Raw genomic sequence first — 51,020 nt, 5'->3', positions numbered from 1 at the left:
CCTGGTCATCGAAACCGGCCAGATCCGCGAACGCGGAACCCACGACGAACTCCTGGCCGCCGGCGGACTCTACGCCGACCTCTACCACACCCAATTCGCTGAAGAGGTCACGGCGGACAGGGGCGGGTTCCACTGAGAGACCGGTGAAGACGGCCGCTGACGGCGGGCATCCGCACCCGCCCCCGAACGGGCCGTGGGAGTTCCACGAACCGGCGCCGCGGGTGGGTTCACACCGATCGCCGGCGCGGCGGCCTGGTGGCGACCGGGTCGCTCCGCGTCTCCGCGTCTCCGTGTCTAACCTTGACTCTGTCGGGGATCTTACAGTCGTCGGGGTCAGGGGCTGAGGGCACGCCAGGACTTCAGCCGAGGGATCCCACGCTGGTCCAGGAAGTTCTGGAAGGCGGTCGCTGGCCGGTGCGGGGGTGTTTCACCGGTCGGAGGCAGAGCGCTGAGGCGCTCGATGTTCACGGCGATGGCCGTGAACACGTGCTGTAGGTGGGCCTTCGGATGCCCCCGGTAGCGGCAGCGGCGCATGCCGTGTCCGTGAGCGAACTCGTTGACGGTGCCCTCGACTCCGGAGCGGACCGCATACCGGGCGTGCCAATCGGACGTCTGCTGTTCGGCGCGGACGCGGACTTGCAGGTCACGGAGTTCTCGCGGGGGAAAGCCCGCGTTCCGTGCGCTTTCGCGGGAGGTGGTGCACTGGGCGCGGACCGGGCACGGTTGGCACTGGCACTTGGTGAACCGCGCCACGATCAGCGGGGCCGCAGTGGGCGAGGAGGTCAGGTAGGGGCCGTGCCATCCCTTGCTGACCTGGCCTTGGGGCAGGTGACCTGTCGGCGGTCGAAGTCGATGTGGAAGTCGTCCCGGCCGAAGCCTTCGTTCTTGCGGTGCTGGCCGGTGGGGTTGCCCGGCAGTGGTCCGGTGACCGTGACCTGGTGTTCTCGGGCGGCCTGTTCCAGGTGGACCAGGGAGGTGTACCGGAACGGGGACGGACAGACAACGGACACCTCGACAACTGCATCGGCCTTCGAAACAGCATCAGGCATGCCCACTGATCACGCTGCCGCACCGGGAAACACCAAGATCCCCGACAGAGTCAAGCTAAGGGATGAGGTCGATCTCCACCTCGGCGGCGAGGGCCTGCAACGGAAACGGGTTCGATGTGATCACAGGGAGTCCGCGTCGTTGGGCGGTGTGCACGACACTGGCCGCGGTGAGCTGCTCGGCCGCGTATGGCCCGGCGGTGCGGAGGATCGCGGCCACGTCCGGCGCGCTGTCAGGTGTCAGATCGTCGATGACGCTGATCTCCATTCCGAGCAGTGCCTGCAGTACGGGAACGGCCTGGTCGGGGAGTTGCGCGAGTGCGGCGGTGAGCGAAGGCGCGGTGATGACGAGGGGAACGATGTATCCGCTGTGCTGGGCTCGTGACCACACCACGGCGTCGACGAACGGCGATGTGCGGCGGCTCCAGACCAGCAGGGCGCTCGTGTCGAGAACGCGGCCGATCACGCGGCGTGGCTACGGCGGACGGCGAACTCCCGATCGCGTTGCCGGTCGAGCTTAAGCATCTCCGGATCGGGCTCCCCGCCCATGATCTCCCGCAGCAGGTCGAGGTCACGTCGGCGATGCTCGTCGGGGTAGGTGATCTGCTCCTGGTCGATGCTCATGACCCGAGGGTACCCGCCGATTGCTCCCGGTCACCAGTGAACAGGGAGATGTCGCAGCCGCCGATCCGTAACCTCGTGGTCCCAGGTGTAGTGGGGGACCGGGTTGGGGGTCAGGCCGTCGCGGTGGCGTCCGCGTGCGGGGGCCAGGCAGCGGCGGATCATGAGATCACCTGCCCGGCGGCCCGCTGCCGCGCCTGCCTCGCGATGGTCTCCTGCCGTTCGGTCTCGGCGCGCAGGGCCGCAAGGTTGTCGGCGTCGACCGTCCGTTCGGCTCCGGCGTGGAACGCGACCGCGCAGAAGGGCTTCTCCCGGCTGGCCCACAGCCGTCCGGTGTCGCTGAGAATCAGCCGCCAGCCGGGGATGGTGGATTCAACGTCGGTCATTGGCTGGACCTCCCCTCAGATGTTCGCTCGGGCCTTTGGAATCGATGAGGCCGATCTCTTCGGCGAGCCGGATACTCACCCGCGCGACCTGCTGTCCCTCTCCGACGAAGCGATCGAGCTTGCCGCCTGGATCGAGAGGTGCGGGAAGCTGGAAGGCTGCTCGCGCGGACGTCACCGATCACCGTGACCATCGGATGCGTGCTCTACCACCCAGAGGCCATCGTGCTGAAAGTGCGGCCGGCCGAGCGCCTCTTGCCGATGCTCGAAGCGGTACGGGTGGCGACCCGCGCGGCTACCGGCCGAGACGGTGTGCTTGCCCACGAGCCGTGGACGCCCCACGTCACGGTGGCGTACAGCACCGCGAACGGGCCGTCGGCTCCAATCATTGCGGCGTTGGGGCGGCGGTTGCCGGAGCGTGAGATCACGATAGGCGGCATCAGCCTTGTCATTCAGGACGGTCCCGAGACCTCGTGGGACTGGCGCCCCGTCGCCGAGGTGCCGTTCGGCGCGGATCGCCATCAGGTCTTGCCCGAATAGCGGAAGACCGTCGCCGTACCTCTCTGGCGCTTGTGAATCTGGAGACCACAGGAAGCAGCCAAAGTGGTCCGGGAGTTTCTGGTGCGTGCCGGGCAACAGGCAGGGCCCCGGCGTTGATTCGTTAAGTCTGCTTTCCGTTAGTTGATCCGATGTTGTAGACGGCGAAGGCGTCATGATGGTCGAGGAGGTCGCGGCGCGCGTGGGCGATGTTGGCGCGACCTGCCAGACGGGCGGTGCTGATCGCCAGGTTTCTGAAGCCGGCCAGGGCTCTGGGCGCGGTCCCCGTCCTGACCTGGGAGTGATCCTCCCGGAATGTCACGTCGCGGATCCAGCGGAGACGGTTTTCCACGCCCCAGTGCGCGCGTTCGTAGTGGTTGAGATGAGCGGGCCCGGCCAGGTCGGCGGGCAGGCTGGTGATGCCGTACACGATTTCCTTGCTGGTCCAGGTGCCGTCCAGGTCACCGACGTCACGGCGGAGCCGGAAGGCCTGCCGGGCGCCGGGAAACAGGGAGTCATCGGCGGGGGCGGTGCGGATGGTGCGGTGTTCGGTACGGCCATGCCCGTGATCGTCGTCGATGGAGGTGGTGTCGGTCCAGTCGGCATCCGGGCCGGTCAGCAGGGCTTGGGCGGTAGCGCGGGCCGGCGGCGTGGAGTAAGCCGCGCGGCGCGGTGCCCTCGGTGGGGGCGTCTCCGCGCGGCTTCTCCCCGAACCGGACATGCGAGTTTCCCCGCATCCGGCTCTCCAGTGGTGCTACTGCGTGATCGACTGCTGGTGGTGGATGGAGGCATGACAGCGGGCGCAGATGATCAGGGTCTTCCGTCGACTGGTCCGCATGGCTTCCACCCATTCCGGTGCGGTCGTGGGGCTGTATCGGTTGAGGTCGGCGATTCGCTTGACGTGGTGGACGGTGATCCCGTCGCGCGAGTCGCATAGCTCGCAGATTCCGGCTGTGAGCCGGGCGATGAGTTGCCTTCCGCGCTGAGTCGGCCAAGCTCCATCGATAAGACGGGCGTGTTTGCGTCGACGCAGCGGGATGCCTCCGAATCTGGCCGTGGACACCTTACCCAAGGGGCTGCGCTGAGCCGCCTCGAAGCATCGACGTTTCCCGTATGGGGTCACGACGGTTGCTTGGTGGCGGTCTCGCATCACCCACGGTGGGCGGCGGTGCTTGGCGGCCAGGGTGGAGAACATCGACCGTTCCATCACCGAGCGGAGCTTGTTGAGCCGGTTGATGTTCCCGGCCAGCTGGTAGTACTGGACAAAGCCTCGATACTCCGTGCCGAACACGGCGATGATGTTGTAGTCGCTGGTGCGGATCAGATCGTTGCGGATCAGGGGTTTACTCTGTCCGCGCAGCTAGGTCCGGCATCTGGTCTCGACGGTTTCCGGTGGCACGCCCAGGGCGATGGTGCCGTTGATGGAACGACCGCCCTTGGTGCGCCAGGTGTCGGCCTGCCGGGTCCAAATGTCGTAGCCGAGGAACCGCGCCTTGTGGGTGCGGGCATGGGTGATCAAGGATCGAGGTAGGCGCCCAGCCGTTCCAGCAGGCTTGCGAGGTGCGGGCGGCCGACTGCCGGATCGCCGCGACGCTGTCGCTGCCGACCACGAGCGTCGCGCATGCGGTCAACGTCAAGATGACCACCAGCGGATGCCGCAAGCCGCAGGCCGAGCGGCGACCGGGCACGGCCGCCAACCGGCGCATCAACGCCGATTCCACCATGACCGGATCAGCCGTCAGCTCGGCTTCCCACAACGCCAGGTCAGCGAGCTGGTCAAGAGCAGGGACGAGAGGAGAGCTGGTCAGGGAAGATGGGGACACGAGCGCGACTCCTGCGACGATCTTCGGATTCGAGACCTGAAAGATCAGCAGAAGTCGCGCTCTTTCGTACTCCACCTGGCTAAACGCTCAACATCGCCATACCGCATCAGAACCCGGGAACGCCGGGGCCCTGGGGCAACAGGCGGTGCCCTTGTAGCGTGGTGTTGAAATCAGGAATCCACTTTCATGTTGACGGTGCCACGCACATCGGCCCGCCGACCGAGGGGCGGGAGGCCGAGCGCATCGAGTGGGTGCCACTCGCCGACATCCGCCGATTGATCGACAAGCACGACATCGTCAGCGGCACCAGCATGGCGGCCCTGTTGTACACCCTTGCCGGTCTGTAGCCGTAAAAACCGGTGCGTGACCATGGGGAAGACGCCTGCGACGGCCCTTGACAGCGGGATTTCCGGGGATCACGCTGTTGCGTATAGCGCTGCTTGTTCTGCTTTACGAAACCGGGGTTTGTTGCGATGATCCCTGTCTGTCCTCTCGCGAACCTTCCGCGAGGTGAGGCCCATCGGCTCGATGTCGACCCGCCCATCGCCGTCTTTCACACCGAGGACGGCGAGATCTACGCCGTGGACGACACCTGCACCCACCAGGACGCCTCGCTCTCCGACGGGTGGCTGGAGGGGTGCGAGATCGAGTGCCCGCTGCACGCGTCGAGCTTCGACCTGCGGACGGGACGGCCGAGCAGTCCCCCTGCCAAGCTGCCGCTGCGCACCCACCGGGTGGTGGTCTCCGACGACACCGTCTACGTGGTGCCCTCCGAGGAGCCCCCGAACCTGCCACCCGGCGTCCGCGCGGGCACGGTATGACGCCGATCACAGTCGTGGGAGCCTCGCCGGAGCGGGCGCGCGGGCGGGAGTCCACCGCCGGTCCGGTGCCGGGCTGCGCCCTCCTCACGAACGGCCGCCCTGACCCGTCGACGTGGCAGACCGAGGAGCGATCGTGACCGCGAGAAGCCTGCCGCCTAGCGTGATCGCCACCCTGCCCGGCGGCCACTACACCGACGAGAACATCTTCGCCCTGGAGCAGACCCGGATCTTCGAGTCGATGTGGTTCTGCGTCGCCCGTGCCTCCGACCTGGGAAAGCCGGGGGCCTTCAGGACCGTTCAGGTGGGCCGGGAGAGCGTCCTGGTCACCCGGGCCAGGGACGACTCGATCCGGGCCTTCCTCAACGTGTGCCGCCACCGCGGCGCCCGGATCCGTACCGAGGAGTCCGGCGAGGTCAAACGGGCCTTCCAGTGCCCGTACCACGCCTGGACCTACGATCTCGAAGGCAAGTTGATCGCCGCGCCGAACCTGACGAAGATGCCCGACCTCGACCGGGTCGAGTACGGGCTGGTCAACGTGGCCGTGCGTGAGTGGATGGGGTACGTGTGGGTCTGCCTGGCCGACGAGCCGCCGTCGTTCGAGGTGGACGTGATCGGTGAGGCGACGGTCCGGCTGGGCGACGAGCGGGCCATCGAGAGCTACGACATCGCCAACCTGGCGGTGGGCCGCCGGATCGTCTACGACGTGCGGGCCAACTGGAAGCTCATCGTGGAGAACTTCATGGAGTGTTACCACTGCGCCACCATCCACCCCGAGCTCACCGAGGTGCTGCCGGAGTTCGCCGACGGCTACGCGGCGCAGTCCTTCGTCGGGCACGGGGCGGAGTTCGGTGAGGAGATCCGGGGGTTCACCGTCGACGGCTCGGCGGGGGTGGACCGCATCCCGGGGGTCGGCGAGGAGCAGGACCGCCGCTACTACGCGATCACCATCAAGCCGCAGGTCTTCGTCAACCTAGTGCCCGACCACGTGATCTGGCACCGGATGTTCCCGCTGGCGGCCGACCGGACGATCGTGGAGTGCGACTGGCTCTTCCTCAAGGACGTGGTGGACGCGGGCACCGATCTCGGCCCGTCCGTCGAGCTCTTTCACCGGGTCAACGAGCAGGACTTCGCGGCCTGCGAGCGGTGCCAGCCCGCGATGAGCTCCCGGGCGTACGCTCAAGGTGGAGTCCTGGTGCCCAGCGAGCACCACATCGGGGCCTTCCATGACTGGGTGATCAACAGGCTGGGGGCCGGATCCGGTTGACGGCGGGAAGACGCCTATAGTGTGCGAAACCCTCCGTTTCGGGACGTAGGGCGAGCGGAAGGGGAGCGCGAGGATGGCCAGAAAGGCTCCGCGCGACGACGTCAACGAGGACGGCATTGAGATCGGGCCTCCCAAGGAGTGGGCGGCCGGCATACCGGGGGTGACCCGGTCGCTGCTGACCGCCAACGCCCAGATGGGCGTCGGTCGCACCCTTCTCACCCTGGCCGGGGTCAACCAGAAGGAAGGCTTCGACTGTCCGGGCTGCGCCTGGCCCGAGGGCGAGCACCGCAGCCCGTTCGAGTTCTGTGAGAACGGCGCGAAGGCGGTGGCCGAGGAGGCCACCGTCCGCAGGGTCACCCGTGACTTCTTCGCCCGGCACACCGTCGACGACCTGGCCGGGCACACCGAATACTGGCTGGGCCAGCAGGGGCGGCTCACCGAGCCGATGCACAAGCCCGAGGGCTCCGACCACTACGTGCCGGTGAGCTGGGATGACGCCTTCTCCCTGATCGCCCGGGAGCTGCGCGCGCTGGACAGCCCGGACGAGGCGCTCTTCTACACCTCGGGGCGCACCTCGAACGAGGCCGCGTTCGCCTACCAGCTCCTGGTGCGCAGGTTCGGCACCAACAACCTGCCCGACTGCTCCAACATGTGTCACGAGTCCAGCGGCTCGGCGCTCAACGAGACCCTGGGCATCGGCAAGGGCACGGTCTCGCTGGAGGATCTGTACCGGGCCGACCTGATCCTCGTGGTCGGTCAGAACCCCGGCACCAACCACCCGCGCATGCTCTCGGCGTTGGAACGGGCCAAGCGCGAAGGCGCCCGGATCGTCGCGGTCAACCCGCTGCCCGAGGCCGGACTGCTCCGCTTCAAGAACCCGCAGCGGCCGTCGGGGCTGGTGGGCAAGGGTACGACGCTGTCCGACCGGTTCCTGCAGATCCGGCTCAACGGTGACCTCGCGCTCTTCAAGGCGATGTCGCTGCTGCTGCTCGAAGCCGAGGAGGCCGCCCCCGGCACCGTGATCGACCGCGACTTCGTCGAGACGCACACCCACGGCTTCGACGACTGGGCCGAGGACCTGCGCTCCCTGGACTGGACGGAGGTCGAGGAGGCGACCGGGCTGGACCGCCCGGCCATCGAGGAGGCCGTACGGGAGGTGCTGGGCGCGAAGTCGGTGATCGTGTGCTGGGCGATGGGGCTCACCCAGCACAAGAACTCCGTCGCCACCATCAGGGAGGTCGTCAACTTCCTGCTGCTCCGCGGCAACGTGGGCCGCGCGGGCGCGGGGGTCTGCCCGGTCAGGGGCCACTCCAACGTCCAGGGCGACCGCACGATGGGCATCTACGAGAAGCCGCCGGCCCGGTTCCTGGACGCGCTGCGCGACGAGTTCGGCTTCGAGCCGCCCCGCGAGCACGGCTTCGACACCGTGGAGGCGATCAGGGCGCTCCGCTCCGAGCAGGCGAAGGTCTTCATCGCGATGGGCGGCAACTTCGTGTCCGCCACCCCCGACACGGCGGCGACCGAGGAGGCGATGCGCCGGGCCAGGCTGACGGTGCAGGTCTCCACCAAGCTGAACCGCTCGCACGCCGTGTGCGGGCGCGAGGCGCTCATCCTCCCCACGCTGGGGCGCACCGAACGCGACGGCGATCGTTTCGTCACGGTCGAGGACTCCATGGGCATGGTGCACGCCTCGCGAGGCAGGCTGCGGCCCGCCTCCGACGACCTGCTCTCCGAGGTGGAGATCGTCTGCCGGCTGGCCGTGGAGCTGTTCGGCGACGACCCGCACGTGCCGTGGCAGGAGTTCGCGGCCGACTACGACGCGATCCGCGACCGGGTCTCCCGGGTGGTGCCCGGATTCGACGACTTCAACGTCCGGGTTCGCGCTCCCGGGGGGTTCGCGCTGCCCAACGCGCCCCGCGACGAGCGTCGCTTCCCGACCGCGACGGGCAAGGCCAACTTCACGGTCAACGACCTACAGGTGCTGCGGGTGCCGCCGGGGCGGCTGCTGCTCCAGACGGTTCGCAGCCACGACCAGTACAACACCACGATCTACGGCATGGACGACCGCTACCGGGGCGTTCGCAACGGCCGCCGGGTGGTCTTCGTGCACGCCGGCGACCTGGTGGAGCAGGGTTTGGCCGACGGCGACCTGGTGGACCTGGTCAGCGAGTGGCCCGACGGTGAGCGCAGGGCGGAGGCGTTCCGGGTGGTCGCCTATCCGACCGCGCGCGGCTGCTGCGCCGCGTACTTCCCGGAGACCAACGTGCTCGTCCCGCTCGACTCGGTCGCGGACACCTCCAACACCCCCACCTCCAAAAGCGTCGTGGTCAGGCTCGTCCGGCGTGCCCCAGACGCTGGTTGATGTTCACCGGCCTCGGCGCTCGTGACCGGTGCGGGTCGGGACGGGGGCCGGAGGCGCTGACCGCGGCGCCGATCTCGCCGTCGTGAACCCGGGTCGTCACCACGTCGAGGTGCCCAGGGAACAGGGTTGGAGACGGGGGTCTCTGCCCAGGTCCGCGAAGAGGGCGTCCCATTGGGCGCCGACGGTGTCGAGGTCGTAGCGGGAGGCGGTGCGCAGCGCGTTGCCGCCGAGGCTCAGCCGCAGTTCCTCGTCCTCGATCAGGCGGCAGACGCCCTCGGCGAGCGCGGCGGCTCTGTTGGAGCGGATCAGCAGGCCGTCGTGCTCGTGGGTGATGATCTCGCGGGGACCGTGCGGGCAGTCGAAGCTGACCACGGGCACGCCCTTGCTCATCGCCTCCAGGATGGTCATGCCGAAGCCCTCGTACCGGGAGCTGACCACGTAGATCGAGGCCTTGGCGAGTTCCTCGCCGATCTGCCGGCTGCTGCCCATCAGGAGGACCTTCTCGGACAGGCCGGCCTCCTCGATCCGCGTACGCAGTCGCTCCTCCCGATCCGGGGTGCCGCCGCCGTAGATGCGCAGGGTCCAGTCCGGGTGCGCCTCCGCGACCTGTTTCCAGGCTCTGACCAGGCGGTCGAATCCCTTGGCGTGAACCACTCTGCCGATGGCGATCACCGTCTTCTCCCTCAGCCCGGAGATGTCTCCGGCCAGTGGCGGGACGGCGTTGGGGATGTGCACCAGCCGCCGGGGGGCGTCGGCTCTCAGCAACGTGGCGTACTGCCTCCGGTCGGCCTCGGTGAGGGTGACGAACGCGTCGAACCTGCCGTACCGCCTTTTGATGAGTCGTCGCATCTCGGGCTGGTGGGTCTGCAGGGTGACGTGCTCCTGGCCGACGGTGATGACGCCGGGCGGTGCGAACAGCGCGGTGGTCAGGGTGTACGCCGGGCGGGTGGCGATCACCACGCCACCGCGGATGGAACGCAGGAAGCGGACCAGCCGCAGGTCGGTCCAGAGTGTGACGGCGTGATGGATGTTCTCCTGCCGGGGAACCAGCCGGCTGGGAAAGCGCGAGAGCAGCCGGGCGGCCAGGCCGCGCGGTCCGATCCTGTCGTCCAGGAACGACACCCGCACGCCCGGCGGGATCGGGAAGAACGGTTCCTCGGCCGCACGGACGACGCTGACGATCTCCACGTCCCGCTCCCGCGCCAGGTACTCCGCGAGGTTCAGCACGGTCCGGATGGTGCCGCCCATCCCGTGGGCGTGGTGCAACAGGATCCGGACCGTGCTCGTGTCGGGCGCGGGCGCCCGCCGTGCCCGTCTCTGGTTGAGTCTTCTCAGTGACCACAGGGCCGCGTTCCTGATCAGCCTGTGAATCTTCCCCGTCATGTGAAAGTCCCCGTTCGAGTGATGAGCTCGTCCCAAGACGCGATCACGGGGCCTCCCCGGCCCCGGGATTGCGAATGCTCCTTGATGGGAGAGCGTGAATCGGTGGTCAAGGAAGAGCGGGGACCGACGGCTTGTCGTCGGTCCAGCCGACCTGGAGCATGGTCCGGGTCCAGGTCTTGTTCAGGAACGGCTTGCCGTTGCGCGTGCTCTTCAGGTTTTCGGCCAGCAGTGACATCGCGTCGGTGTCGATGATCACGTCGGTCTTGGCCACGACTTTGAGGTTCTTCTGGCGAGCCTGCCGGTGGTCGATGGAGAATCCCTCGCCGGTCCTGCCCAGGGCGTCCTTGACCTTCCCCAGGGAACGGACACCGGGCATCGTCGGCAGCGCCCGATACGCCGCCACGCGGACCTCCTTCGGGACCGGAACCTCGTGCAGCAGCATGGTCAGCGTCCCCGTCACCTGGCCGTCAACGGCGTCCTCGGGAATCTCCGCGTCCGGTTCCGCCTTCGGGACCCGTACCGCCTTCTCGATCCAGTTCTTCAAACCGGTGGGGTCCGCGGGCAGCCTCTGGAGCTCCTCATACGACAGTTGCTGCCCGGCCACGGGGAACGAGGCAGGGCCCTTCGTGAGGACGACGCGGCCCTTGTTCGGCGTGGTGGACAGGGACACGGTCGTGCCTTCCGCCGTGCGGCTCCACCGGGTCGGGGAACCGTCACGGCGCCATGCCTTCTCGTCGGCCGCGCTCTTCGGACGTGTCCCCAGCTTCCGGAAACCGAACCAGCTCCTGCCGTCGGGCGAGGTCCAACTCTCAGAGATGTTCTGCTCCTCCACCCAGTAGCGGTTGGAACCGCTCCCGAGCTGCCGGGGATGGGTGATCTTAAACAGCGTTCTGGTATGCCAGTAGGCACCCTGCGCCGGAGCCGTCACCGCCCCGGTCGCGGCTGCGAGCCGCAGGTCCGGCGTGCTCGGCGGTCCCGACAGGGCGATGACGCCCACCGCGGCCAGGCCGACTCCGATCGCGGTCAGCGGCCGGATCGGGGTGGTCGCGAACTTCATCTGCTTTCTCCAGGCGTCCGATTCCATGCCCCCTAATACGCCCGGACCACCTGGGGGGTTGCCCGCGTACGGTGTTTGATTTGAGCAGCATTAGGTTTTCGTCATCTTTGTTATGAATTCATAGATTTGACCGAATTTAGGGAAGTTCGCGAATGTGGGCAACGCCCAGCCCGGGCCGGGCGTATTAGGGGGCATGAAATTGGACGAACAGCTATGAGCGGTGCCGAGGACGACGGATTCGCCGCGTTCGTGGCCGCCCGTGGCACGAGCCTGCTGCGGGTCGCCTACCTCGCGTGCGGCGACGAGAGGGAGGCGGAAGACCTGCTGCAGACTGCGCTGGAGCGCACCTACCGGAACTGGGACCGGGTGCGCTACGACAACCCCGAGCCCTATCTCCGCCGCGTCATCGTCAACACCTCCATCAGCCGGGCCCGGCGCCGGGCGATCCTGCGGATCATCCCGATGCACACCCCGCCCGAACCGTCGGGGAGGGAGACCGACGTCGACCTGCGTCACGTGCTCATGGACATCCTGCGCGCACTGCCTCCCCGGCAGCGTGCGGTGATCGTCCTGCGGTACTGGGAGGACCTCAGCGAGACGCAGACCGCGGAGATCCTCGGCTGCTCGACCGGCACCGTGAAAAGCCAGGCGTCAAAGGCACTCGCGAAGCTCCGCTCGGCGATCGGCCCGGAATCGATGGAAGGAGTGATTGGGAATGTCCACGCTTGAGGACGACCTTCGCCGGCTCATGGGAGACGAGACCGCCAGGTTGCGCGCCGCCCCCGACCTGGTGGACCGGGTTCTCCGATCCTCACGGAGGAGGAAGGCGAATCGGGTCAGGCTCTCCGCCCTGGCCGCCGCGGTGGCCGTCGCGGGGGCGGTCGTACCCGTCTACCGGATCCTCGGGCCGGATTCGGTCGTGTCGGTATCCAGGCCCGGCGGGCAGGTCGCGGTCTCCGAGCTTTCGCAGCCGGGCATCACGGAACCCCCCGCCATCGACGACACCCCGCTGCCCGTCCCATCGGAGACCGCCGATCTCGGAGACCTGGGCGATGGAAGGGCCTTCGGGCGTGTCAAGGTGGGTTACCTACCCGATGGTCTGCGGTGGTCCCACTGGTCCATGGACCGGGGGGACAGGTACACGACCTCGTGGAACCACGACGGTGACGAGAACAGTTTCTACTGCGTGCAGATATACGTCTACGAGGGCCAGGCAGTCGAGGAGGTCGAGGAGCGCGTACAGGCATACCGCGACGAGGGGGAGGGCGAGGAGGTGGCCGTTGACGACCGGACCGGTTATCTGCTCAGGCAGGGGGTCGGTGAGGACGGCATGGAGGGCACCCCGACCATCATCCTGAGCGTGGGCGAGGGACGGCGGGTCGAGGTGATGTTCAGCCCCGTCTACGCCAAAGAGTTCAAGAGTGCCGGAGCGGTCGACCGTGAACTGACCAGGATCGCCGAAGGGCTCACCGCCGACGGCTGAACCCGCCCGCCAGTTCACGGAACGGGCTCAAGCACGACAGCGGCGCGGATCGGTCTCCGCCGGAGAGGGCGGTCACGGATCACGCACCGATCCGACTCGGCCGGAGCACGAAGGTGGTGCGGATCGGCGTCCACCTGAAAGAACACCGGCGTTGACGGTCAGGTTCGTCCGGCGTAGCCCAGGCGGTGGCTGATGTCGCGGGCACCGGCGATCATGAGCGGTGCCAGCTCGTGCAGCCGCTCCTCGCCGAAGCGGTACGCGGGGCCGGACGCGCTGACCGCGGCGACGATCTCACCGTCGTAGGAGCGGATGGGGGCGGCGATGGCGTTCAGGCCGATCTCGTACTCCTCGACGGTGACCGCGTAACCCCGCTCGCGGGCCTCTTCCAGTTGCTTTCCCAGGGCGGAGGCGGAGGTGATCGTGTTCGGGGTGTAGCGCTCCAGGCCGCCCGCCCTGACCAGCCGGGTCCGATGCGCCTCGTCGAGGTGGGCCAGCAGGATCTTCCCGCTGGAGGTGGCGTGCAGCGGGGTGAGCTGGCCGACCCAGTTGTGCGTGGTGACGGCGGAAGGGCCGCGTACCTGGTCCAGGTTGACCGCGTAGTGCGAGCGCAGCACCGCCAGGTTCACCGTCTCGCCGAGCTCCTCGGCGAGGCGGCGGCAGACCGGGCGGCTCTGCTGGGTCAGGTCGAGCCGGGAGGCCACCCCGCCCGCGAGGCGGACGAGCCCGAAACTGAGGCGATATTTTCCCCGGTCCTCGGCCTGCTCGACCAGGCCGCGTGCCTCAAGCGCGCCCAGCAGCCGAAACGCCGTCGACTTGTGCACCGATATCTCCTGGGCTATCTCGCTCACCCCGGCCTCGCGGCGCTCGGCGAGGATCTCCAGGATGGTGATGGCCCGGTCGACGGACTGGACTCCACCGCCGCTGTCGGTGCGATCGTTGCCCATGGCGCAACTGTAGGCGTTGGAAAGGGAACGAACGTCATCGGGGACGACAATGTCTGTTGCGAATGGTGCAGCCTATTGCGCTATTCGCTCCAATTTCGGACACTGTTCCTGCTTAAGGGAGGCGAGGCGGACATGTACGACTTTGTCATCGTTGGAGGTGGCTCGGCCGGAAGCGCCCTCGCCAACCGGCTCTCCGCCGACCCCGCCAACCGGGTGCTGGTGCTGGAGGCGGGGCGTCCGGACTACCCGTGGGACGTCTTCATCCACATGCCGGCCGCGCTGCCCTTCCCCATCGGGAACCGCTTCTACGACTGGAAGTACACCTCCGAGCCCGAGCCGCACATGAACGGCCGCCGGATCTACCATGCCCGGGGCAAGGTGCTGGGGGGATCGAGCAGCATCAACGGCATGATCTTCCAGCGGGGCAACCCGCTGGACTACCAGCGCTGGGGCGCCGACCCCGGCATGGAGACCTGGGACTTCGCCCACTGCCTGCCGTATTTCAAGCGCATGGAGAACTGCCTGGCCGCCGACCCCGCCGACCCGATGCGCGGGCGGGGCGGGCCCCTCGTGCTGGAACGCGGACCGGTGCGCAACCCGCTGTTCGGGGCCTTCTTCGAGGCGGTGCAGCAGGCCGGACACCCGCTGACCGACGATGTCAACGGCTACCGCCAGGAGGGCTTCGCCCGGTTCGACCGCAACATCAGCAGAGGACGCCGGATGTCCGCCGCCCGCGCCTACCTGCACCCGGTCGCCGGCCGCCCCAACCTGGAGGTCAGAACGCGGGCGTTCGTCACCCGGATCCTCTTCGACGGAAAGCGCGCCGTCGGCGTCGAGTACAACGGCCGGACGGTCCGCGCGGGCGAGGTCATCCTCTGCGGCGGCGCGATCAACTCACCGCAACTGCTCCAGCTCTCCGGGGTGGGCGACGCCGCCGAACTGGGCGACCTCGGCGTGGACGTCGCGTGCGACCTGCCGGGCGTCGGCGAGAACCTCCAGGACCACCTGGAGGTCTACATCCAGTACGGCTGCAGGCGTCCGGTCTCGATGCAACCGGCGATGAAGTGGCACAACCGGCCGTGGATCGGCGCGCGCTGGCTGTTCGCGCGGAGCGGTCCCGGTGCGACCAACCACTTCGAGGCGGGCGGCTTCACCCGAAGCAACGACGATGTCGACTACCCCAACCTGATGTTCCACTTCCTGCCCATCGCGGTCCGCTACGACGGCTCGGCTCCGGCGGGCGGGCACGGCTACCAGGTGCACATCGGGCCGATGTACTCCGACTCCCGAGGCTCGGTGAAGATCAGGAGTACCGACCCCCGGATCCACCCGGCGCTCCGTTTCAACTACCTGTCCACCGCGCAGGACCGGCGCGAGTGGGTGGAGGCGGTCCGCGTCGCCCGGGACATCCTCAACCAGCCGGCCATGGACGAGTTCAACGCGGGGGAGTTGTCGCCGGGGCCCGGGGTCGAGACCGACGAGGAGATCCTCGACTGGGTGGCCAGGGACGGCGAGACCGCACTGCACCCCTCGTGCACCGCACGGATGGGCATCGACGACATGTCCGTGGTGGACCCGCTCTCCATGCGGGTGCACGGCCTGGAGGGACTACGCGTGGTGGACGCCTCGGTGATGCCGTACGTGACCAACGGCAACATCTACGCGCCGGTCATGATGGTGGCGGAGAAGGCGGCGGACCTGATTCTGGGCAACACCCCGCTCGCCGCCGAGCACGTCGACTTCTACCGGCACCGCGACGGCTCCGCCCACTGACCGTACGCCCGTGCGGTTCGCTTTCGCCGGGACGCCGCTCGCCCGTGCCCTGAAGAAGTCGTTCGAATGACCGGCCGTCATACCTGTTCACCGATCGGACAATGACCACGGGTGAGGTTTCTTACGATTGAGCAGGCGCGGTAACGAAGCTCGGAAAGCCTTGACTGATTGAATGAAAAGGGTCGATTCTGTTCCTCGCTAAGCGATCCGATGCGCCATACGCAACGAGCTACGCGATGACCGGAAGGATGCCCCTTCGTGTCAGATCTCCACCTCGACGGCGACCGGAGAGATCTCGTCGCGGAGGATCAGCGGGCCGTCCTCGATGTGCGCGGTCTCTGGAAGGTCTTCGGCCCGCGTGCCGGCAAGGTCGTCGGAACCCCGCTGGCGGAGCTCTCGCGCAGTGAGCTGAGGGCCAGGACGGGCTGCGTGACCGCGATCCGCGACGTCTCCTTCACCGTGCGGCCCCAGGAGGTCTTCGTCGTCATGGGCCTGTCCGGCTCGGGCAAGTCCACCCTCGTACGCTGCCTGACCCGGCTCGTCGAGCCGACGGCGGGGGAGGTGCTGTTCGACGGCGAGGACATTCGCAAGGCCGACGACCGGCGGCTGCGCGAGCTGCGCCGCCACCGCTTCGCGATGGTGTTCCAGAACTTCGGGCTGCTGCCGCACCGGCGGGTCCTGGACAACGTGGCCTACGGGCTGGAGATCCGCGGAACCCGGAAGGAGGCCCGCTACGAGCGGGCCAGGCAGATGGTCGAGCTCGTCGGGCTCTCCGGCTCCGAGGACTCCTACCCCGACCAGCTCTCCGGCGGCATGCAGCAGCGCGTCGGACTGGCCAGGGCGCTCGCGGTGGACCCCGACGCGCTCTTCTTCGACGAGCCGTTCTCCGCGCTCGACCCGCTGATCAGGCGGGACATGCAGAACGAGGTCATCCGGCTGCACCGCGAGGTGGGCAAGACGATGATCTTCATCACGCACGACCTGAGCGAGGCGCTCAAACTTGGCGACCGCATCCTGATCATGCGCGACGGTGAGCTCGTCCAGCTGGGCACGCCCGAGGAGGTCGTCGGGGCACCGGTGGACGACTACGTGCGCGAGTTCGTCAGGGACGTGCCCCGCTCGCACGTGCTCACCACTCGCTGGATCATGCGTCCGCCCCGCTCCGACGAGCCACTGGACGGGCCACAGATCGGGCCGGACGTCGTGGTACGCGACGCCGTGCACACGGTGCTGCGCGCGACGAGCCCGGTCAGGGTGGTCGACGGCGGCGGGCTGCTGGGCGTCATCACCGCCGAGGAACTCCTCGGCGTCCTCGCCGAGCCGTCCCCGGCGGAGGCCTCCGTGACGCGCGCCGAACCACCGGAGGAGAAGGCCCCCGGGGAACTCACCGGGAGGACTTCCGGCGAGTCCACCGAGCCGCTCCCGGCGGAGAGCCCGGCGGAGCTCCCGGAGGAGGGCACGGGCGAGTCCGCCAAGCCGGCCAGGGCAGGGGAGCAGGGGTGACGGCCACCCCGGCCTCCACGGCCGGTGGCCTGCGGCGCCTGCCCGGCTGGTCCCGCCGCTACCTGCTGACCGCCGTCGTCGCGGCGTGGGTGCTCATCTGGGTGTTCGTGCAGGGCCGCGACACCTTCCAGCTCGGCGGCGCGGAGCTGACGCCGCTGCACCTGCGGATCAACGAGGCGAGCGAGGTCATCGACAACGGCAGGAACGACAACCCGTTCTTCCTGTACTTCGTCAACTACATCCGGCTCTTCCTCGACGAGGCCGTCACGTTCGTCCAGGCGCTGATCAGCCGGCCGTCCTTCGGGCGGCCACTGCCGGTCATCGGCTGGCTGGGCGTGGTCACCGTCGCCACGGCGGTCGCGCTGCTCTGGGGCAACCTCAGGGTCGCGGTGCTGACCGTGGCTGGTTTCGCCTCCTTCGGCCTGCTGGGTCTGTGGGAGGAGAGCATGGACACCCTCGCCCTCACCCTGGCCGCGGTCGTGATCTCGCTGCTGATCGGCATCTCGCTCGGCGTCTGGGCCGGGGTGAACGACCGGTTCAACCGCCTGGTCACCCCGGTGCTCGACTTCATGCAGACGATGCCGACGTTCGTCTACCTCGCGCCGCTCACCCTGTTCTTCCTCATCGGCCCGGCGAGCGCCACCGTGGCGACGGTCATCTACGCGGCCCCGCCCGCGATCCGCATCACCGCGCACGGCATCCGCGAGGTGCACCCCGCGACCCTGGAGGCCGGCGCCTCGCTGGGCTCGACCGCCTGGCAGCTGCTGAGCAAGGTACGGCTCCCGCTGGCCAAGCGGACCATCGTCGTCGGTGTCAACCAGACCATCATGGCCGCGCTCTGCATGGTCACCATCGCCGCGCTGATCGACGCCCCGGGGCTGGGCAAGACGGTCATCAAGGCATTGGAGACCCTCGACGTCGGCAGTGCCTTCAACGCGGGCCTGGCCATCGTCATCATGGCCATCGTGCTGGACCGGGTCACCTCCGCCGCCGGCAGGCGCGTCGAGACCCGGTACCGGGCCGGCCGCTCGCGGGGGCCGGGCCGCCGCCGTGCCGGGATCGGCGCCGTCCTGGCGGGCACCGGCGTGCTGGTCTATCTCTCCCACACCTATGTGTGGGCCGCGGAGTTCCCGAGCGAGGCGAACCTGGGACCGTACGTCCGCCGGGGCGTCGACGCGGCGACCCTGTGGGCGCAGGACAACCTGGCGGCCTACACCGGGGCGTTCAAGAACGCCGTCTCCTACGGTCTGCTCAACCCGTTCGAGGCGCTGCTCACCGACTCGCCGTGGTGGCTGATCGCCGCGGTGCTGGTCGTGTCCGCCGCCATCCTGGCGAACGTCAGGGTCGTGCTCGTCACCGTGGCCTGCCTCGCCCTGCTCGTGGCACTCGGCCTGTGGCAGGACAGCATGGTGACGCTGGCCTCGACGCTCGTGGCCACGGTCCTGGTGATGGTCCTCGGGGTGGCGTTCGGTGTCTGGATGGGGCGCAGCGACCGCGTCGACCAGTTGGTGCGGCCCGTCCTGGACGCCGGGCAGACCATGCCGCCGTTCGTCTACCTGGTGCCGATCCTCGGCCTGTTCGGCGCGACCCGGGTCACCGCGATCATCGCCGCGGTCGTCTACGCCGCGCCGGTCGCGATCAAGCTCACCGCGGACGGCATCCGCGGCGTCTCCCCGAGCGCGGTGGAGGCCGCCACGGCCGCGGGCTCGAACACCTGGCAGCTCATCACCAAGGTGCAGCTGCCGATGGCGCGCAGCGCGGTGACCCTCGCGGCCAGTCAGGGACTCATCTACGTGCTGGCCATGGTCGTCGTCGGCGGTCTGGTCGGCGCGGGCGCGCTCGGTTACGACGTGGTGGCGGGCTTCTCCCAGTTGCAGCTGCGGGGCAAGGGGCTCGCGGCGGGCGTGGCGATCGTCGTACTCGGGATCATGCTGGAGCGCATCACCAGGGCGGCGGCGCGGCGGGCGGACGCCGAGGCACACGGCGCCCGCTGAGCAGGACAGACGGAAATCCCGGACGGCCGCCATCGGCGGCCTCATGTACAGGAGGATTTTGGTGACAGTTTCCAGGATCGGGCGGCCACGGACGTTGGCGCTCCTGTTCGCCACCGGCCTCCTCGTCTCCGCGTGCGGCGGGGCGAAGGTCGGTGAGGGCAGCGACGGCACAGCCACGTCCGCCACCTCGGGCACGGACGGCAAGAAGCCCTGTGGCGCGGTCAACATCGCGATCAACCCGTGGGTCGGGTACGAGGCGACCGCGGCGGTCATCGCCCAGGTGGCCGAGAAGGAGCTCGGCTGCGCGGTCACCAAGAAGGACCTCAAGGAGGAGGTCGCCTGGCAGGGGTTCGCCACCGGCCAGGTCGACGCCATCGTGGAGAACTGGGCGCACGACGACCTGAAGAAGAAGTACATCGAGGAACAGAAGGTCGCCGTCGCGGCGGGTTCGACGGGTAACAAGGGAGTCATCGGCTGGTACGTGCCGCCGTGGATGGCCGAGAAGTACCCCGACATCACCGACTGGAAGAACCTCAACAAGTACGCCGAGCTGTTCAAGACCTCGGAGTCGGGCGGCAAGGGGCAGCTGCTCGACGGCGACCCGTCCTTCGTGACCAACGACGCGGCCCTGGTGAAGAACCTGAAACTGGACTACAAGGTCGTCTACGCGGGCAGCGAGGCGGCGCTGATCACCGAGTTCAGGAAGGCGGAGAAGGAGAAGAAGGCGCTGCTCGGCTACTTCTACGAGCCGCAGTGGTTCCTGGCGGAGGTCAAGCTGGTCAAGGTCGACCTGCCCGAGTACACCGAGGGCTGCGACGCCGATGCCGAGAAGGTGGCCTGCGACTACCCGCTCTACGACCTCGACAAGATCGTGAGCAAGAAGTTCGCCGACTCCGGCAGTCCGGCGTACGAGCTGGTCAAGAACTTCTCCTGGACGAACGAGGACCAGAACCTGGTGGCCAAGTACATCTCCGAGGACAAGATGACGGCCGAGGAGGCCGCGGAGAAGTGGGTCGGCGACAACCCCGACAAGGTGAAGGCCTGGCTCCCCACCGGCTGAGCGGGCGGCGGTCCCGGCGAGCGTGACATGAGTCGGGCGCGGCGCGGACGACGACGGCGTCCGCGGCGTGCTCCGATGCCGTGCCCGGCCCCTTCGCCGGCAGGTACGGCTCGTTCTTGACAGCCCCACCCGCAAAGGGAGAATCTGTTGCGGGAAGCGCACCGCGTTCCGGACTGTGCAACGACGGAGGTGTGTATGACGGGCCAACGCGTTGTCATCATCGGAGCCGGTGTCGTCGGGGCGGCCCTGGCCGACGAACTCTCGGCGAAGGGCTGGAACGACATCACGGTCGTCGACCAGGGCGCCGTGCCCGCCACCGGCGGATCGTCCTCCCACGCGCCGGGGCTGGTGTTCCAGACCAACCCGTCCAAGACCATGACCGAGCTGGCCCGTTACACGGTCGAAAAGCTCGTCGCGCTCGACTGCTTCCTCCAGGTGGGCGGCCTGGAGGTGGCCACCACGCCCGAGAGGCTCACCGAACTGCACCGCCGCCACGGCTGGGCCACCGCCTGGGGGGTCGAGGCGCGCCTGCTCACCCCCGAGGAGTGCGTGGAGCACCACTCCCTGCTCGACAAGGCCAGGGTCCTCGGCGGGCTGTTCGTCCCGACCGACGGCCTGGCCAGGGCCGTGCGCGCCGTCGAGGTCCAGCTGGAGCGAGCACGGGAGCGAGGCGTGCGCGTGCTGGACCGGCACGAGGTGCGAGACATCCGGGTCGAGGACGACCGGGTGACGGCCGTCGTCACCGACCGGGGCGAGATCCCCGCCGACCTCGTGGTCTGCTGCGCCGGTATCTGGGGCCCCAAGGTCGCGGGCATGGTCGGCATGGCGCTGCCGCTGACCCCGCTGGCCCACCAGCTCGCCTGGACCGGCCCCGTCGCCGCGCTCAGCGGGCAGAGCGCGGAGGCCGTCCGGCCGATCCTGCGCCACCAGGACGCCGACCTGTACTACCGGGAGCGGTTCGAGCGGCTCGGCATCGGCTACTACGGCCACCGCCCGATGCCGATCACCCCGGAGGAGATCCTCCCGGCCGGCGATGCCGAGGTCATGCCCTCGGTGCTGCCGTTCACCGGCGACGACTTCGCCCCCGCCTGGGCCGAGACGCGGGCGCTGCTGCCCGCCACCGAGCAGGCGGCGCTCGAAGAGGGCATCAACGGCCTGTTCTCCTTCACCACCGACAACATGCCGCTGCTCGGCCGGTCGCGCGACGTGCGAGGCTTCTGGGTGGCCGAGGCGGTGTGGGTCACCCACTCGGCGGGGGTGGGCCGGGCCATGGCCGAATGGCTGGCCGACGGCCACTGCTCCTCCTTCGACCTGCACGAGTGTGACGTCAACCGGTTCGAGGCCCACCAGCTGGCCCCCGAGTACGTGCGCACCCGCGACTGCCAGAACTTCGTCGAGGTCTACGACATCATCCATCCGCTTCAGCCGGCCGAGAACCTGCGCCCGTTGCGCACCAGCCCCTTCCACGCCCGCCAGCGCGAGCTGGGCGCGTACTTCCTGGAGGCCGCCGGCTGGGAGCGCCCCCAGTGGTACGAGGCCAACGCCTCCCTGCTCGAAGGCCGCGACATCCCCCGGCCGAACGACTGGGCCGCCCGTTACTGGTCACCGATCGTCGGCGCCGAGGCCCAGGCCTCGCGCGAGGCCGTCGCGCTCTACGACATGAGCGCGCTCAAGCGGATCGAGGTCGCGGGCCGGGGAGCCGCCGCCTTCCTCCAGCGGATCTCCACCGGCGACGTCGACAAGTCCGTCGGCTCTGTCACCTACTGCCTGCTACTCGACCACGACGGCGGTATCCGCAGCGACATCACCGTGGCCAGGCTGGGCCGTGACCTGTTCCAGGTCGGCGCCAACGGCAACCTCGACCTCGACTGGCTCCACCGTCACCTGCCCGCCGACGGATCGGTCACCGTCACCGACGTCACGCCGGGCACCTGCTGCGTCGGCGTCTGGGGCCCGCGGGCCCGTGACGTCGTGGCCCCGCTGGCCGGTCCCGGGTTCGGCCCCGGCGGCTTCCGCTACTTCCGCGGCGCGCGCGCCCACGTCGGCACCGTGCCCGTCACCGCGCTGCGGCTCTCCTACATCGGGGAGCTGGGCTGGGAGCTCTACACGACCGCCGACATGGGCGCCAAGCTGTGGGACACCCTCTGGGAGGCCGGCCAGTCCCACGGGATCATCGCCGGGGGCCGGGGCGCCTTCAACAGCCTGCGGCTGGAGAAGGGCTACCGCTCCTTCGGCACCGACATGACCTACGAGCACGATCCCTACGAGGCCGGCCTCGGCTTCGCCGTGCGCACGGCCGACAGGGGCGACTTCATCGGCCGCGCGGCCCTGGCCGAACGTGGCGTGGCGACCCGGCGCAGGCTGACCTGCCTCACCGTCGACGACCCCGCCGCCGTCGTCATGGGCAAAGAGCCGGTGTACGACGGCGCGTCCTGCGCCGGATACGTCACCAGCGCCGCCTATGGCTACACGATAGGCAGGGGCATCGCCTACGCCTGGCTGCCCGCCGAGCTGTCCGTGCCGGGGCGAGAGCTGCACATCGGCTACTTCGACCGGAGGGTGAGCGCCGTCGTCGCCGAGGAGCCGCTCTACGACCCGGCGATGGAGCGGTTGCGCGGCTAGGGTTCCCGCCCGGGCGGTGCGGGCGCCGTTACGGTGCGGGGACCTCCTTCACCAGCTTCGAGCTCCAGGGGCACCACAGGTTTCCGGGCAGGAACGGGCCGCCCGCCTCGTCGAGGTGGTCCTCGACGTATGTCATCGTGGCGTCGCACACCTCGATGGCCATGTCGAAGAAGCTCAGGGTGGCCGGGTCGAAGTGGTAGCTCCAGCCCGGGTTGAACGGGGCGGGACGCTTGATGATCCGGCCCAGCAGGTGGGGCCTCTCCTTGTCCGCGCCGCTCACCAGGTCCCTGGCGTGCTTGATGTCCGCTTCTTTGTCGATCTTCACGATGAACGACCTTCTGCTGATGTCGGTCATCTCGAAGTAGGCCGGTGGGTCGGCGGCGACCTGCCGAGCCGCACCGTCGGACTGCTCGGCCTGGGCGGGCTGGATCCCGGCGAGGGCGAGCATCGCGACCGCCGCGCAACTGCCGATCTTGGTGAATACACGTCGCATGGAGCATCCTCCTGTGTCGGTTTGGCCGTGATCACAATCACTGGTTGCGCAGTGTATTGAATCAATGACCTACAGTCACAGAAGGTTTCCGGTGTGCCCGCCTCCCCGCCTTCGGGGGCGGGGAGGCGGGCGACGCGCTTTTGGCCTCTCCCGGCGGCATTCCGCGAGTAAAAGCTCGCGGAATACCACCGGGAGAGGTGTACGACATCCTGGGGAACCGAGAAGAAACGCGCTGATCGTGGCTTTCGCGAGCCATTACCATCGATCGCGCATAGAGGTCCCGTCCTTGCACGTCCAACCGCCAACCCGGCGAACCTATTCGGTCACAGCACTAGAGGTGGCTGAACTCTGGGATTTCTGGGGGTCCCAATAGTAATGGCGCAGGATCCGCGGTGATCGGCGACGGCCGGGCGTCGTACGGGGGCCGGGGTGATCGGCGCTGGTCCTTCACGGCATTCTTGAGCGGTGCTTGAACTGAGGGCGTCGAAGCCGGCGATCATCGCGGCCCAACTCGGTGCGACCTGGGCAGTGGGGGCGATCGCGCTGCCCCTGGTGTGGCGGTTCCTACCGGTCGCGGCGTTCGGGGCTGGAGAAAGCGGGGTCGTCCTCGTCGCCTTCCTGGGCGCACTGCTCGTCCTGTCCTACCTGATCGTAGTGATCACGGCCACCCGCAGGGCGTCGGCCCTCGGCGCGACGGTCATCGGCCGGGTGCTCTGGGCGCTGCTGGTCCTAGGCGCGGGGACCGCCGGATGGGCGCTGGGTTGGGCGGCGACCGACGTCGCCGGGCTCGGGGTGAGTCGCAGCGGGCTGTTGTCGTCCCTTCTCGGAGGGATTCCGTTCGTCCTGGCGGCCGGGGTGTTGCTGCGTGGATGGCGGCTCAGCCTTACCGCGCTGGGGCTGAGCGCGGTGCTGATCGGTGCCGGCGTGGTGGTGCTGCGCCAGGAGTCGCCAGAGGAGTTCGAGGCACGGCTGGCGGCTGCCGGCGTACGCAGGGAGACCACGTATGTGGTCGCCATCCCCGGCTACCGGTCCAACGGCGGCCGCGACTACGGTCGCGGGCTGGGCGACGCCGGCTTCCTCCCCGAGAACCCGGACGCGATCCCGCCCGATCGGCACATCACGATCATCGCGTACGACCGGCTCATGGTGGGCGAAAAGATGTGCGGGCAACCCACCGCCCAGGACTCCCGCCTGACATGGGGCCTCTGCGCCGTCGAGCCGGGCGGCCTGGTGTACCGGCACAACGAGATCGAGCACGGCTACCAGGTGCCGGTCGGCCGCCGGCACGTGACCGTGGTGGGAACCCCATCGGTCGACCATGACCGGCTGCGGGCCGCGGCGCTGAGCCTGCACCTGGCCACCGCCCGCGAGCTGGGCACCGGCCACGAGCAGACCGGCGACTACTACGCGGCGAGGATCCCCGGATACGCCGGGCAGCCGACCGGGATCCCTCCGGGCATGATCTACCTGCCGTTGGACCGCACCGGCATCGGAGCGCAGAGCGTCGCGATCCAGTTGTACGTGACCTACGCGGACGGGGAAGACGTGTGCTTCCGCACCACTGAGTGCACACCGGATGGCGCCGGCCTCACCTACGTCCGCCACGAGGACACGCACGGGTACGTGATGCGGCGCGGTGAGGTGAGCGTGCGGGTGCTGGGCGGCCTGCGGACCGGCAAGGCATCACTGCGGCAGGCCACCCTGAACGCCCGCCCGGTCACCGAGGAGGAACTGCGCCGCGTCCTCCCCCCGCTGCAACCGCGTCACACCGTCGACCGCTTCCGCCGATGGTTGCGGACGTTCTGAACTTGTACGGGCGCTTTGAGCTGGACGGTTTCCCCCTCAGCCCGCCCAAGTCGAGTCCGTCGTCCGACATGACCGTTCATCGGTTGCTCTCACCTCGGACAAGTGCTGTGGCCTCGGCCGACGCGTGCTGATCGCGCCGGAGGTGTTCGGCCGGCGCGATGATCACCTGTGTTGCCTCTCCCGGCATGCGGTCATCGATCACGAACGTTGTCTATCGACCGCAGCCTCACAGCGCGCAGGCCTCGGACGGCCCGATGGAATCGTCGGTGCCATCAAGCATGATCGAACCATGACCGAGGAGCCCCCGATCGCTGTCCTGGCCGACGACACGGCCTACGCCGAAGCCGTCCAACTGGCTTGACTCCGCCGCCGCGTACTACGCCGACGGCACCTCCACGCTTGACGACGACGCCTAGGACAGGCTCGTGCGCGGGATCCAGGCGTACGAGGAGGCCCACCCCGAGGTGGTGCTGGCGACCTCACCCACCGGCAAGGTCGCCGGTGGCGCCGTGGTCGGCGACATGTCGCACACCGTGCGCCCACTCCGGGCCGGTCACCCAACCCGGCCAGGCCCTCGGCGTTGAACCGGTCCAGCCGCTCGCGCACGGTCTGCATGTGGCAGCCCAGCTTGGCCGCGATCGCGCTGGTCCGCAGCCCCTGCCAACTCGATACGATCATCTGCGCCCGCATGATCTAGTCGCTCGGGGCGTGCCGCGCTCCGGCCAGCTTGCGGATCTTGCGTTCTTCGTCGGCGTTCAGCGGCGGGCGCGTGAACAGTAGCTTCGGCATGGTGGTCCCCTGCAACCATCATTCCCCCAGCTCGGCTGGTGGATGACCTGCCGGCCGGCGAGCGTTCGGCTCGTAGCCGTCAGCCGGTTGTGAGGATCTCCACGCCGCGCGCCGTGAGCCGTTCGACGACTGCGTCGTGGGGGTCGGCGTCGGTGATCAGTCCGCTGATCTTTTCCCAGGGCAGGACGCGGAACTGCGAAGCTGTGCCGAGCTTCTCGGAGGAGGCGAGGATGTAGGTGTCCGCCGCGCGTGCGGCCAGGGCACGCTTCATCGCGGCCTCCTCGGCGTCGCCAGTGGTTAGTCCCACCTCAGGGTGTACGCCGGTGACGCCGAGCAGGCAGAGGTCGGCGGAGACGTTCTGTGCGGCCTCGACCGCGGCCGCTCCGCAGGCGACCGCCGAGTGCTTGAAGATGCGGCCACCGAGCAGAAAGAGCTCCGTCTGCGGATGGTCGAGCAGCGCGGCGGCAATGGTCGGGCTGTGGGTGATCACGGTGCAGGCCAGGTTCTGAGGGAGCGCGCGGGCGACGGCGAGGGCGGTAGTGCCGCCGTCGAGAATCAGCGCACCGCCCGGCCGCACCAGCCCGGCAGCCAGCGAAGCGACCTTCCGCTTGCCGTCCGGGGCCACGGTCTGCCGGGCGGCATAGCCGACCACCGCGGGCGAAACAGGCAAGGCGCCGCCGTAGACCCGCTGGCACAGTCCCTCGGAGGCGAGATCGCGCAGGTCGCGCCGCACGCTGTCCTCGGAGATCCCCAGTTCGGCGGCGACGTCCTTGGCGACGATCTTGCCCTCACGGGCGAGCAGGCCGAGCAGGTGGTCGTGTCGTTCAGCAGCCAGCATGCACATTCCCTCCTGTTCTTGCACGTTTCTGCATGTATCTTAGCGCCCGTGACCGACAAGCCCATGCTCATCCTGATCGCCGGCCCCTACCGTTCCGGCACCAACGGCGACCCGCAGGCCATGGCCGCCAACCTCGCCCGCCTCGAAGCCGCCGCCTGGCCGGTCTTCGCCACCGGCCACCTCCCCGTGATCGGGGAATGGATCGCCCTGCCCGTCCTGCGCTCCGCCGATGCGGGCCCCACCGACCCCCTCGCCGACCAGGTGCTGTACCCGACCGCCGACCGACTGCTCGCCCATTGCGACGCCGTGCTGCGCCTGCCCGGCGACTCTTCCGGAGCCGACCAGGACGTCGCCACCGCCCGCCACCGCGGCCTGCCCGTCTACCACGACGTGGCCGAGATCCCCCGCCGCACCCCGCAGGAGACCGCGTGACAAGCCACCCCGGCATCGACACCCCCGACCATCGCGGCCGCACCGGCCTCGACCAGGCCGGGCGCGGCCTGGACCGCAACCCCGACGTCGTGATCCGCAACGTCGAGCTCACCTCCCAGGGCTGGCACGTCCTGCGCCGCACCACCTTCGACTACCGCCGCCGCGACGGACGCTGGGAAACCCAGCAGCGCGAGACCTACGACCGCGGCAATGGTGCCGTCGTCCTGCCTTACGACACCGGACGCGGTTGCGTCCTGCTCACCCGCCAGTTCCGCTACCCGGCCTACGTCAACGACCACCCCGACGGCATGCTCGTCGAAGCCGCCGCAGGGCTGCTCGACGCGGACGACCCGCCGACCGCCGTCCGACGCGAGAGCGCCGAGGAACTCGGCGTCACGCTCGGCTCGCTCACCCACGTCTTCGACGCCTACATGAGTCCCGGCTCCGTCACCGAGCGCCTGCACTTCTTCGCAGCCCCCTACACCCCGGCCGACCGCACAGGGACCGGCGGCGGACTCGAGGAAGACGGCGAGGACATCGAGGTCCTCGAACTGCCGTTCGCCGAGGCCCTCGCCATGACCCGCGACGGACGCATCACCGACGGCAAGACCATCCTGCTCCTGCAATGGGCGGCCCTGGACGGACCCCTCGCCCCCGCAGCGGGCGGGAGCAATAGTCACGAGTGAACCGCGCCGGGGTACACAAAGCCTCCAGCAATCCCGGCGCGGTTCAGCCTCCCACCGTGGCCAGGCCGCCATCGACCGGCTGGCCAGCCGCATAACCCCCGAAGGACGTCCGAAGTCGACCACTTAGGCGAGATCGATTCGGTGACCTGATCCACGAGTACGTGCAGGTCGCATGAGGTGACATGGTTCTCGGCATCCACAGGGTGTCACCGGAGGCCTGGCGGGCGTCGAGCAGTTGCGCTGGGGCGACGTACAGCTCTTCGAGTATGGCGATCATGCCTGACTCGAGCCCGAACGTGATCGTGATGATGGCCGAGAGCTTTCACCACCCACGCCTGCCGTCACCGGAAGGCGCTGTCCGGGCCCGTGCGCCGGCCACGGAAGGTACGTCGGTAGCTGTGGGGGGTGGTTCCCAGGCGCTGGGCGAAGTGGTGGCGCAGCGTGGCGGCCGAGCCGAATCCGGCCCGCTCGGCGATCGTGGTGATCGACTCGTCGGTGTTCTCGAGATGCTGCTGAGCGAGCAGGATGCGCTGGTTGGTGAGCCACTGGAGCGGGGTGATGCCCATCTCCTGGTGGAAGCGCCGGGCGAAGGTGCGCGGCGACATGTTCACATGGCGCGCCATGCTCTCCACAGTCAGTTGCTCGTGGAGGTTGGCCTGCAGCCAGGTCTGCAGGGATGCGAAGGGCCCGGCGCCGAACTCGACGTTCGGGCGTTTGATGTATTGGGCTTGATTTCCGTCCCGGTGTGGAGGCGCCACCATGCGCCGGGCAATGTCGTTGGCGACTGCGCTGCCCTGCTCCTTGCGTACCAGGTGCAGGCAGGTGTCGATGCCCGCGACGGTCCCCGCGCCGGTGATGACCGGGTCCTCGTCGACGAAGAGGACGTCCACCTCCACCCGGGTCTTCGGGTAGCGGCGGGCGAGTTCCTCGCCATAGCGCCAGTGGGTGGTGCAGCGGCGGCCGTCCAGCAGGCCGGCCTCGCCGAGCAGGAAGGCGCCGGAGCAGATGCTGAGCACCCGCGCGCCCCGTGCCACCGCGGTCCTAAGCGCCTCGTACAGGTCCTCCGAGTGCCGCACGTTCGGATCCGAAGCCGGAATGCCGATGAGATCGGCCGACTCCAGCCGCTCCAGTCCGTGAGGAGTCTCTACACGGAAGCCATGCCTCGTCCGCACGCTCGTTCCCGTGGGCGAGACGACCGCGAAGTCGTAGACGGGCAGGCCGTCGTCCCCGCGGTCGATCCCGAAGATCTCACAGAACACTCCCAACTCGAAGGCGTGGCCGCCGTCGAGAGCGAGCACCGCGACGTCGTGCAGCATCCGGTTCTCCTTGAGAGGCGCATGAGGTGGCAGGAATTTCAGCTTATTCGGCTGCTCTGCCACTCTCGCTCACGGAGCGGCATCGGAAAGATTGACAGAGCAGAGCGATCGGGTCCAAGAGGGCCGGCGACTGCGTTTCCCTCTTTTCTTCATCTTCATAGGTAGGCGCACGATGACGAGCACGTTCACCCCTGGCATCGAGGAGACGTCCGACGCAGCGGCCCAAGTCCTGCGCAAGCTCGCGCTGGACGAGGATCTCAAATGGCGTGTCCCCGCGGACCCGGTGCTCGGCGGCATCGTCCGCAGGGTGGCGCGGCGCTATGTGGCCGGTGACAGCCTCGCGGACGCGCTGGACCGGCTCGAGGGGATTCTCGCGAAGGGCCACCGCACGAGCGTCGAGTACATGGGTGAGAGCTGCAGCGACCCGCAGCGGGCCGGGACGGAGACGGACGTGTTCGTCGACGCCGCGCGCCTGCTACCGCCGGGCTGCTCAATCTCGCTCGACCTGTCGCACATTGGCCTGGCGATCGATGAAGATCTGGCGTTGGAAAACGCCACACGCATCGCGCGGGCTACAGCTGACACCGGGCGGGAGATGATGATTTCGGCGGAGGGCTCGGACCGTACGGACACAGTCTTGTCCGTGCACCGCAAACTGTCCGAATGTTTCGACCACGTCGGGATCACCGTTCAGGCGCGGCTGCACCGTACCGTCGAGGACCTGCCGGCGCTGCTCGACCTGCCGGGCCGGATCCGCCTGGTCAAGGGGGCCTTCCTGGAGCCGGAGACGATTGCCTACGCGCGCGGGGACCAGGCCCTGGCCACGGCATACCTGCGCTATGCCAAGCTGCTGGCCGCGTCGGGACATCTGTGCTCGTTCGCCACCCATGACTGGGAGCTAATCAACCAGATCGACCACCAGCTTGGCACGCCTGGTCCCGACGTGCCCTGGGAGTTCGAGACCTTGCTGGGCCTCGGGCCCGACCGGCTCGCCGCGATGGCGGAACGGGGTCATCCCACCCGCGAGTACGTCGTCTTCGGCACCGAGTGGTGGCTGTATGTGTGCAACCGGCTGGCCGAGGACCCCCAGCGCGTGCTGCAGGCGCTCATCGACGCCGCCGCCTGAGCGGCGAGGGACAGAGCCCCGGAGTCCTCCGCCGCCGGACACGGTGGGGAGCAGTATCCCGTGCTGTGTACGCCGCCAACAAGATCTTCGCCGCGCACCACAAGGTCAAGATTCCCGCGGACTTCGAGCGGCACACCCTCAAGGACGACCAGCTCAACCACCACCTGCAGGAGTGCTACCCGCCCAAGCAGCCCACCGCCACCTGCATCTTCGACGTCACCACCGACCTCAGGGTCTTCCCCAACATCGCCCCCGCCGACAAGGAGGGGTGGCCGAGATCGTCCGCACGGGCGACAAGCCTGACAGCCCCGCCGTGCTGAGACCCGTCGGACGCGCCGACGGTGGTGCGGGCCTGCCCACGGCGCCGCTCGCCGCCGTGGTGCCCACCAAGGACGCCTCGCCGGTGGCGGTCGCCGGGTTCACCGGGCGACCCGCCGCGAACCTTCCGTAGACCGTGGACATCGGTCACCTGCGGGCGGGGGGCGCCGGTGAGAGCGGCCGGCAGTTCAGGGATCCGGAGAGCAAGGTCAACGAGCCGGAGAAACTGGGAGCCCTCGTGGACAGGGGGCTGCTCGGCGGGCCGGTGATCGAGGACAAGAAGGGCGAGGTCGTCGGGCTGCTGGTCGGCGGAGGCAAGGACGCCAGGATGATCGGCATCCGGGAGGTCACCAAGGCGCTGGCCGAGGCGGACGTCGCCCCCAGGCGCGGTCCGATCGACGCCGCCTTCGAGCAGGCGCTGACCCGCTTCCACACCCATTACTACGGTGCCGCGGTCCCCGCCTTCCAGCGGGTCCTGGACCTCTATCCGGGCCACACCGTGGCCGCCGCGCACCTGAAGACGTTCCAGCAGAAGCGCGGCACCGCCGAGGACTCGGGGACCAAGGGAGCCGCTGCCGTCGCCGACACGGGAGAGACGCCGCTCTGGCCGCTTCTTGTCGTCGGAGCCCTGCTCGTGGGGGTCGTGGTGGTGTGCGCGCTGCTGCTCTGGCGCCGCAGGTCGTCCGCACCGGATTCCCCGGAGGGCCCGCCCGCGCAGACCCGGCCTCTCCTGACCAACCCGCCCGCGCAGACCCGGCCGCCCTTGATGAATCCGCCCGCGAATACCAGGCCTCCCCTGACCAATCCGCCATCCGCTCCGCCGGGACCGGCGTTCGACGAGAAGGCCGACGCCACGATCGTGGTCGGCCGTTCCTTCCCCGCGCTGCCCAGGATCCCCACCTCGCCGGGCCAGCCCGTGCTGGTCGCGAAGGGGCCCGACAGCAAGAGGGATCCCGGTACCAAACCGACTGACACGCCCACGCAGCAGAAACACTGCACCGGTTGCGGGATGGGCCTCGGCCCCGCCCACAGCTTCTGCGGATACTGCGGCCAGCCGACCAAGTAGCGACAGAGCATTAATCTGACGCCTGTCCTGCTTTTCTGTGGGGTAGCAAGGGCCGCTACTTCCGGTGCGCCTCATCGAGCGATTCACCGTCCGGTTACCGGCAGCCGAACCTCGGGGCTTCCCCCATGCCATGGTGGCGGAACATAAGGGCGTTCAATCACAGCTTGTGATTGAACGCCAACGTGGCTGGAGGCGATGCGTTCGCCTTCAGCCACATTGGCGCTTCCCCTATGTGAAGCGGCGCAGGCGCAGGCTGTTGCCGACCACGAAGACCGAGGAGAACGCCATCGCGGCTCCGGCGATCATGGGGTTGAGCAGGCCGAGCGCGGCCAGCGGCAGGGCGGCCACGTTGTAGGCGAAGGCCCAGAACAGGTTGCCCTTGATGACGGCCAGCGTGCGGCGCGACAGCCGGATGGCATCGGCGGCCACCCTTAGGTCGCCGCGTACCAGGGTGAGGTCGGAGGCCTCGATGGCGGCGTCGGTGCCGGTCCCCATGGCCAGGCCGAGGTCGGCCTGAGCCAGTGCCGCGGCATCGTTGACGCCGTCACCGACCATGGCCACCGACCGGCCTTCGGCCTGCAGGCGCTTGATGACGTCGACCTTGTCGGCCGGCAGCACCTCGGCGATCACCTCCTCAATGCCCACCTCAGCGGCCACCGACCGGGCGACGCTTTCGTTGTCGCCGGTGAGTAGCACCGGCCTCAGCCCCAGGGTGCGCAGTTGCCGGATCGCCTCGGCGGAGGTCGGCTTGACGGTGTCGGCCACCACCAGGACCGCGCGGGCCTTGCCGTCCCAGCCGACCGCGACGGCCGTACTGCCTGCCGCCTGCGCCGCGGTGAGCGCCCCCTCCAACTCGGCGCTCAGGTGCTGTGACCATTCGGCGAGCAGCGTGGGGCGGCCCACCAGCACGGCGTGCCCGTCGACGACCCCCTGGACGCCGAGGCCTTCGAGGTTGGCGAAGTCCTCGGGGGTGGGCAGGTCGCCCACGCGCTCGGCGGCGCCCCGGGCGACGGCCTGGGCGATGGGGTGCTCGGAGGCGTGCTCCAAAGCGCCGGCTAGGCGCAACACCTGCGCCTCCTCCTGGCCGTCGGCCAGGTGCACTTCGGTGAGGGTCATCTTGCCCTCGGTGACGGTGCCGGTCTTGTCCAGCACCACGGTGTCGATCCTTCTGGTGGACTCCAGCACTTCGGGGCCCTTGATCAGGATGCCGAGCTGGGCTCCGCGGCCGGTGCCGACCAGCAACGCGGTCGGGGTGGCCAGGCCCAGGGCGCACGGGCAGGCGATGATCAGCACGGCGACCGCGGCGGTGAAGGCCGCCCCGGCGCCGCCGCCGGTGCCCAGCCAGTAGCCGAGCGTGCCGACGGCCAGTGCGATCACGATCGGGACGAAGATCCCGGAGATGCGGTCGGCCAGCCGCTGCACGGCGGCCTTGCCCGTTTGGGCGTCCTCGACCAGCCTGGCCATCTGGGCGAGCTGGGTGTCGGAACCGACGCGGGTGGCGCGGACGACCAGGCGGCCCCCGGCGTTGACGGTCGCGCCGGTCACCGTGTCGCCGGGCCGTACCTCGACCGGCACCGACTCACCGGTGAGCATGGAGGCGTCGACCGCGGAGGAACCCTCCTCGACCACGCCGTCGGTGGCGATCTTCTCGCCCGGCCGGACCATGAACCGGTCGCCGACCACGAGCTGATCGGAGGGGATGCGGATCTCGGATCCGTCGCGCAGGACGGTGACGTCCTTGGCACCCAACTCCAGCAGGGCTCGCAGGGCGGAGCCCGCACGGCGTTTGGCGCGGGCCTCGAAGTAGCGGCCGGCCAGGATGAACGCGGTCACGCCCGCGGCCGCCTCCAGGTAGATGTTGCCCGAGCCGTCGGTGCGCTCGATCGTGAACGAGAACGGATGGATCATGCCCGGGGTGCCCGCGCTGCCGAAGAACAGAGCCCACAGCGACCAGCCGAGAGCGGCGAGGGTACCGAGCGAGACCAGGGTGTCCATGGTCGCGGCGCCGTGGCGCAGGTTCGTCCAGGCGGCCCTGTGGAAGGGCCAGCCGGCGTAGATGACGACCGGGGCCGCCAGGGTGAGCGACAGCCACTGCCAGTTGGTGAACTGCAGCGCCGGGATCATCGCCATCGCGATCACCGGCACGGCGAGCACCACGGAAGTGATCAACCGCTGGCGCAGCGGCCGGAGCTCGTCCACGGGCTCTTGCGGTGAGCCTTCGGCCCTGGGCGGGGCGGGCAGTTCGGCGGTGTAGCCGGTCTTCTCGACCTCGGCGATCAGCTCCTGCGGATCGACGCCCTCGCCGAAGGTGACCTTGGCCTTCTCCGTGGCGTAGTTGACGGTCGCGGTCACGCCGTCGAGCTTGTTGAGCTTGCGCTCGATCCGGTTGGCGCAGGACGCGCAGGTCATGCCGCCAATGGAGAGTTCGACCGTGCTCTGTGGTCTGTCGTCGGTGAGGGGGGACATCACCTGCTCCTTTCTCTCGTCATGCCTGCGTCAGTGGTTGTGATCGCCGTGTGAATCGGATGCAGACGGGGTGGCCGTCGGCGTCGGGCTTGAGGTCGCAACCGGCGCTGAGGCCCCGCCGGCATGGGCGGTGAAGGCGGCGGTGCGCACGTCTCCTTCGTGCTGGAAGTCCAGGAAGAGCCGGTAGTCGCCCCGGCTGGGCACCTCGGCGTAGAAGGTGACCTCCGGACCGGCAGGCGTTGTGCCGTCGCCCGGCTCACCGTCGGGATGCACGTGCAGGTAGGCCAGATCCCCGGCGCGCAGCGCGACCAGGTGACCGTAGGCACCCAGGTAGGGTTGCAGGTCGGTGACCGGGCGGCCGTCCTTGCTCACCTTCAGGGTGAGCTTGCTGGAGGCGCCCGGAGTGAGAGTTCCCTCGAGCTCTACGGTGTAGCCGTCCACGGTTGCGGTCCGGTTGGCCACCGGCAGCGCCTTGGACTCGTAGTCGCCGGCGGCGTGCAGGTCCGCGCCCAAAGTCAGGCCGCTGCCGCCTTCGGGGGCGAAGTCGGCGAACGCCCGGTAGGCGCCCGCTTCGGGCAACGTCAGCTTCACCGACCACACGCCGCCTGCAGCCAACTCGGGGTGCAGGTGCTGGAAGCTGCCCAGGTCGCGGGAGACCACGATGAAGTGCAGCTTCTTGTCGTGCAGCACCTGGTAGCCGGTGACCGGCCTCCCGTCGGGGCCGGTCACGCTGAATCGGAAGTCCGTGGCCTTGCCGGGCTCGATCGTCGTTGTCTCGGGGGTCAGGGTGTAGCCGTCCTGGGACACTTGAAGCCCTCCTGGGAGGGATGCCGCGGCCTCGGCCCGGCTCGGGGCCGCCTTCTTGGGGACTCCATCACCGTCCATCGCCTGGCTCGGGGACGGGGTCGCGTGGGCTCCGTGGCCGTCCGCGATGGGCGCGGTGCCGGCGGACCCCACCGCAGCGCCGGCTCCGAGAGCTCCACCGAAGATCACGGCAAGGCCAAAGGCGTAGGCGCCCAGCTTGGCGGGCGTGTTCATGACGCGGTCACCACTTCGTATCCGGCCTCCTCGACCGCGGCCGTGATCGCGGCGTTGTCGAGGGGGCCGTCACTGTCCACTGTGACCAGGCCGGTGGCCAGGTCCACCTTGACGCCGGTGACGCCCGGGACCTCGGTGACCTCCTCGGTGACCGAGCTGACGCAGTGGCCGCAGGTCATGCCCTTGACGGTGTAGGTGGTGGTGGTCATGACGATCACTCCTCTTTGTGATGGTGACGGTTGGCTGCCGGTCTATGTGAGGGTCAGGAGCGGACGAGGCGGGCGATGGCGTCGGAGGCTTCCTTGACCTTGGCCTCGGCCTCGGCGCCACCTTTGGCGACGGCGTCGGCCACGCAGTGCGCCAGGTGCTCTTCCAGCAGGGACAGGGCGAAGGACTGCAGGGCCCGGTTGGCCGCCGACACCTGGGTGAGGATGTCGATGCAGTACTTGTCTTCCTCGACCATCCGCTGCAGACCGCGGGCCTGACCTTCGATCCGGCGCAGCCGCCGCAGATGGTCCTGCTTGTTGTCGGCGTATCCGTGCATTTTTCCCCTAGGGCTGGCTTCTTCTCACTGCAACAATATACCCCCCTACCGTATTCCAGCCGGTTTCGTGATGGAGTCTGTGAGTAAGGAGCGGCGGGGGCGTGCCGGGGCACGCCCCCCAAACCGCGTTACACCTGGGCCACCTCGGGTTGAGCGTTTGCCTGCTTCGGCTTGCGCATGAGCAGCAGGGTGAGCACGGCCCCTATGGCGGCCACGGCCCCGGCGCCGATGAAGGCACCCTGGAAACCGTCGGTGAGCCTGGGCAGATTCCCCAGCTCGGCGGCGCCCTGGGAGGTGGCGATCGCGGTCATGACGGCCAAGCCCAGAGCCGAGCCGACCTGGTAGGTGGTGTTGACGATGCCGGAGGCCAGCCCGCTCTCCTCCGGACGCGCCCCGGACATGGCCGACATCATCGCCGGGATGTAGGCCAACGACATGCCGACTGCGGCGATCAGCGAAGCGGGCAGCACATCGGAGATGAATGCCCCGTCCGGACGGACCAGGGACAACCCCGCCACCCCGGCGGCCAGGACGAGCAGGCCACCGGCGATGAGTGGCTTGGCGCCGAACCGGCCGAGCAGCCTCGCGGTGATGCCGATCATGAAGATCATGATGGCGATGGTCATCGGCAGCAGCGCCGCGCCGCTGGGGAAGGCGCCGTAGCCCAGCACCTGCTGCAGGTAGAGGTTGAGGAAGTACCACATCGGGATCCAGGCGGCGCCGAGAAGTGCCATCGCCAGGTTGGCGGTGGCCAGGCCGGGGGTGCGCCAGATACCCAGCGGCATGAGGGGCTCGTGCACCGTGCGCTGGACCACGAGGAACAGCGCCAGCAGCGCGGCTGCTCCGGCCAACTCCAGCAGCGTCGCAGCCGAGCTCCAGCCCTGCTCGGGAGCGCGCACGATGGCGTAGACGGCCAGGGCGATGCCCGCGGTGACCGCGATGGCGCCCAGCACGTCGACCGAACCGCGCTTGCCCTGGACGGCAGGCAGCAGGACGGGGACGGCGGCCAGGGTGGCCAGGCCGATCGGCACGTAGACGATGAACACCCACGGCCAGCTCAAGTATTCGGTGACGACGCCGCCCAGAAACACGCCCGCGGTGCCGCCGGCCGGAGCCGCGGCGCCGTACAGCGCCATGGCCTTGCCCAGCTCGCGCGGGTTGTGACCGAAGAGCATCATGAGCAGGGTCATCGAGGCCGGGGCGATGAGCGCGCCGCCGACCCCTTGGACGCCGCGGCCGAGAATCTCGATCCAGGCGTTACCCGCCGCGGCGGCGACGATGGAGCCGGCGATCAGGATGAGCCAGCCGGTGGTGAAGACCTTGCGGGCGCCGAACAGGTCCGACAGCCGACCGCCGAGCAGCAGCAGGCCGCCGAAGGCGATGACGTAGGCGTTGAACACCCACTGCAGGTTGCCTTGGGAAAAGCCGAGGTCGCGCTGCATGTCGGGCAGGGCGACACCGATGATGGAGGTGTCCATGATGACCATGAACTGTGCGGCGGCGAGCACGATGAGTGCCTGCCACCTGCGTGGATTGACGGCGTTCATGCCGCACTCCTGGTTCCTCGCATTCCGCCGGAGTGGCAGGATGCGTCGTAGGGGGTTGGGTGTGATGTCGAAGTCGGACCGGCCCCGCAGGTGGGCGTGCACGCCAATGCACGCCCACCATCTGTTTGCTCAGGCTAAATTCCTCTAGGAAGCGCTGACGGGCGAGGCATCGGCCAGGGCGTAACCCGCCTGCTCCACCGCCGCGCGGATCTCCTCATCGGAGAAGCCCGCTCCGCTGACTGTGACCGCGCCGCCGGCCAGATCGACCTGGACGCCGGTCACGCCGCCGACCTTGCCGATCTCAGCGGAGACCGACGAGACGCAATGCCCGCAGGTCATCCCGCTGACCGTGTAGACGCTTCCGCCGCTGGTCTCCACCTGCGCGGAGACGCTGTCCGCGGTGCCGCACGCACATGCCGTGCACATGAGGTTCTCCTCTCGCATGTACCCCAGTGGGGTACCTCGATTCATGACCTTAACATACCCCCGGGGGGTTCAAATCCCATAGCGATTCTTGATTGCACGAATAAAGAGAGGAGTGCGGCAAGCCCGCACAGGTAATCAACGCGGGCGTGCGTGGCACCGTTGCGGTCACCTGGCAACGGCGAGGAAGTCCATGATCGGAAGTAGCGTGCACAGCCCCGCGACGGCCCGCACGAGCTGGCGGATGTTGTGCGGCAGGGTCGGCTTCCATAGCAGGAAGCCGGAGACGACGCGGGCGAACTCCCCGGCGGCGGGGTCAGCTTGTCGCCGACTTTGCGGATGTCGCCGTTAAGGTAGGCGACTGTTCCGACCGGCTCGCCATCGCGATACAGCGCCCACTGGCGGCCATCGGTGTGGAGCACGTTGGGCAGCGGGCACAGCTTCTCCCACTGCGTTCTTTCATGTTTGTTCGGGGTCTGTCTGGGTGCTCGGCACGCCCCGGTGCGGGCCTCTTCGCGTTCGGCAGCTTCTTGCGCGCGGTCTCTTTGAGGTTCGGCACGTCGGCGGCGGCCGCTTCTTTCACGCAGTAGCCGATGTGGTCGTTGAGCAGGCCGAGGGCGACTAAACACCCTCACCCCCTAAGGGTGAGGTATTGTTTCCCTGACCGCTTACCCCCCGGGCGTATCGCAGCGAAGGAGACCGGCAGGTGGTACGCACTATTCTTCGGCACCGCCGGTGAGGCGGGCATGAAACACCCCAGCGGCTCGGCACTGGAAGGTTCGAACATGCCCCAGGAACGGCGCCTTCAAATCGCCCTCATCGTGGTGGGGATCGTCTTTGTCGCCGGGGTATACCCCTTAATGAACCTTTGGCCGGCCGGTTTCCGCTGGCAACCGGAACAGCCCGAGTACGAGCAGATGATCGCGGTGATCTACGCGGTGCTTGGGATCTTCCTGATCCGAGCCTCCCGCGACCCGTTCAACCACCTGTCCCTGATCTGGTTCACCGTGTGGTCCAGCCTGGTGCATGCCGTCGTCATGGCCGTGCACGCCGTGATGGATCTCGGCGAGTGGGTTCATCTGGTGGGCGACGTTCCCGCGCTGATGATCGTAGCCGTGGTACTTGCCGTGCTCACCCCGCGCCACCTGGCGTCGCCCACTCCTTGAGCACGGCTGTGCGCGGCTCTTCGGTCTGTTCCGGCGCCTTGCCAGACGATCATCATCTGGGTGAACATCACATCCGCATCGTTGAAGGACACACTCGATTCGCGGCTTGGGGATGCGGACGGAGCGTCGGCCATGCCGGCGAGCCTGACCGCGACGTCATTGCTGCTTCCGCAGGCGGTAAGCAGCGCGAGCGCACCGGCTCCCGCCGCGACGGTCAGGGTGAGCCTGCGATGGGTTGATGGACATGGCGGTGCTCCTTTTCCCATGTTCGAATGTCGCCCCATCTTGTCGCGGGCAGATCTCGGGAGCTTTCTCCCGCGTGCATTGAGCCCCATTACAGGCAACCGAAAGTCACACAAGGTGTAGCTCTTATGTGCCCGGAGACGGTTTGGCTACACGACGTGACAGGTTGATCTACCGGATGCTGATTCACCCCGGACGTAAAGGCGGGCCGAAGGGCTTTCGCGAGCCCGATTTCGCCCGGCTGCCGAATGCCGCGCACGCCCAGTTGGGCGCCGAACTGGCGCTGATGCAGGAGGAGGGACCGTCTTGCGGTGACGGCTGTGACCAGGACGTGTAGTTCAGTGAGCGGGTGCCTGCGCCACCAGCGTGCAGGGAGCCGGCCAGCCGCAGACGTGGCGGACGGACGGAGCCTGCACGAGTGGCGCTGCGGCGATGGGTCCGCCCTCCGCCATCGCCGTCTGTTACGCAAAAGGCTTATCGACAGTGGCCCATTCGCGGGGCTCAGCTCGAGGCCGGACGGTAGACGATGGCGAACCGGTGCCCTGCGTCTGTTGATTCCATGACGGTCCCGTCCTCCATGGCCGCGAGGAGACGCTGGCTGTCGACGGCGGTGAAAGCAGCGGCCTGGCCTGGCAGCCGGCCCGATACCTGCCAGGTCTTGCCGCTGTCCTTACTGATGTGCACCTGGCCGTCGGCACCGGCTCCGACGAGCTCATCGGCGCCAAAAGCGTCCACATAGGACATGAGCGGGGAGCCGGTGAGCGCGGTGAAGTTCACGCCGCCGTCATGGCTGACCTGGAGCCCGTCGGGGGTGGTCGCGTACTCGACGATGCCCTCGCCCTGGACATGCGCCGGCCTCAGGACTACTTCCACCGGCTTTGGAGCACCGGCTTCAACGCCGCCGACCTCGCCGTCATCAGCCACTCCGAGGACACCTCATGACGAGCGGCACACGCACCCGCGCAGCCAACGAGGCACGCCGCAGCAGCACCCGGGACAAGCTCGAACGGACAGAAGAAGCGCTGCGGCTCATGCGCCGCGAACGCGCGTTCGTCACCTATCCCGCCGTTGCCCGCCGAGCGGATGTCTCCCGCACATTCCTTTACCAGAATCCCGATGCCAAAGCCCTTATGGCCGCGGCGATCGCTGCCTACGGTGACCAACGCCGCCAGCGCCAGGGCAACCAGGACTTCCAAGTCGAAGCGTCTTGAACCGCGCCGGAATTGCTGGAGCTTTGATGTACACCCGAGTTCGGTGGAGTCGCCCGATGAGCGGATGCGCTGGTATGTGCTGCCCGGTGGGGTGGACTGGAAAAGCGTGGTGGGGTCGTTGGCCCAGCACGCCATATCCGCCTTCGTACCGGACACCCTCGTTCGCGTGCTCCCCGCATCTGGTCGATGAGCGGTACATGACCAGCGCGGAAAAGCGCGTCCAGGAGTCTTTGGCCCGGCTGGCCGAGGACTACCAAGCAGCCAAGTCCGACCTGGACAAAGCTCTGACCGAGGCTCGAGAGCTCGCCGACCCGATCCGCTACCAGTTGTTGCACAGTGCCGGGCACGCCCTGACCGATGCGGTGGGCGCGGTGTTACGCCAAGAAGGTCTGAACGTCACCGACCTCGATCAGGTCATCGGCTCCAAGCCGACGGACTTCCTCATCCGGCACGCACCCCAGACGGTGCTGGTGGAGGTCAAGTCCGCCAGCGGTGCTGCCACGGAAACGCTGATCACCGATCTGCAGCGCCATCTGGCCACCTGGTCCCAACTGCATCCAGGCACCCCGCTCGACGGCGACATCCTGGTCATTAACGCTCAAACCAAACTCATCCTGAGCGGGTGCCTCACCCCTACCAACGGCACGAGTTCGTCGCCGCGCTGCCCGACCTGGTCATCAGCACGTTGTCGCTGTTTCACTGGTGGGTGGCCGAAGACTGGGATTCGATCATCAAGGCGGTGCCGGCAGATCCCGGCCAGTGTTGACGATGCCCACCGCTGTGTGGGACGCCCTCGACCCTTGCCTCCAGAATGTCTGGCTGTCTTCGGGGTGGCCAGGTTGATTCCTGCCTGGTAGCAAGCGTTGTATTCGGTGGTTCGGCGTGCCTTCTTTCGGGGTGTCCCAGTTGTGCTCTGAACAGCCCTGGCTGACGGCTGCGTCGGGGAGGGACATTCCAGCTCTGGGGCGCGTTCCGTGGCCCGGAAATTGTCGGTGCCGGGCGCGATGATGGGATCATGACCGACGCACCCCCCAGCACTCTCATCGCTGATCAGACCGCCTATGCCGAAGCCGTTCAGCTCGCCCTGGACGCCGCCGCGGCGTACTACGGAGACGGCACTTCCACGCTGGACGACGATGCCTACGACCGGTTGGTCCGGGGCATTCAGGCGTATGAGGCCGAGCATCCCGACGAGGTGCTGCCGTCCTCGCCGACGGGCAAGGTGGCCGGTGGCGCGGTGGTCGGCGACGTTCCGCACACGGTGCCGATGCTGAGCCTGGACAACGTCTTCGGCGCCGGGCAGCTGGTCGACTGGGCCGCGTCGCTGGAGCGCAGGCTGGGCCGGCCGGTGACCGTGTGGAGCGTGGAGCCGAAGCTCGACGGGCTGGCGATCGCCGCACGCTATCGCGGCGGTCGGCTGGTGCAGCTGGTCACCAGGGGCGACGGCACTAAGGGTGAGGACGTGAGCCACGCGATCGGCACCATCGTGGGACTGCCCGCCAGGCTGGCCGAGCCGGTCACGGTGGAGTTGCGCGGCGAGGTGATGATGACCACGTCGCAGTTCGAGGACGCGTGCGCCAAGCGTCGCGCGCACGACGGCACCACGTTCGCCAATCCGCGCAGCGCCGCCGCGGGCACGCTGCGCGCCCAAGACCGACCGTATGTGTGCGAGCTGACGTTCTTCGGCTACGGCGCGCTGCCACACCCCGACGACACCTCCGAGCAGGCCGTGCTGTAGGTTCCGCTTTCCCCTGGCGGAGTCCCGTTCAAAATAGCGGTGCGATGGCGGATGCGCCACCGTTTATGCCGTTCTTGTCGAAGTTCCACTTGTTTGCATGCGGGAGGAAGACACTTGCCATGCTCTGGTTTGGGACCAGGGCACCCTTGCGTCCGGCGGCTAGTGAAGCCGCTTCCGTGAAGGCCGAGTTAGGTGGCAGCCGATGAGATCTTTAAGCGATATCGGTTCGGTTCTGGCGAGCGTGAAGCGGGCTGATGAAAAGACGGTGGAAGATCTCGACTGGCACTCTGTCTCGGCCGACTTCCTGCGTACCGTGCTGCCGTGGCGAACGTTCCGCTGGTACCAGGGACAGAAGCACTACTCGGGGATCTATTGGTCGGCCACAACACGTGACCATGTGATCTACGAATCGAGGCTCGAGTTGGGGCGATTGCTCTTCGCTGACTTCGACCCGGTGGTGCGTCATATCATCGCCCAGCCTTTCTTGCTCAAGGCGGAGATCGACGGCGCGCTACGTCGTCATATCCCCGACTATCTGCTGTTTACCGACAATGGGCCAGTCGTTGTCGACGTCAAGCCGCAGCACCGACTAGAACACCCAAAGGTCGCCTCCTCCTTCGCGTGGACGCGGAAAGCGGTCGAGCGGCGTGGGTGGAGTTACGAGATTTACAGCGAACCTCAGTCAGCCGAGTTGGAAAATGTCCGATTCCTGGCTGGGTTCCGGCGGGACTGGTTGTTCGATGTCGGAATATTGGATGCTCTGCGAGCCCTACCGCTTGACGGAATGACCTTAGGAGCCGCGTTCAAGAGCTTGCCGGATCAGCCTCGACCGCTGCTCAAGGCAGCTGTGCTGCACTTACTTTGGTCTCAGCACGTGATCACAGATCAGAGCCGTCCGCTCAGCGCGGCGCACGTACTGCGGAAAGCCGCGTGAGCGGGGCGGGAACCCGACTAGGAGTCGGGACGCATTTTCGACTGGATGGCGAGACGGTCGAAGTGGTCGAAATCTTCGCGCTACCCACCGGCATGGAGGTGCTCCTAAAGGACGGGCGCGACCGGTTGCAGCGAATGTCGGTCCGCGAACTAATGACCTCGGGACGAGCCCAGGTGATCCCCAACCGGACGGGGCCCGTAGCCGATGATCCGGGTGACCTGGCCACGGTGATGCTGGCCACGCTATCGAAAGCGGAGAAAGCCGAGGTTCTGGAGCGTGCATCGCACGTCAGGGAGATGCTCTTTGGCTACCGCTCGGGCACGCCTGAACTGCCGGGGGCGGATGAGCCACGGCCGCAGTACTCTCCGGACCTGCCGCTGGCGCGTCGCTATGCAGCCAAGGCGTCCGAACTCGGAATAGGAGTACGCACTCTGGAACGCTGGGCAATGCGGTACCACGCCGATGGCGAAGCCGGGTTGGTGCTGCAAAAGGGATCGTCAAGGACCGATGGGCTGGGCCGGGCGGATCCTCGGTGGGTGGAGACTGCGCTGGAGGTGATGGCCGAATACACCGAAGAGTCCCAGCCCTCAGTAAAGATCGTCATTGAACGTGTACGCATACGTCTGGAAGCCCGCTTCGGCGCCGACGTGGTCAAGGTTCCGAAGCGGACGACGGCCTACCGGTGGATGGAAGAGCTGGAACGGCGCCAGCCAACGTTCCGGCTGAGCACCAAGCGCAATCGGGACATCGCGAGCCGACCCGGCGGGGTCTATGGGAAACTGCGTCCCACCCGGCCGGGCGAGTACCTACTGATGGACACCACTCGGCTGGATGTTTTTGCGTTGGATCCGGGCACCCTTCAGTGGATGCAAGCAGAGCTGACGGTTGCGATGGATTGGTACACCCGATGCATCACCGGAATCCGTGTCACCCCGGTATCGACGAAGGCTGTGGATGCCGCAGCTGTGCTTTTCCAGACCTACCGGCCCCAACCGATCGGCCCTTCATGGCCTGAGGGTGCCGCCTGGCCGGACCACGGAATTCCCCGTACGGTGTTAGTGGATAAGGCGGCGGTCGACGGTCCACTGGCTGCGGCGGCAGGTCCTGCGATGGTGCCAGAGACGCTGGTGGTCGATCACGGCAAGATATTCCTATCTGAACATCTGCTCAGTGTCTGCCGTCGATTGGGCATCTCAGTGCAGCCTGCCCGGCTGCGGACGGGTCGAGACAAAGGCCCAATCGAAAGGTTCTTTAAGACCCTCCGGGAGGATCTACTCCAGGTCCTGCCGGGCTATAAAGGTCCGGATATTCACACGCGCGGCGTCAACCCAGAGAAGGACGCGTTCCTCTTCCACCATGAACTGGAGGCGATGATCCGTGAGTGGGTGGCGGTGGATTACCATCGCCGTCCCCATGGTGGCCTGCTCGACCCACATCTACCTAAGTTCCCGCTGTCCCCGGTAAAGATGTTCGAGCACGGGATAGCTCGAGCCGGCTACATCGAGGTGCCGCGCGACTCCAATCTGGCCTATGAATTCCTTGAGATCAATTGGCGGACGATCCAGCACTACGGTATCGAGATTGACTCGCGGCGCTACAACGGTGACGCACTCGATATCTGCCGCGATGTCACCAGTTCGCACGGAGGACGAGCCAAGGGCCGCTGGCCGATCTGCACCGACCCTGACGATGTAACCCGGGCTTACTTTCGTGATCCAGTGGAACACCGCTGGCACACCCTGTGGTGGGAACATGCTCCAGATTTGAAGATGCCGCTCAGCGATGAGGCCCTAAAATTCGCTCGTCAGTTAGCCGCCAAGCGGTACACGTATCCCAACGACAAACTCGCGGTCGGACTACTTCTGGAACGATGGAGTCTTGGGCTGGGTAATTCCTTAAGCGAGCGCCGCATGGCCCTACGGCTTTCCCGAGAGCAGCTGGGAGAGGGGCTGCCAGGGGCAGAGACTGAACCATCAGTTGCCACATTGCCGTCGGTCTCCCGCATCTTGTCCCTGCCGAAAGAGCCAGCGATGGACGAAGCTGTCCAGTGCGCAACCGATACCGAAGCGAGCGACGACGACGACATTGATCTTGAAGATCTGAATGAGGAACTCGGCTTCTACGCAACCGCTCTGAAGGACGTGGATGACTAACCACCGCGATGCCAAGGTGCCGGACAGCGATTTGCGGATCAGACTGGACAACCTGACCTTGTCCCGTAAAGAGGGATGGAAGCGCCGAGTAGATGCCCCACCTCGCCTCCAGCCCGAGATATTGACGCGGCGGCAGCTCAAGGCGTTGGGAGAGGCCGCTCTCGCTGAGTATGACAAACGGCGCCGCGTCTGGCATGCGAACCTCGGCCCGCTGAAGACTCCACAATTGGCGGCACTGCATGAGGATCTATGGGACATCCTCGATAGCAATGAGCAAGACGGCGACAAAGTCAAAGGGGGGATCGCAATCGATGCTTTCCCCGGCCTCGGGAAGACAACGGCAGCGCTCGCCTTCGCAAAGAAATTTCACCTCCGCGAGGTAAGAGACCATGGCGAGTACACCGATGCGGGACACGAACGGTGGCCCGTCTGCCGAGTCGGGCTAACCAGCAATACTGGGATGCGGGACTTCAATCGCGGAATGTTGGAGTTCTACGGTCACCCAGGCCGCTTCCGCGGCACGGCCGCCGACTTCGGTCACCGCGCACTGGATTGTGTCTTGTCCTGCGAAGCGAAACTGCTAATCGTCGATGATCTGCACTTCTTGAGGTGGAAGAACAAGAATGGCATCGAGGTCAGCAACCACTTCAAGCACATCGCCAACGAGTTCCCAGTGACTCTGCTACTGATTGGCGTTGGTTTGGAGAATCGAGGATTGTTCGACGAGGGCGACAGTTATGAGGACGCGATCCTTGCGCAAACGGGCCGACGCACCACTCGACTAGACATGGACGTATTTACTGTTGATAGCGCTGAAGGGCGCAGAAATTGGCGCAACACGTTGCTCGCGATTGAGCAACGTGTCGTCCTGGCGGACAAGTATTCCGGTATGATCGCCGACGACCTGTCGGACTATCTCTTCGCCCGTAGCACCGGGCACATCGGTTCGCTCATGACCTTGATTAACCGTGGCTGCCAGCGAGCCGTACGCACCGGTGTCGAGCGGTTGGGAATTGATCTGCTGGACCGAGTAAAGAATGATGCCGCCTCCGAGGCCGGCCGCAAGGAAATGGAGTCAGCCTTTGCCGCAGGCCGCTTGACGAGCCGGCCCCAGCAAAAGACTGCATGAACAGCCAGCGCACCCTGCCGATCCGGGTGCTTCCTTTACCCGGTGAGGCGTTGGACTCCTGGTTCGAGGCGATCGCTCATCGGCTTCATACCCCTCTGGGCGAGCTGATGCCGCAACTCGGCCTCACCCGCCGTCTTCATGTGGAAAACCACCTCATGGACATTCCACTAGACTGGACTATTCTCCTGCGGGAACACGAAGCCGCCGTGATCGCTGATGTCACCGGGACGAACACAAAAACGATCAGAACCATGACGCTGGAGCATTACCACCAGCGGGCTCTTCAGATCGACCGCATCACTCGCCGAGTCGTCCCGCAAGTATTGTGGGGGCGATCACGAGGCTCTCGTTTCTGCTCGGACTGCCTTGCTGCTGATGCTGGCCGATGGCGATTGCTCTGGCGACTGGGCTGGGCTTTCGCCTGTCCCGCCCACAACCGTCTGCTCGCCGACCTCTGCCCGGATTGCAGGCGTGTTCAACGGAAGTACCCTCATGCAAAGTATGTCGTCCCTCAACCTGGCTTGTGCGCCAACCCAGTACTCGGCATCGCTCCCAGGGCCGGAACCGCTCGATGCGGTGGAATACTCACCGCTGCTGAAGCCCTCCCTCTCATCGCCCCTCACCCGGCTTTGACAGCACAACGATTACTCTTTCAGACGATTGATACAGGAACAGCCCAGTTCGGCATCTATGCCGATGATCCGCAACCAGCCTTGACGATGCTGTCCGACGCCCGAGCGCTGGCTAGCCACATTTTAAACTCAGTTTCCTCGGAACACCTCAAGGAGTTCTTACCCGAGGACCTACTGAATGCTTATGAGAGCTTGCTGGCTCTACCATCAAAGACTAATGCTGTCGCCAACCCGCCATCCCGTTTGGGGGCAACGGCGCCTCCTAGTGCCATTACGACCGCAATCGGGCTTACGGCAGCAATCAACATTCTCATCCAACCCAGCATCCGCCAAGCCGGTCATGCACTGGGCCGACTTATAACCACAAGCCGTCAGCATCCCGGGCCGGTCAGCCCATCGACGCTAAGAGATTGGGGCAGCGGAACCAGCGCCGCGTTCAAATCTGTTCAACTCGCTGCTATCGGCCCCATGCTAAGACCCAGCGACCAACTCCGCCATCGAGTCGCCTCCAGCAAACCAGACTCGCTTGAGGAAGTATCTTCACATGTCCTGCGTCGCTCCCGCTCAGTCCCGACCATGCTCTGGCCCGCATGGTCACTGCGAATCTCTCCCGTCAAAGGAACACAAATAAAATTCATGCGTCCCGCGCTGTCATGCGTACTCTTAATGGTCGGCAACCGTCTGGAGTACTCAGATACAACTCAGCGGCTCGGCGCAGCCATCAATACCAGCAACATCTCCCGTGTTTTACAGGGTCTCCAAGTCGATCCTCACTGGCGAGACATCCTTACTGCCCTGATTCGTCTCGCCGAGTCCCTCGACGAACATCCTGCCCCGATCGACTACTCACGACGCCGAAGCCTTGACTACAGCAACGTATTGCCAGATTCGGACTGGGCGGATATTTGCCAACGTATCGGCATGACTGTCGGCAAGGGTGTCCGCATCAAACTGGCCCGTTGCCTACTTTTCGAACGACTCAGTGGACTACCGGCAGACCTAGCTCCGCCATCCTTCGCTACTACCAATTCTGTTTCCCGCTCTCGTCTCGCCAACTTCACCCGGCAGCTTACTCCAGATCTGCTCGTCGAACTTAACCAAATCGCGCGCCGATTTCTTAGCGAGATGTTCATACACGAACCAATCTCCTGGCAGCCTCCTATCGACCTGCTCCAGGGCCTCACTCTTCCCGGCCCCGACTTGGAAGAAATTGACTTGAAGGTCCTCCACGACCTGATCCGCACTCCCAAGGTGGCCATAAGTCAAGTGGCCGATAGTCTCGGCACAACGATTGAAACCGTTCGGCGCCTCCTAGAGGAGCACCCTGCGATCCCAACACCAATGACCGTGCATCAGGCACGCGCCATCGGAGATGTCAAGCGCTGGGCACGAACGGTTCTACAGCCCGATGAATTCGCCCGGCTCTACTATCAAGAGAGACTTTCCCTCCAACACATTGCCGCAAAGCATGGCATCGGACGCAAGGTAACCACTGCACTTGCCTACGAATATGGCATCATCACCCGCCAACCGGGCGGACCCAAACCGCGCGCCGTCATCTCCCGAGAGTGGCTTTACGACCAACACGTCAATCACCGACGCACCCTTGTTGAACTCGCTCAAGAAACCGGTATGAGCTCAGGCAACATGAGCCGCTGGGCGAAGAAATTAAAGATTCCCGTTAGAACTAGCGGAGGACTCAGTCATTCCACGACTCTTAACACCCTAAAACAAGCAGAAACAATGCCTCGGATCCTGCAACGGGTGCTGACTGGCGCTGGCGCTTGGGAGCGACTCGATCGCTTTGCTGCGGTCGCCGCCTACCCGTCCATGAAGGCCGGGGCTGCAGCTCTCGACATCAACGCAAGTAGCCTCGTCCTGCAGATCAACCGGCTTGAGAAGGAACTCGGAGGCCCGGTATTTCGTCGAGCGAACCATGGGCGCCCCATGCAACCGACTCCCCTTGGGCAGCAACTCCTGTCAGCGATCAACGATGCCCGTTCAGCAGCGGAAGCTACCGATAGCCTCGAGTAAATTCGCCCCACTCTCATATATATGGAGGGTGGATCAGTCCGTTAAAAGAATTCTCGACACCATCTAAGTAGCCTACGTCATACGCACGGAACTACCCCAAGCCCCTCCCTACGGGCCGCCTGCCTATGTCCCGTCACCTAACCAATCAGTACTACTATCTCGCACCGTCGAGACCGAACGGGAGAACTGGCTGAGCGAAGTCGAAAGACTCAAGGTCAGCCTATCCGGAGCAGAACAGAAGCTCGCCCAAATCGACGAATGTGCCCGCCGCGCCAGTACGATCGACCTCGGCATGCCAACCTTTCGAGACATCACCGGGCGCACCACTACCTAGCCCCAGGAACGACAACGAGAGATAACCCGATAACAGCTCCGTGGTTACGATGGATCTCAAGAAGGTCGAATGTCACGCAAAATAACCGAAGCGCAAGCGGTCGCCGCCATGCTTGACCGAGGGACACGCCCCCTTGCGCCCTTTCCCGGGACTCAGCTGCCGTGGGAATGCCGCTGCTTAACATGTGGAGAGGTGAGTAAACCGCGATACAACGACGTCGTTAACAAGGGGACCGGCGTCTGCAGTAAAACGTGTAGGTCGCGCAAGATCGCAGCCAAGCTCATGCGCGATGGTGCAAAGGCCGCCGCCGTTATGTTGCAGTGGGGCTGGGAGCCAGTGGAGGAATACCCCGGCGCGGGGAAACCCTGGTCATCCCGATGCATAACTTGCGGAACGATTAAGCCGAAGAGACTGGCTCATGTCCAAGTCGGCAACTCTAGCTGCTCTAGCTGCGCAGGGCGAGATATTACTGATGAAACGGCGCGGAAGCTGATGATCAATGCCGATCTGAATCCTCTCGTTGAATATCCAGGAACTCTTCAGCCCTGGCTCTCCTGTTGCCTGAGGTGCAATCATGTAGGAACACCTACCTATGCTAAAGTTCGTATGCGAGGACATCAGTGTTGGTCATGCCGATCAGAAAAGATTGCCGACGCTCTGCGACTGGGCGCTGAAGAAGCCATTGCAAGCATGCTGGAAAAGGCACTTGAACCACTAGCGCCCTATCCCGGCAGCACGATGGTTCCGTGGAAAGCGCGCTGCATGGTCTGTGAAACTGTCTTGGACCCCGGACCAATGCTGCACAACATCCGCGCCGGCCGAGGAGGCTGCTCCACCTGCGCGCAACGCGGTATCAATCCCGCTAAGTCTGGTTATCTCTATCTGGTCGTCCATGAAGATTACCAAGCTCTCAAATGGGGCATCGCCAACCTGGAACATCGCCTGAGCCAACACGTCTCCCAAGGCTGGAAACAGGTCGCACGCTGGGACTTTGAGCTCACCAGAGATGCCTGGGCTTTTGAACGGCAGGTCAAAATATGGGTCCGTAGCCAGGGCATTCCGAAAGCGCTACGAGCCGACCAGATGAAGTACGGCGGCCACACGGAGACGGCTCTCCTCGCGGACATCAGCAGTGTCGACGTTCAGCAATACATCGAATCGTTGATTGGCCGCAACGCCTGAAACCAGGTGCGATAGTTATTTTGGGTAGTCAAGCGAGATAGCTGGTCAGCTGCTTGAACGTTTGTCAGACAAGTGGATTCGGCGTGCCCGCATCCGCAGCGAGAAGGGACTGCGCTGGGGAGGAGGACTTCTCGCTGCCGCAGCTTGAACTACCGCGCGGTCCGCAACGCCGCCGAGATCTGGGCGACATCCAGGTCGACGACGACCTCCTCGCTATCCCACACACCGCGCGAGGTGATCGCCAAGCCGATCAACGCCAGCTCGGCGGCATCGTCACGTAGTTCGTACTCTTCGCGGCTCTCCTCGCCGATCTCGCCTAACTCATCGCGACCCCAGGCAGCAACCGCCGACTCAGCCACGGATCGTGGCAACCGCACTTGAATCCGACTGATCTGGGGATCGAGGTAAGCCCCGATCGCCGCCAGCACGGCCTGGTCCTGCTGATACCTCACATATTGCTCGCGATCTTCCACAAGCCGAGGGTACTCAGGCCCAACCGGTTCGCCGATCCCAAAGCCGGTGAACATATGCGGTCAGTGAGGTGCCCAGCAGATTCCGGACAGTCAGCTACATAAGCTGACAGAAGTCTGGAAGAGGTAGATACGTGACGAGGCGTCGCAGGCAGTTCTCATCGGAGTTCAAGGAAGAGGCCGTCCGGATGGTACTGGAGGGCGAACGGACGGTCGCGTCGGTGGCGCGG

Annotated in this window: 55 protein-coding genes and 1 pseudogene; 33 read left to right on the top strand and 23 right to left on the bottom strand. The window is 66.8% G+C overall.

All coding sequences use genetic code 11. The annotated features are described in order from the left end of the window. Positions 1-333 precede the first annotated feature (333 nt). The 5 genes from IG98_RS55010 to IG98_RS0138665 all read right to left on the bottom strand — a co-directional run bounded on the left by IG98_RS55010 (position 334) and on the right by IG98_RS0138665 (position 2,053). Positions 334-753: a transposase gene (locus tag IG98_RS55010; RefSeq protein ID WP_211264301.1), complete on the bottom strand. Its 420-nt coding sequence runs from the start codon at positions 751-753 to the stop codon at positions 334-336. 29 nt (positions 754-782) lie between these two features. After that, positions 783-1,010: a hypothetical protein gene (locus IG98_RS52870; RefSeq protein ID WP_211264300.1), complete on the bottom strand. Its 228-nt coding sequence runs from the start codon at positions 1,008-1,010 to the stop codon at positions 783-785. A gap of 94 nt (positions 1,011-1,104) precedes the next feature. Then, positions 1,105-1,512 (bottom strand): hypothetical protein, encoded by a 408-nt coding sequence (locus IG98_RS0138675; RefSeq protein WP_030924338.1) that lies wholly within the window; start codon positions 1,510-1,512, stop codon positions 1,105-1,107. Next, on the bottom strand, positions 1,509-1,670 hold the full coding sequence (locus IG98_RS51425) for a hypothetical protein (RefSeq protein ID WP_157594774.1): 162 nt from the start codon (positions 1,668-1,670) through the stop codon (positions 1,509-1,511). Before IG98_RS51425 ends, IG98_RS0138675 begins: the two co-directional genes overlap by 4 nt. 158 nt (positions 1,671-1,828) lie before the next feature. Continuing rightward, positions 1,829-2,053 (bottom strand): hypothetical protein, encoded by a 225-nt coding sequence (locus IG98_RS0138665; protein ID WP_030924337.1) that lies wholly within the window; start codon positions 2,051-2,053, stop codon positions 1,829-1,831. A gap of 138 nt (positions 2,054-2,191) precedes the next feature. Here IG98_RS0138665 and IG98_RS47810 point away from each other — a divergent pair, with 138 nt between their 5' ends. After that, positions 2,192-2,590: a 2'-5' RNA ligase family protein gene (locus IG98_RS47810; RefSeq protein WP_169750269.1), complete on the top strand. Its 399-nt coding sequence runs from the start codon at positions 2,192-2,194 to the stop codon at positions 2,588-2,590. A 121-nt stretch (positions 2,591-2,711) separates the two neighbouring features. On the opposite strand, the gene IG98_RS47805 is transcribed toward IG98_RS47810, so the two are convergent. Genes IG98_RS47805 through IG98_RS51420 form a run of 3 tightly spaced genes read right to left on the bottom strand, consistent with a single transcriptional unit; the run spans position 2,712 to position 4,106 of the window. Then, positions 2,712-3,308 carry a transposase gene (locus IG98_RS47805; protein WP_051753492.1) on the bottom strand — a complete coding sequence of 199 codons (597 nt, stop codon included), beginning with the start codon at positions 3,306-3,308 and terminating at the stop codon, positions 2,712-2,714. Positions 3,309-3,341: 33 nt separating this feature from the next. Further along, positions 3,342-3,908: an HNH endonuclease gene (locus tag IG98_RS45860; RefSeq protein ID WP_281178594.1), complete on the bottom strand. Its 567-nt coding sequence runs from the start codon at positions 3,906-3,908 to the stop codon at positions 3,342-3,344. 39 nt (positions 3,909-3,947) lie between these two features. Then, a complete protein-coding gene (locus IG98_RS51420) occupies positions 3,948-4,106 on the bottom strand; it encodes a hypothetical protein (protein ID WP_157594773.1) in 159 nt (52 codons plus the stop codon). Between the two features lie 41 nt (positions 4,107-4,147). On the opposite strand from IG98_RS51420, the gene IG98_RS0138640 reads away from it, so the two are divergent. From IG98_RS0138640 to IG98_RS0138620, 5 genes are all read left to right on the top strand, one after another. Then, complete coding sequence (locus IG98_RS0138640; RefSeq protein ID WP_030924333.1) at positions 4,148-4,450, top strand: hypothetical protein; 303 nt, start codon at positions 4,148-4,150, stop codon at positions 4,448-4,450. Positions 4,451-4,568: 118 nt separating this feature from the next. Further along, on the top strand, positions 4,569-4,757 hold the full coding sequence (locus IG98_RS0138635) for a hypothetical protein (protein WP_030924330.1): 189 nt from the start codon (positions 4,569-4,571) through the stop codon (positions 4,755-4,757). 126 nt (positions 4,758-4,883) lie between these two features. Further along, positions 4,884-5,231 (top strand): bifunctional 3-phenylpropionate/cinnamic acid dioxygenase ferredoxin subunit, encoded by a 348-nt coding sequence (locus IG98_RS0138630; protein WP_030924327.1) that lies wholly within the window; start codon positions 4,884-4,886, stop codon positions 5,229-5,231. Between the two features lie 133 nt (positions 5,232-5,364). Further along, a complete protein-coding gene (locus IG98_RS0138625) occupies positions 5,365-6,495 on the top strand; it encodes an aromatic ring-hydroxylating oxygenase subunit alpha (protein ID WP_030924322.1) in 1,131 nt (376 codons plus the stop codon). Positions 6,496-6,568: 73 nt separating this feature from the next. Continuing rightward, positions 6,569-8,857, top strand: coding sequence for an FdhF/YdeP family oxidoreductase (locus tag IG98_RS0138620; RefSeq protein WP_030924321.1), 2,289 nt, complete (start codon positions 6,569-6,571; stop codon positions 8,855-8,857). A gap of 96 nt (positions 8,858-8,953) precedes the next feature. Here IG98_RS0138620 and IG98_RS0138615 read toward each other — a convergent pair whose 3' ends face one another. After that, positions 8,954-10,240, bottom strand: a complete 1,287-nt coding sequence (locus tag IG98_RS0138615) for a glycosyltransferase family 4 protein (protein WP_030924319.1) — start codon at positions 10,238-10,240, stop codon at positions 8,954-8,956. Between the two features lie 106 nt (positions 10,241-10,346). After that, positions 10,347-11,297: a hypothetical protein gene (locus IG98_RS0138610; protein ID WP_030924317.1), complete on the bottom strand. Its 951-nt coding sequence runs from the start codon at positions 11,295-11,297 to the stop codon at positions 10,347-10,349. A 213-nt stretch (positions 11,298-11,510) separates the two neighbouring features. Here IG98_RS0138610 and IG98_RS0138605 point away from each other — a divergent pair, with 213 nt between their 5' ends. Together IG98_RS0138605 and IG98_RS0138600 are read left to right on the top strand one after the other, a co-directional pair. After that, complete coding sequence (locus IG98_RS0138605; protein ID WP_030924315.1) at positions 11,511-12,026, top strand: SigE family RNA polymerase sigma factor; 516 nt, start codon at positions 11,511-11,513, stop codon at positions 12,024-12,026. Then, on the top strand, positions 12,013-12,780 hold the full coding sequence (locus tag IG98_RS0138600) for a hypothetical protein (RefSeq protein ID WP_030924314.1): 768 nt from the start codon (positions 12,013-12,015) through the stop codon (positions 12,778-12,780). Before IG98_RS0138605 ends, IG98_RS0138600 begins: the two co-directional genes overlap by 14 nt. A gap of 158 nt (positions 12,781-12,938) precedes the next feature. On the opposite strand, the gene IG98_RS0138595 is transcribed toward IG98_RS0138600, so the two are convergent. After that, the gene (locus IG98_RS0138595; RefSeq protein ID WP_030924313.1) at positions 12,939-13,724 is read right to left on the bottom strand and encodes an IclR family transcriptional regulator; all 786 of its coding nucleotides are present in this window, start codon (positions 13,722-13,724) and stop codon (positions 12,939-12,941) included. Positions 13,725-13,856: 132 nt separating this feature from the next. On the opposite strand from IG98_RS0138595, the gene betA reads away from it, so the two are divergent. The 5 genes from betA (at position 13,857) to IG98_RS0138570 (ending at position 22,676) form a co-directional block, all read left to right on the top strand. After that, positions 13,857-15,497, top strand: coding sequence for a choline dehydrogenase (betA, locus tag IG98_RS0138590; protein WP_030924311.1), 1,641 nt, complete (start codon positions 13,857-13,859; stop codon positions 15,495-15,497). A 258-nt stretch (positions 15,498-15,755) separates the two neighbouring features. Continuing rightward, the gene (locus IG98_RS0138585) at positions 15,756-17,000 is read left to right on the top strand and encodes a quaternary amine ABC transporter ATP-binding protein (protein WP_211264298.1); all 1,245 of its coding nucleotides are present in this window, start codon (positions 15,756-15,758) and stop codon (positions 16,998-17,000) included. Continuing rightward, on the top strand, positions 16,997-18,994 hold the full coding sequence (locus IG98_RS0138580; protein ID WP_037972461.1) for an ABC transporter permease: 1,998 nt from the start codon (positions 16,997-16,999) through the stop codon (positions 18,992-18,994). The genes IG98_RS0138585 and IG98_RS0138580 overlap by 4 nt, the downstream gene beginning before the upstream one ends. A 61-nt stretch (positions 18,995-19,055) precedes the next feature. After that, complete coding sequence (locus IG98_RS0138575) at positions 19,056-20,054, top strand: ABC transporter substrate-binding protein (RefSeq protein WP_245651897.1); 999 nt, start codon at positions 19,056-19,058, stop codon at positions 20,052-20,054. A 195-nt stretch (positions 20,055-20,249) separates the two neighbouring features. After that, on the top strand, positions 20,250-22,676 hold the full coding sequence (locus IG98_RS0138570; protein WP_030924299.1) for a GcvT family protein: 2,427 nt from the start codon (positions 20,250-20,252) through the stop codon (positions 22,674-22,676). 28 nt (positions 22,677-22,704) lie between these two features. Here the strand turns inward: IG98_RS0138570 and IG98_RS0138565 are convergent, their stop codons facing one another. Beyond that, positions 22,705-23,169: a BP74-related protein gene (locus IG98_RS0138565; RefSeq protein WP_030924297.1), complete on the bottom strand. Its 465-nt coding sequence runs from the start codon at positions 23,167-23,169 to the stop codon at positions 22,705-22,707. Between the two features lie 465 nt (positions 23,170-23,634). Here IG98_RS0138565 and IG98_RS0138560 point away from each other — a divergent pair, with 465 nt between their 5' ends. The 3 genes from IG98_RS0138560 (at position 23,635) to IG98_RS53910 (ending at position 25,559) form a co-directional block, all read left to right on the top strand. Then, the gene (locus IG98_RS0138560) at positions 23,635-24,975 is read left to right on the top strand and encodes a hypothetical protein (protein ID WP_030924294.1); all 1,341 of its coding nucleotides are present in this window, start codon (positions 23,635-23,637) and stop codon (positions 24,973-24,975) included. 124 nt (positions 24,976-25,099) lie between these two features. Beyond that, positions 25,100-25,336, top strand: coding sequence for a hypothetical protein (locus IG98_RS53915; protein WP_245651896.1), 237 nt, complete (start codon positions 25,100-25,102; stop codon positions 25,334-25,336). A 64-nt stretch (positions 25,337-25,400) separates the two neighbouring features. Continuing rightward, complete coding sequence (locus IG98_RS53910; protein ID WP_245651898.1) at positions 25,401-25,559, top strand: hypothetical protein; 159 nt, start codon at positions 25,401-25,403, stop codon at positions 25,557-25,559. A 13-nt stretch (positions 25,560-25,572) separates the two neighbouring features. Here the strand turns inward: IG98_RS53910 and IG98_RS53905 are convergent. Both IG98_RS53905 and IG98_RS0138545 read right to left on the bottom strand, forming a co-directional pair. After that, positions 25,573-25,653 (bottom strand): annotated as a pseudogene (locus tag IG98_RS53905) (helix-turn-helix domain-containing protein); the annotation flags it as partial. A 190-nt stretch (positions 25,654-25,843) separates the two neighbouring features. Beyond that, complete coding sequence (locus IG98_RS0138545; protein WP_030924291.1) at positions 25,844-26,602, bottom strand: DeoR/GlpR family DNA-binding transcription regulator; 759 nt, start codon at positions 26,600-26,602, stop codon at positions 25,844-25,846. 48 nt (positions 26,603-26,650) lie between these two features. Between IG98_RS0138545 and IG98_RS53900 the strand changes: the two genes are divergently transcribed. Both IG98_RS53900 and IG98_RS0138535 read left to right on the top strand, forming a co-directional pair. Further along, positions 26,651-27,034 carry a hypothetical protein gene (locus IG98_RS53900; protein ID WP_030924288.1) on the top strand — a complete coding sequence of 128 codons (384 nt, stop codon included), beginning with the start codon at positions 26,651-26,653 and terminating at the stop codon, positions 27,032-27,034. Then, complete coding sequence (locus tag IG98_RS0138535) at positions 27,031-27,720, top strand: NUDIX domain-containing protein (protein ID WP_030924285.1); 690 nt, start codon at positions 27,031-27,033, stop codon at positions 27,718-27,720. The genes IG98_RS53900 and IG98_RS0138535 overlap by 4 nt, the downstream gene beginning before the upstream one ends. A gap of 341 nt (positions 27,721-28,061) precedes the next feature. Here IG98_RS0138535 and IG98_RS0138530 read toward each other — a convergent pair whose 3' ends face one another. Then, positions 28,062-29,036, bottom strand: a complete 975-nt coding sequence (locus IG98_RS0138530; protein WP_030924281.1) for a helix-turn-helix domain-containing protein — start codon at positions 29,034-29,036, stop codon at positions 28,062-28,064. A 172-nt stretch (positions 29,037-29,208) separates the two neighbouring features. Between IG98_RS0138530 and IG98_RS0138525 the strand changes: the two genes are divergently transcribed. From IG98_RS0138525 to IG98_RS0138510, 4 genes are all read left to right on the top strand, one after another. Continuing rightward, entirely contained in the window at positions 29,209-30,162 is a 954-nt protein-coding gene (locus IG98_RS0138525; RefSeq protein ID WP_030924279.1) for a proline dehydrogenase family protein, read from the top strand. Positions 30,163-30,227: 65 nt separating this feature from the next. Then, positions 30,228-30,482, top strand: coding sequence for a hypothetical protein (locus IG98_RS0138520; RefSeq protein ID WP_030924276.1), 255 nt, complete (start codon positions 30,228-30,230; stop codon positions 30,480-30,482). Next, positions 30,476-30,613 carry a hypothetical protein gene (locus tag IG98_RS51415; RefSeq protein ID WP_169750268.1) on the top strand — a complete coding sequence of 46 codons (138 nt, stop codon included), beginning with the start codon at positions 30,476-30,478 and terminating at the stop codon, positions 30,611-30,613. Before IG98_RS0138520 ends, IG98_RS51415 begins: the two co-directional genes overlap by 7 nt. A 3-nt stretch (positions 30,614-30,616) precedes the next feature. Next, the gene (locus IG98_RS0138510) at positions 30,617-31,546 is read left to right on the top strand and encodes a hypothetical protein (protein WP_030924273.1); all 930 of its coding nucleotides are present in this window, start codon (positions 30,617-30,619) and stop codon (positions 31,544-31,546) included. Positions 31,547-31,774: 228 nt separating this feature from the next. Here IG98_RS0138510 and IG98_RS0138505 read toward each other — a convergent pair whose 3' ends face one another. From IG98_RS0138505 to IG98_RS0138480, 6 genes are all read right to left on the bottom strand, one after another. Further along, a complete protein-coding gene (locus IG98_RS0138505; protein WP_030924271.1) occupies positions 31,775-34,012 on the bottom strand; it encodes a heavy metal translocating P-type ATPase in 2,238 nt (745 codons plus the stop codon). A 30-nt stretch (positions 34,013-34,042) separates the two neighbouring features. After that, positions 34,043-35,050 (bottom strand): hypothetical protein, encoded by a 1,008-nt coding sequence (locus IG98_RS0138500; RefSeq protein WP_030924269.1) that lies wholly within the window; start codon positions 35,048-35,050, stop codon positions 34,043-34,045. Continuing rightward, entirely contained in the window at positions 35,047-35,259 is a 213-nt protein-coding gene (locus tag IG98_RS0138495; protein ID WP_030924266.1) for a heavy-metal-associated domain-containing protein, read from the bottom strand. Before IG98_RS0138495 ends, IG98_RS0138500 begins: the two co-directional genes overlap by 4 nt. Before the next feature lie 53 nt (positions 35,260-35,312). Further along, entirely contained in the window at positions 35,313-35,594 is a 282-nt protein-coding gene (locus IG98_RS0138490) for a metal-sensitive transcriptional regulator (RefSeq protein WP_030924263.1), read from the bottom strand. A 128-nt stretch (positions 35,595-35,722) separates the two neighbouring features. Continuing rightward, positions 35,723-37,141: an MFS transporter gene (locus IG98_RS0138485; RefSeq protein ID WP_030924260.1), complete on the bottom strand. Its 1,419-nt coding sequence runs from the start codon at positions 37,139-37,141 to the stop codon at positions 35,723-35,725. 144 nt (positions 37,142-37,285) lie between these two features. Beyond that, positions 37,286-37,612: a heavy-metal-associated domain-containing protein gene (locus tag IG98_RS0138480; protein ID WP_245651895.1), complete on the bottom strand. Its 327-nt coding sequence runs from the start codon at positions 37,610-37,612 to the stop codon at positions 37,286-37,288. A gap of 698 nt (positions 37,613-38,310) precedes the next feature. Here IG98_RS0138480 and IG98_RS0138475 point away from each other — a divergent pair. Beyond that, a complete protein-coding gene (locus IG98_RS0138475) occupies positions 38,311-38,730 on the top strand; it encodes a DUF6632 domain-containing protein (protein ID WP_211264296.1) in 420 nt (139 codons plus the stop codon). A 388-nt stretch (positions 38,731-39,118) separates the two neighbouring features. Continuing rightward, positions 39,119-39,310 carry a hypothetical protein gene (locus IG98_RS51410; protein ID WP_169750267.1) on the top strand — a complete coding sequence of 64 codons (192 nt, stop codon included), beginning with the start codon at positions 39,119-39,121 and terminating at the stop codon, positions 39,308-39,310. A 164-nt stretch (positions 39,311-39,474) separates the two neighbouring features. Here IG98_RS51410 and IG98_RS45850 read toward each other — a convergent pair whose 3' ends face one another. Beyond that, positions 39,475-39,846 carry a WD40/YVTN/BNR-like repeat-containing protein gene (locus IG98_RS45850; RefSeq protein ID WP_051753489.1) on the bottom strand — a complete coding sequence of 124 codons (372 nt, stop codon included), beginning with the start codon at positions 39,844-39,846 and terminating at the stop codon, positions 39,475-39,477. A gap of 65 nt (positions 39,847-39,911) precedes the next feature. Between IG98_RS45850 and IG98_RS49575 the strand changes: the two genes are divergently transcribed. From IG98_RS49575 to IG98_RS51400, 8 genes are all read left to right on the top strand, one after another. Beyond that, the gene (locus tag IG98_RS49575; protein WP_037972458.1) at positions 39,912-40,184 is read left to right on the top strand and encodes a DUF6262 family protein; all 273 of its coding nucleotides are present in this window, start codon (positions 39,912-39,914) and stop codon (positions 40,182-40,184) included. 197 nt (positions 40,185-40,381) lie between these two features. Next, the gene (locus tag IG98_RS51405; protein WP_157594770.1) at positions 40,382-41,041 is read left to right on the top strand and encodes a coiled-coil domain-containing protein; all 660 of its coding nucleotides are present in this window, start codon (positions 40,382-40,384) and stop codon (positions 41,039-41,041) included. A gap of 158 nt (positions 41,042-41,199) precedes the next feature. Then, a complete protein-coding gene (locus IG98_RS0138455) occupies positions 41,200-41,922 on the top strand; it encodes a hypothetical protein (RefSeq protein WP_030924249.1) in 723 nt (240 codons plus the stop codon). Between the two features lie 202 nt (positions 41,923-42,124). After that, positions 42,125-42,856 (top strand): TnsA-like heteromeric transposase endonuclease subunit, encoded by a 732-nt coding sequence (locus IG98_RS0138450; protein WP_030924246.1) that lies wholly within the window; start codon positions 42,125-42,127, stop codon positions 42,854-42,856. Next, on the top strand, positions 42,853-45,009 hold the full coding sequence (locus IG98_RS0138445) for a DDE-type integrase/transposase/recombinase (protein WP_030924244.1): 2,157 nt from the start codon (positions 42,853-42,855) through the stop codon (positions 45,007-45,009). Before IG98_RS0138450 ends, IG98_RS0138445 begins: the two co-directional genes overlap by 4 nt. Then, entirely contained in the window at positions 45,002-46,138 is a 1,137-nt protein-coding gene (locus IG98_RS0138440; RefSeq protein WP_051753486.1) for an ATP-binding protein, read from the top strand. Before IG98_RS0138445 ends, IG98_RS0138440 begins: the two co-directional genes overlap by 8 nt. Beyond that, entirely contained in the window at positions 46,135-48,804 is a 2,670-nt protein-coding gene (locus IG98_RS49570) for a TniQ family protein (protein ID WP_084195971.1), read from the top strand. The genes IG98_RS0138440 and IG98_RS49570 overlap by 4 nt, the downstream gene beginning before the upstream one ends. A gap of 1,024 nt (positions 48,805-49,828) precedes the next feature. Continuing rightward, positions 49,829-50,320, top strand: coding sequence for a hypothetical protein (locus IG98_RS51400; RefSeq protein WP_157594769.1), 492 nt, complete (start codon positions 49,829-49,831; stop codon positions 50,318-50,320). A 149-nt stretch (positions 50,321-50,469) separates the two neighbouring features. Here IG98_RS51400 and IG98_RS0138420 read toward each other — a convergent pair whose 3' ends face one another. Next, entirely contained in the window at positions 50,470-50,793 is a 324-nt protein-coding gene (locus IG98_RS0138420; protein WP_030924240.1) for a hypothetical protein, read from the bottom strand. A gap of 131 nt (positions 50,794-50,924) precedes the next feature. Between IG98_RS0138420 and IG98_RS55005 the strand changes: the two genes are divergently transcribed. After that, the coding region (locus IG98_RS55005) for a transposase (RefSeq protein ID WP_030924237.1) at positions 50,925-51,020 on the top strand (96 nt) is incomplete at its 3' end.

The sequence above is a fragment of the Streptosporangium amethystogenes genome (assembly GCF_000721075.1).
Taxonomy (GTDB): Bacteria; Actinomycetota; Actinomycetes; order Streptosporangiales; family Streptosporangiaceae; genus Streptosporangium; species Streptosporangium amethystogenes.
Note: the sequence above shows the minus strand (reverse complement) of the source record. Positions and strands in the feature narration are given on the sequence as shown.

Bases quoted from the DNA above. Each gene is read 5' to 3' on its own strand.
- IG98_RS0138630 (WP_030924327.1), top strand. From the start codon at position 4,884: ATGATCCCTGTCTGTCCTCTCGCGAACCTTCCGCGAGGTGAGGCCCAT.
- IG98_RS49575 (WP_037972458.1), top strand. From the start codon at position 39,912: ATGACGAGCGGCACACGCACCCGCGCAGCCAACGAGGCACGCCGCAGC.
- IG98_RS0138480 (WP_245651895.1), bottom strand. From the start codon at position 37,612: ATGAATCGAGGTACCCCACTGGGGTACATGCGAGAGGAGAACCTCATG.
- IG98_RS0138530 (WP_030924281.1), bottom strand. From the start codon at position 29,036: ATGCTGCACGACGTCGCGGTGCTCGCTCTCGACGGCGGCCACGCCTTC.
- IG98_RS51425 (WP_157594774.1), bottom strand. From the start codon at position 1,670: ATGAGCATCGACCAGGAGCAGATCACCTACCCCGACGAGCATCGCCGA.
- IG98_RS0138440 (WP_051753486.1), top strand. From the start codon at position 45,002: ATGACTAACCACCGCGATGCCAAGGTGCCGGACAGCGATTTGCGGATC.
- IG98_RS0138610 (WP_030924317.1), bottom strand. From the start codon at position 11,297: ATGAAGTTCGCGACCACCCCGATCCGGCCGCTGACCGCGATCGGAGTC.
- IG98_RS0138605 (WP_030924315.1), top strand. From the start codon at position 11,511: ATGAGCGGTGCCGAGGACGACGGATTCGCCGCGTTCGTGGCCGCCCGT.
- IG98_RS0138450 (WP_030924246.1), top strand. From the start codon at position 42,125: ATGAGATCTTTAAGCGATATCGGTTCGGTTCTGGCGAGCGTGAAGCGG.
- IG98_RS0138615 (WP_030924319.1), bottom strand. From the start codon at position 10,240: ATGACGGGGAAGATTCACAGGCTGATCAGGAACGCGGCCCTGTGGTCA.
- IG98_RS47805 (WP_051753492.1), bottom strand. From the start codon at position 3,308: ATGTCCGGTTCGGGGAGAAGCCGCGCGGAGACGCCCCCACCGAGGGCA.
- IG98_RS49570 (WP_084195971.1), top strand. From the start codon at position 46,135: ATGAACAGCCAGCGCACCCTGCCGATCCGGGTGCTTCCTTTACCCGGT.
- IG98_RS0138545 (WP_030924291.1), bottom strand. From the start codon at position 26,602: ATGCTGGCTGCTGAACGACACGACCACCTGCTCGGCCTGCTCGCCCGT.
- IG98_RS0138500 (WP_030924269.1), bottom strand. From the start codon at position 35,050: ATGAACACGCCCGCCAAGCTGGGCGCCTACGCCTTTGGCCTTGCCGTG.
- IG98_RS0138495 (WP_030924266.1), bottom strand. From the start codon at position 35,259: ATGACCACCACCACCTACACCGTCAAGGGCATGACCTGCGGCCACTGC.
- IG98_RS0138505 (WP_030924271.1), bottom strand. From the start codon at position 34,012: ATGTCCCCCCTCACCGACGACAGACCACAGAGCACGGTCGAACTCTCC.
- IG98_RS0138665 (WP_030924337.1), bottom strand. From the start codon at position 2,053: ATGACCGACGTTGAATCCACCATCCCCGGCTGGCGGCTGATTCTCAGC.
- IG98_RS0138565 (WP_030924297.1), bottom strand. From the start codon at position 23,169: ATGCGACGTGTATTCACCAAGATCGGCAGTTGCGCGGCGGTCGCGATG.
- IG98_RS0138485 (WP_030924260.1), bottom strand. From the start codon at position 37,141: ATGAACGCCGTCAATCCACGCAGGTGGCAGGCACTCATCGTGCTCGCC.
- IG98_RS0138600 (WP_030924314.1), top strand. From the start codon at position 12,013: ATGTCCACGCTTGAGGACGACCTTCGCCGGCTCATGGGAGACGAGACC.
- IG98_RS51405 (WP_157594770.1), top strand. From the start codon at position 40,382: ATGACCAGCGCGGAAAAGCGCGTCCAGGAGTCTTTGGCCCGGCTGGCC.
- IG98_RS0138455 (WP_030924249.1), top strand. From the start codon at position 41,200: ATGACCGACGCACCCCCCAGCACTCTCATCGCTGATCAGACCGCCTAT.
- betA (WP_030924311.1), top strand. From the start codon at position 13,857: ATGTACGACTTTGTCATCGTTGGAGGTGGCTCGGCCGGAAGCGCCCTC.
- IG98_RS0138475 (WP_211264296.1), top strand. From the start codon at position 38,311: ATGAAACACCCCAGCGGCTCGGCACTGGAAGGTTCGAACATGCCCCAG.
- IG98_RS0138595 (WP_030924313.1), bottom strand. From the start codon at position 13,724: ATGGGCAACGATCGCACCGACAGCGGCGGTGGAGTCCAGTCCGTCGAC.
- IG98_RS0138490 (WP_030924263.1), bottom strand. From the start codon at position 35,594: ATGCACGGATACGCCGACAACAAGCAGGACCATCTGCGGCGGCTGCGC.
- IG98_RS0138620 (WP_030924321.1), top strand. From the start codon at position 6,569: ATGGCCAGAAAGGCTCCGCGCGACGACGTCAACGAGGACGGCATTGAG.
- IG98_RS51400 (WP_157594769.1), top strand. From the start codon at position 49,829: ATGCTGGAAAAGGCACTTGAACCACTAGCGCCCTATCCCGGCAGCACG.
- IG98_RS0138570 (WP_030924299.1), top strand. From the start codon at position 20,250: ATGACGGGCCAACGCGTTGTCATCATCGGAGCCGGTGTCGTCGGGGCG.
- IG98_RS0138525 (WP_030924279.1), top strand. From the start codon at position 29,209: ATGACGAGCACGTTCACCCCTGGCATCGAGGAGACGTCCGACGCAGCG.